Here is a 55,113-nt window from a genome sequence, read left to right on the forward strand (position 1 = left end):
GTTTCCGTGACCTGCACGTCGAACATGTGGATTTTGTCATAGCGCGCTACGACCTGACCCTGCGGGTCGATCATGAAGCACCGGTTGGCAAAGCGGCCATCCGCGTCATGGGTTTTGATCCCCAGCGAACCGATCAAAAGCCACACACCCAGTTTGGCGGCCTCTTCGCGCAAGCCCGCCAGGGTGATGTCGTCTTCTTCATGCTGCAGAACCTCGCGCTGCCGCGTGGTGCTGGTCGAAACGCAGTTCGTAACCTCAGGCGTCAAAATGAACCGCGCGCCTTGCCCGGCGGCCTTAGCCATCATGGCGCGCACCATGTCCAAATTTTCGGCCGGATCGTCCGACGAGGTGATCTGCAGCAGCGCGGTCTTCATCAGGCCGCCAGCAGCCGGTCGAGCTTGCCCTGACGTTCCAGTTCATACAGATCGTCACAACCACCCACATGTTCTGTGCCGATAAAAATCTGCGGCACGGTGCGTTTGCCACCGGCCCGCTGGATCATCTCGGGTTTGCGTTTGGGGTGCATCAGCACGTCGACTTCCTTGAACTCAACGCCTTTTTGTTTCAGCAGACGTTTGGCCGCATGACAAAAACCGCATAGCGGCGAGGTATAGATTTCTACCGGCTTCATTTTCCGTTCCCTTCGGGTTTCGCGCAATCTTGGGCGAATTAGGCATCCTTGGCAACGCGCGCCAGTGCCAACACGAAAATATGATTTGCCCCTGCGGCCTGACACACACGGGTACAGGCGGCCAAAGTCGCGCCAGAGGTCATCACATCATCCACCAGTAACACGTCGCGGGCTTTCAGATGCCTTGCCCTGCGCGGGTGGACGCGAATCGCATCTTTCAAAACCTCGGCCCGTTCTTGCGCCGTTTTGCCATCCAGAACCGGTGTTCGTCTGTTTCGCACCAACAGGTCAGGCACACAGTCCAGCCCACTGTCCTGACCCAGATACTGCGCCAACAGGGCCGACTGATTGTAGCGCCGTTTGAGCAGACGAGACCAATGCAGCGGCACCGGGGCGATCACCATATCCGGTCGAAGCAGTTCACGCCCCGCTTGCGCCATCCAACGGGCTGCTGGGCGAGCCAATTCGGGCCGGTCACCATGCTTCAGAGCAAGGACCAATGTCCGCGCCTTGCCATCATACATCAACGCTGATCGACCAGCATCCCATGGCGGTGGGGCTTTCAGACAATCGTCGCATTCAATCCGATACCCGTCCTGCGCACCCATCAGCGGCACTCCGCAGCTTTCGCAAACGGTGCCTCCAATAAAGGGCGTTTCACGCCAGCAGGATCCACACAGCCCAAAATCTGACTCGGTCAGCGCGCCGCATCCCATGCAGCGGGACGGGTAAATCAGTGCAAGTGCGGTTTGAATCCGCTGCGCGATGCGATACTTGCGTGCCATGAAACTGCCCGAGCCCAACGCACCCTCTCTGTTTGATCGCAAAACCATCCTGCGCCACCGCGCCCGTGCACAGGATGACGCCTTCTTCCTGCATCGCGCCGTAATTGACGAGGTGCAGGATCGGCTCTCTATGGTTAACAAAGCCTTTACAGCGCCTGCGATCGTGAGCTCGTTTCCGCGGCTTTGGGACGGCGTTCTTTCCGGTGCTGCCTTGGTCCAGGATGACGACGTGCTGGCGCTTCAGCCCGGCGCCCATGATCTGGTCATCCACGCAATGGCCCTGCATTGCGCCAATGATTCGGTTGGGCAGCTGATCCAATGCCACAGGGCATTGCGGCCCGACGGGCTTTTGCTGGTCGTGTGTTTGGGCGGGGAAACTTTGCACGAACTGCGCGCCGCATTGGGACAGGCTGAGATTGAGATCACGGGCGGCCTGAGCCCTCGCATCGCTCCGATGGCGGAACTTCGAGACATGGGTGGATTGTTGCAACGGGCCGGTCTGGCTTTGCCTGTAGCGGATTCAGTGCCGCTGACGGCGGAATACCGCGACATTTGGCATCTGATGCGCGATCTGCGCCATATGGGTGAAACCAACGCCTTGTCTGCACGGCTTAAGCGCCCGACCAGACGGGCTGTGTTCGAAGCCGCGCAGCGTATCTATGCGGATCACTTTTCGACCGCTTCAGGCCGCCTGACAGCAACATTCGACCTGATCTGCCTGACCGGATGGTCGCCGCACGATAGCCAACCCAAACCGCTGCGCCCGGGATCGGCCCAAGCCCGTCTGGCTGACGCCTTGCGCACCACCGAGGGCAAACTGCCTGATTGACGTGCGGATAAATCCCCTTATCTCAGGCCGGACCACTAGAAATTCAGGAAGTCCCATATGTTCGATGCTACCCGCCCCGCACACGCTCCTACGGATCATCCCAAGATCAGGATGGGTCGCGTCGGCATTTTGCTGGCCAATCTGGGCACGCCGGACGATTACACCTATTGGCCCATGCGGCGGTATCTGAACGAGTTTCTGTCAGATCAGCGTGTCATCGATTATCCGAAATGGAAATGGCAGCCGATTCTGCAGGCCATAATCCTGAGCAAACGGCCTTTCAGCTCGGGCGAAGCTTATAAATCGATCTGGAATCACGACAAAGGTGAAAGCCCATTGATGACGATTACCAAGGATCAGACCGCCAAGCTGCGGGCGGCGATGCATGACCGGTACGGCGACCAGGTAATGGTCGATTTCTGTATGCGATATGGCAACCCGTCAACCAAATCCAAAGTACGCGAGATGGTGGCCGCAGGGTGTGACCGCATTCTGTTCTTCCCGCTCTATCCGCAATACGCCGGCGCAACGACGGCCACGGCCAACGACCAGTTTTTCCGCGCGTTGATGAACGAAGCCTGGCAACCAGCATCCCGCACCGTGCCCGCCTATTTCGACCAGCCCAGTTACATCGACGCGCTGGCGCAATCTGTTGAGCGCGCCTATGCGGATATGGAGACAACACCCGACATTCTTGTCTGTTCGTACCACGGAATGCCGGATCGCTATCTTCAGCAAGGGGATCCCTATCATTGCCAGTGTGCAAAGACATCCCGGCTGCTGAAAGAACGGTTGGGTTGGTCTGATGACCAGCTTGTGTCGACATTTCAGTCGCGATTCGGTCCGGAAGAGTGGCTAAAGCCTTACACAGTGGATCACGTGGCAGATCTGGCAAAGCAAGGTAAGAAGAACATTGCCGTCATCGCCCCTGCCTTCTCGGCCGATTGCATCGAAACGCTCGAAGAGATCAACGAAGAGATCAAGGAAAGCTTCGAAGAAGCAGGCGGTGAAACCTTCACCTACATCCCCTGTCTGAACGACGACGACGCACATATCGCCGCCCTGGGCAAGGTCGTCGAGGACAATCTTCGCGGCTGGATGGACTAGCTTTGCGGAACACAACGCACGGCGCGAGCGATTCAATTGGTTTTGAACGCTTTTCGCCTGTTTTGGCTTTCAGAAACAAAAAAGGCGGTGGATTGCTCCACCGCCTTTTTCAAGAATTCCGTGTTGGCTTAGCTTGCAGCAACAGCAGCAGCAACAACAACCAGCAGGATCAGCGGCAGGATGATGCCCTGCGACGAACCTTGAGTTTCTTCAACAACAACAGGTGCTTCAACAACCGGCTCTTCCAGGTTGCCAGCGTATGCGGTCGAAGCTGCGGCGGTCAGAGCTGCGGCGAGAACGAGTTTTTTCATATTAACCTCCAGAATTTGCACGGTTCCAATGCCCGGAACCGCGCACCTAAGACTTACCTCGTGTTTTTTTCTAATCAGCATTGGCGCTGGATTGCAATTGCAACTTGAGCGCTAAGCGGCTTCGCGAAGGAAAATGTCGTCAAATTAGCAACACTTGCGTGCCGACCTTCGCCATAGAAAACAGTTCAGCAATATCATCGTTGAAGAGGCCAATACAGCCATTCGACGAACGTCGCCCAATTTTGCGCGTATCGTGGGTGCCGTGAATGCGATAATATTTCCAGCCCAGATATAAAGCGTGCGTTCCCAGAGGGTTATCTGGCCCCGGCGGGATATAGTCGGGCCATTCCGGATTTCTTCTCTTCATCGACGGTGTCGGCGACCAACTGGGGCCTTCAACTTTGCGGATCACGCTGGTGCGCCCGCGACGGGTCATCTCTTCGGTCAAAGGCACCGAAGAGGGGTAGAGTTTGTATGTAGATTGATCATCTGACCAATAATGCAGCGCGCGTGACACTGTATCGACCAAAATTGCTCCGTTCCTCGTGTTCGAGAAATAGGGCTGCCAGTCCAGAGCACGAAACCCTGACACATTCCGGCGCACGGGCGGTTCGGGCTCGGGTGCAGGGCGCAGCGGGTCGCCTGGAATATATTGCGCCAGCGCCGGTGTCGCCAGCGAGGCGGTTACACCGGACAGAAACACCCGGCGCGTGGGTGACAGAATACGCTTTTTGACCATGACGAACGGGTCCTGTGTTCTAGTAAGCTCTGAAATCTGGTCCATTCTATTGCGAGAATGCTTCAGTCGCAAACCAAACCGGCAGAATCACGCGAGTATAGACGAATGTACGTTTGCTCAGCGCAGTCAGGCACGCTATGCCGGGTGACAACACAATTATCAGGTCGATCATGACGCGTATCGTTTCTTTACTGTTGATTTGCTTTGTCGCGCTTGCGGCATGTACAAGCACCCAGCCCACCACTATTGGTGCGGATGGCCGCCCCTTGCCCACGGTCTACAAAATCCGCGGCAATCCCGAAAAACTGCAATTCCGAATGCTTGATTCGGTCAATGCCTTGCGTCAGGCTCAGGGCCTGCAATCTGTGCAATTGAACTCTCAGTTGAACGCGGCCGCTGCGACTCACTCAAAGGATATGGCACGCCAGAACCGCCCTTGGCACTTTGGGTCGGATGGGTCGTCCCCAATCGATCGTGCCGCGCGGGTCGGATATTTTGGTACATTCCTTGGCGAAGCGATTTCCGAAACCTACGAGACCGAGACCGAGACACTGGCGGCCTGGATGCAAGAACCCGGACCGCGCGCTGTGATCATGGACCCGAAGGCAACCCAGATGGGGTTCGCCTGGCATCAGGAAAATGGTGGAAAAATCTGGTGGACGCTGGAAATGGGAACCGGCGGCTGATCCAGTTCAGAGATTTTGCAAAAAGCCCCCGAATTTTGGGGGCTTTTTTTATTCCATCATGCAGCTTGCATGGATTGAGCTTCGGTCAAAATTGCATAGAGCTTAACCGGATCGGGGTTCGCCCGAAGTTTGGTGCAGACCGAGGTATCCCGCAGCGTACGCGACACCAAAGCCAGCGCTTTGAGGTGATCCACACCCGCCTCTTCAGGCGCGAACAGCGCAAAGGCAATATCCACCGGCTGACGATCAACCGAACCGAAATCGATCGGTTTTTCCAGCATGACGAAGACGCCTGAAACCGCCTCAAGTTCAGACAGTCGCGCGTGGGGCAGCGCGACGCCATGTCCAACTCCGGTTGGCCCAAGGCTTTCGCGCTCAAGCAGAGAGTCGACAACCGCCTGGGCATCAAGGCCCTGGGTCGCGGCGGCAACGTCGCCGATTTCCTGAAACAACCGCTTCTTGCTGGAAGCGGCCGAAAGTACACGCACTGCCTCGGGCTTGAGTATGCTCGAAAGCTCCATGATCACGCTCCATGGCACGGCACCCGCATGTGCGGGTGCGGCCCCGTTTTCTTGCCTGTTACGGATCGATCCAGCCGATGTTACCGTCGTCGCGACGGTAGACAACGTTCAATCCATCCTTGTTCTCATTCCTGAACACCAGCACCGGAGCGCCAGCAAGTTCCATTTGCATCACGGCTTCCCCAACGCTCAGAGACGGAATTTTCGTCTCCATCTCAGCCACAATCATGGGCTGCAGCGATTCGGGCTCGTCCGCCGTGTCCGATTCGTCAGAGGCGAGGATATAAGAGGACGCACCAAAGAGTTCAACCGGCTCTGCCCGGTCCTTGTGGTGGTCCTTCAGGCGGCGCTTATAGCGGCGCAATTGGGTTTCCATCTTGTCGCAGCATGCCTCAAACGCTGCGTAAATCTCGGTAGCGTGCGCCTTGGCCTGGGCTGTCAGGCCCGTGGACAGGTGCACCGTTGTCTCGCATACATATTCATGCGCTGAACGGGAAAAGACGACGTTGGCATCTGTCGGCCGCTGAGCATATTTGCCCACAACCTCGCCCAGCTCGGTTTGCACGTGTGTCTGCAAGGCCGCGCCGATGTCGATCTGTTTTCCGCTGATTTGGTAACGCATGTGATCTCCTTCACAATTCACACCCATTCTGACGTCACGGTACGCGACGAACTTGTTTTTATCGGGTGGGGGGTCGCGGCATTTTCTGCGGTTGCCTTAAATCCTGCCCTTCAAAGAAGGGAGATCGAGATCCAGACTGGAACCGAGTAAATGCCATAGTCCAATTGAGGCAAGAGACGAAGGAAGAGTCAATCAAAACAGGCGTGTATATACGCGATTTCCGTCATGCATCTGATGCAAACCGGTTCAAGCCTATGAAATACGGAAGTTTTCGCCCAAATAGACCCGACGCACATTCTCGTTTTCGACAACTTCGTCGGGCGTGCCGGACATCAGCACCTGGCCGTCATGCAGGATATAGGCGCGATCCACAATTTCCAGCGTTTCCCGGACGTTGTGATCCGTGATCAGCACACCGATTCCCCGTTTTTTGAGGTCGGCCACCAGATGTCGTATATCCCCGACACTGATCGGATCAACCCCTGCAAAAGGTTCGTCCAACAACAGATATTTCGGATCGGCCGCCAAACAGCGCGCGATCTCGACACGGCGGCGTTCACCACCGGACAGGGCCAAAGCGGGCGCGCGGCGCAAATGTTCTATGGAAAAATCCGACAACAGTTCTTCCAGGCGTTCCTTACGCCTGTGTGCGTGCGGAACCGTAATGTCCAATACAGCGGCAATGTTGTCTTCGACACTCATACCGCGGAAAATCGACATTTCCTGCGGCAAATAGCCGATCCCCAAGCGTGCACGCCGATACATCGGCAGAGTTGTGACGTTCTGACCATCAATTGTCACTTTACCTGCTTCGGGAAACACAAGCCCTGCGACGGAATAGAAGGTCGTGGTCTTGCCTGACCCGTTCGGCCCCAAAAGCGCTACGACCTCGGACCGGTCCAGCGTCATCGAGACATCGCGAATAACCGTCTTTTTCCGGTAAGATTTTCGCAGCTTCTCGATGCGCAGGCCTGAACTGCCTTCGGCCAATGTCAGGCTCGGACCCGCCATCAGTTGTTGCCCTGCTGCAAGATCGTTTTGACCCGCCCGGTCATGGTCGCCTTGCCTGTTGTCAGATTAGCGTTCATCTGATCGCCACTGATGACGCTGGGTCCCTGCGTCAGAAGGACATTGCCCTTCATCACAATCACACCGGAATCGATTGTGTACTCTGCCCAATCCCCTTCGGCTGCGTCCGGTGGGCTGACCAGAACCACGTTTTCGGTCGCTTCCATCCGTTCAATGGCCGAGCGTTCCTGGTTGTAGATCACCAGAACACGTTCCGCCGTAAGCCGCATTTCGCCTTGCACAACGATGACATTGCCAATGAACTCGGCAGATCCATCTTCCTGATTGACGTTCAATGTCTCCGAAGTCACCTCAACCGGCAGGCTTGGGTCGGCATTTGCAGAACCAAAGGCCACCTGCGACTCTTGCGCGGTCGCGGTACCCGCGATTACAGCGAGACACAGTGGAACAAAACGAAAATCGAACACAAGTTATCTTTCTGCCTTTTCAGGCTCGTATATCAGCTTCACACCATCTGTAAAAACAATATGGACCGGACCATCCTTTTTTTCCGTCCCAAAAGTCATGCGCCCGGCGGAAAAGTTGCCGATCGGCCCGGTACCATTCACCTGTCCCGGTGTGTCGCCGCGGATTTCATCCAAAGATGTGTTGAGTAGATCGGTTGTGACCTGAAGCCCGTCAGCGGTGGTGATCACCACGTCGCCGACAAAAGTGGCTGTGCCTTCGTCAGGGCGGATTAAACCCGAGTTGGAGTCCAGCAGTATCGTTCCACCGCTCAGCAAGCCAAACCGGCCACGGAATTCTGAGGCAGTCGGGGTCGCGTTCTCGTTGCCCTGCGTCGCTTGCGTTGCCTCGATATGAACGTCCTCACCCTTGCGCGTGGTCCCCTGATAGTTTGGCTGAGTTACAACTTGCTGCGCCAGCCGTTCATCGATGTCATTTTGCGCGAACGGCACAGATACATTTGTTTCGATACTGCGGGACAGCAAGAAGACGGTGGAAAGCAAGACAATCGCCGCAAGCGGCAACAGCACCTTCAGGAACTGCACCATGCGGGAATATCTGTCCACGTCGCCCTCCCTCAGCCCAAACCGACGCGCAGGCAGTCGTGGATGTGCAACAAGCCCTGCGCCTGTCCGTCAGCGTCAGGGTCGACCACGAACAAAGAGGTTATCTTGCGCTCATTCATGATCGCAACGGCCTCTTCCGCCAGCGCGTTTGGCGCAATCGTCATTGGATCACGGGTCATGACCTCTTGGGTGCTCTTGTCTAGCAAGCCGTCCATATTGCGGCGCAAGTCGCCATCGGTGACAATGCCCAGCAGGCGGCCTGCATCATCGGTGACACCAACGACACCAAAGCTTTTTTGGCTCATGACCAACAAAGCCTCGCTCATCGGAGTGCCGGACGTGACCACAGGCATATCCGCGTGCATCAGATCGCGCACCTTGCTGAGCTGCGCGCCAAGTTTACCACCTGGATGAAAGTCACGGAAATTCTCGGGCTTGAAATCCCGGTACTTCATCAAAGCAATCGCCAACGCGTCGCCCATTGCCAAGGTCAATGTCGTCGAGATCGAAGGCACCATGCCAAAGCCGCATGCCTCACCCAAAGACGGGATCAGAAGATGCACGTCCGCCTGTTTCATCAGCGTGCTTTCAGGCTTACTGGACAGACCAATCAGCGGAATCCCGAACCGGCGGGTAAAGGCCAGCAGATTGGCAAGTTCTGGCGCTTCGCCCGAATTCGAGATCGCCAATACCACGTCACCCTTGGAGACCATGCCCAGATCACCATGGCTGGCCTCGGCCGGATGCACAAAATAGGCTGGCGTACCAGTGCTGGCCAAGGTGGCGGCTATCTTGTGCCCGATGTGACCCGATTTACCGATACCGCTCACGATGATGCGACCCTTCGCCTGCAGGATCATTTGCACGGCTTCTGCAAAATGGTCGTCCAGACTTTCGGCCAACACGTCCAGCGCGCGGGCTTCATCTGTAACGACCTGACGGGCGGTTTTCAGAAAGGACTCGTTATCAGTCATGAGTGTGCAAAAATATCCGTTTCGGGCCAGCCTGCGAGGTCCAGTTTCGCACGCATCGGAAGGAAATCAAAACAGGCTTGCGCCATCTCGGTCCGATCTTCACGTGCAAGGCGCTTGTTCAATTCATCCCGCAGACGGTGCAGGTACAGAACATCCGAGGCTGCATAGTCCAGTTGAGCATCTGTCAGAGACTCGGCTCCCCAATCGCTCATCTGCTGTTGTTTCGAAATGTCGACACCGATCAGTTCCTGACACAAGTTTTTCAAGCCGTGGCGGTCAGTGTATGTGCGCACCAAACGGCTGGCGATCTTGGTGCAATAAACCGGAGCGGCCAACGCACCAAAGGTGTGGTACATGGCTGCGATGTCAAACCGCCCGAAATGGAACAGCTTAAGCACGTCAGGGTTTTCCAGCATGGCGCACAGGTTTGGTGCTTCGGTTTGGCCTTTTTCAACCTGAACGATGTGACTGTTGCCATCACCACCCGACATCTGGATCACGCATAAGCGGTCGCGATGCGGGTTCAAACCCATGGTTTCGCAGTCAATGGCCACAACGGGGCCCAGATCCAGCCCGTCGGGCAGATCGTTTTTGTACAAATGGTTCGCCACGCGACTAATCCTCTGAGCGCTATTGTCCCCGAGATAGGCGGTTTGGCCCCTAAACTCAACGCCGTCCAAAAATCGCGGGCTGTTCAGCGCCAGGCTCTTGATCTTATCCCCATGGGGGGGATAAGGATATACCATGCCTAATCATACTCATGAGTCGCATCCACAAATCACGGCCCGACTAAAGCGCGCCCACGGGCACCTGGCCAAAGTCATTGCCATGCTGGAAAGCCAGGCCCCCTGTTCGGACGTTGCCCAACAGTTGTTCGCCGTGGAAAAGGCTGTCACCAATGCCAAACGCGCGTTGATTCACGATCACATCGATCATTGCTTGTCCGCCGAAGACGCTGGCAGCGGGATCGAAGATTTCAAAGCGATTACGAAATACCTCTAAGCCATGCTGAGCATTCTGAAGAACCGCACCTACCGCCACCTGTTCGCCGCTCAGATCGTCGCCTTGACAGGCACCGGATTGGCGACTGTTGCCCTGGGCCTGCTGGCATTCGATCTGGCGGGGGATGCTGCGGGCCTGGTCCTGGGCACTGCGCTGACGATCAAGATGATTGCCTATGTCACCGTTGCACCGCTGGCGGCCGCCTTCGCCGAACGTTTGGATCGCCGCAAGATGCTGGTCGTTTTGGACCTGATCCGCGCGGCCGTTGCACTGTGCCTGCCTTTCGTGACGGAAATCTGGCAGATCTACGTGTTGATCTTTGTGCTGCAATCGGCTTCGGCAGGGTTCACACCTGCCTTTCAGGCAACGATTCCTGATGTGTTGCCGGATGAAGCGGAATATACACGGGCCCTGTCCCTGTCGCGCCTGGCTTACGATATGGAAAGCCTGCTGAGCCCGATGTTTGCTGCAGCCCTGCTGCTGCTGGTCAGCTTCAACAGCTTGTTCTGGGGGACGGCATTGGGCTTTGTCGCTTCGGCATTGCTAGTGGTCTCGGTCGTCCTTCCGTCGCCCAAACCCACCAAACCCCGCGGAATCTATGACCGCACCACACGCGGTATTCGAATCTATTTGAAAACACCCCGGTTGCGCGGGTTGCTCGCACTCAGCTGGAGCGCGGCTGCGCTGAGCTCGATGGTGATCGTCAATACCGTGGTCATCGTGCGCGCCAATCTGGGACTGTCAGAAAGCGCAGTGGCCATTGCGCTGGCCGGATTCGGAGGTGGTTCGATGTTGGCCGCCTTTACCCTGCCCCGCCTTCTGGATCGGATCGAGGATCGTTGGGTTATGATCTCGGGGGCCGTTTTTGCCACAGGGTCCATAGCTGTGGCCGCGATTCTGGCAGCAACTGTTCCCTTGTCACTTGGCCTGCTGACCTTGTTGTGGGCGTTTACCGGTTTTGGATATTCCACCACTCTGACACCCTCGGGTCGCTTGCTGACCCGGTCAGCTCATCCCGAAGACCGCCCCGCTGTTTTTGCAGCTCAGTTTACCCTGTCGCATGGCTGTTGGCTGGTGCTTTACCCGCTTGCAGGGTGGCTGATGACTGCATTCGGACCAACAGTGGCGCTCAGCAGTATGGCAACGCTGTCTGTGGCCGGTGTGGTTGGCGCGTTCAGTTTATGGCCGCGCCTTGATCAGGAAGTGATTGAACACGATCACCCTGATCTGCCGGCCGATCACCCGCATCTGACCGGATCAGGCCCGCACGCACACCCAATTATCATCGACGACCTTCATCCGAACGTGCCGCACAGATCTTGAGCAGCTGCCCCGATCTGCCCTACACCGAAACCGCACCCATCAGCCGGAGCCCCAATGGACCAGCTAGACCGCCGCATTATCGCCGCCCTGCAAGCCAATGCCCGGGCCTCGACCACGCAGATTGCGGCTACGCTGGGTGTGGCCCGTACGACGGTTCATGAACGGATCAACCGGATGGAGCAACGCGGCGTGATCACGGGGTATTCCGTGCGCCTTGGGTCAACGGAAGACACTCCCAAAGTGCAGGTCATCGTTATGCTTGAGGTGCAACAGAAAGAGACGACCCGTATCGTCAAGCGGCTTGAAGCTTATCCTGAGGTTAAATTGTGCCTGTCCATCAATGGTGAATTTGATCTGATGCTTTCGGCTGAGGCACCCCGGTTGGAAGATCTGGACATTCTGGTCGACGACCTGGCCAAGATCCCCGGCGTCCTGCGCACCAATACCAGCGTTGTCTTCGGGCGCAGGATTGATCGAAATTGAAGCCCCGATTACTCTCTGTAAACCGATCATTGGCTAGCTTGGCCGGGACAGATCAGAATCCCGGACCGGCAGAATGCCAATTCAAAAGATCCCGTTCTTTTTCATGCTCATGCTTGTGGCGGCAGCCCAAGCAGGCTTTGCCATGCCCAATGCGCACACCGGGGATCTGTGTGATCAGGCTGCACGGCGTGCGGCGTTGTCCGAAGGGGTACCGCTGGACGTTCTGCGCGCGATTTCACGTGTTGAAACAGGTCGTACTGTAGACGGGCAGTTCCTGCCCTGGCCGTGGACCATCAATGTTGAAGGTAAAGGGTATTGGTTCACCTCTGAAAGCGAGGCCAAAACCTATGTGTTCAAGATTTTCAAGGCAGGCGCGCGCAGCTTTGATGTGGGCTGTTTCCAGATTAACTACCGCTGGCATGGCAAGGGTTTTCGCTCGATCGAAACAATGTTCGACCCTGACCCAAATGCGTCTTGCGCTGAGAGAACCCGATTTTACCACTGCCGCGCGGATCGAATCTGCAATCAATACCGAGTTCAACAGGGCCGTGGCCATCATGCGGGATTCCGGCACGGTCGAGCTTAACGTCGCTGCAACACAGGCGGTGTCAACTGCCCATGCCATCGGGCGTATCGAAAACATACTGGTTGAACCAGAATCAAAGGCACGTGTCGTCGTCGATCAGCGTTCCGGCACGATTGTAATGGGACAAGAGGTCCGCATTTCGCGCGTCGCTGTCTCTCAGGGCAATCTGACGTTAACAGTGCAAGAGGCACCAATTGCCGTGCAGCCCAACCCGTTTGCCAGGGGTGAAACAGTGGTCGTACCCCGCACCATCGCTGGCATCGAAGAGGAAGAAGGCACCGGTCTTGCCGAAATCCCCGAGGCCACAACCCTGTCCGAAGTGGTTGCAGGTTTGAATGCACTAGGCGTGTCGCCTCAGGACATGATCGACATTTTGAAAACCATAAAGGCAGCGGGCGCGTTACACGCAGAGTTCATCGTCAGGTGACGGGCCGTTACGCAATAAGGGCGTGCTGATTGCACGCCTCTTTCGCTCTATTTTGACTTCCAGCTGTCCAGCCAGCGCCGAAACCTGGTGCGTCGTTCTTCAATAGCGTCACCCGCCGCATAAAGCCCGTCTTCCACATTTTCGATCATCGGGTCGATCCGGGCTTGCCGGAACCTGCGCCAGCGCACCCATATCGCCCAGACCACAGCGGCGAAAATCGTCAGGAAGATGATATTGAACCAAGGGATAATCCGCGCATCCGGCCCATCCACATGGTTGATGAAGATGGCGTTTGGAAAGATCGAAAGAAACTCGTTACGCCAGCCGTAATGAGTAACAACCACCCATTTCGGGTTCTCTTTGGTCGATTTGGCATCATTGGCTTCGGTATACAGGTTGGCTGTGTCGAACTTGAAATAGGGGGGCCAGCCCCAGCCGGTATCCTCGTTTCGATAAACTATGGGCTTACCGCTGTCGCGCACAGCCTGAATGAACTGCACGTCCCGATTGGCCAGGCTCGCGGATTGATCCTGCGGCTCGGACCAGAAAATCCGGGTCCAGTCGTTCAGATCCTGCCGTTCTTCATAGGTATTGACGATGCGCACAATGTCATGCTGCGGCAACGAGTACTGCAGGACCACCGCAATCGTGCCCCAGAAGATAATAATGAACGCCCATTTCACATAGGCCATGCCTAATTCCTCACATGTAATTCACAATGTAGATCAGCGCGCTAATCGCCACCCACGGCACAATATAGACACCCAGGATCAGTTTACGCCGGAACGAATTGTCATACACATGCAATCCGCGTTCGACAAAGGCTTCTTTGTTGCCCGTTTTGCCTTTTTCGTCCCACCAGTCCTCCAGCTTACGCCGCCGAATGCCGCGCGAATAGAAAGACAGCGCAACATAGGCAATCGTCTGAATCACCAGCAAGATCAGCAACAGGCGCAACAATCCGATCATATCAGCCTTTCCTCACCGAACCCCAGGGCCCGACCCGGGCGATTATGTCATCGCTGACCCGGTCATTGCCGCTCATATCCGGCTCATGCCCAAACAACGCAGCACGAGCACCTTGCTTGTCCACCTGATACTCACGTGCAAGGAAGTCGGCAACATAGGCTTTCTTGCGCTCGGGCCAGCCCGAATATGTTCGGTAGAACAGCTCTTTATGGCAGATGAACATCTGGCGCGGGTCCAGCGGAGCCAGCTCGGACAGCAGCATGTTCACCAGATCGCGGTTCGGCGTATCCGCCGCGCGCAAGGTATAGAAATAGGCTGGATGGTCCGAGGTGATGCGTGGCCATGGCCCCCCATCGCTCGCCCAGCGCAGCAATTGAGCGAGCCCGTGATAAGCCTCGGGCAGGCGATCCGAGTGATTGCGCGCCAGCCGACGCATGTCGCTGCGATCCAGCCCGGTCAGGTCGACATCTGCATCCGCAGCCGCATCGACGGTCAGGAAATCCATCTTTTGTTGCAGGATCGCGGCGGCATCCACGCCGCGCGCTTTGACAATCGGTTCGACCAGATCGTTGTAGTCCAGAAACTTGGCAATCTGGTTCCTCTGTGACGGGTCGAAGGTGTACTTGATCGGCAGATCATCCGGCTTGTCGCCCATACAGACGGCTGCCGGGTGATCCACATCCGGAAACAGATACAGTCCGCCAAAATGCGCGGTCCAGAAATTGCGCTGCTCAAAATCCGTGTGGCGCAGACGCACCGGATTGCGGGTAACATCGCCGGTTTCCTTGGCCGTTTCGATCATCTTGGCGATCAGCACATCGTCGAACCACGCATCCTCTTCGGTCTTGAACCGTTCGACCATCCCCGCCAGTTGCTGTGCCTTGCGCAAGGTGCCGCCGGCGGTGTCAGCCTCAATCTCGATCTTGCGCAGGTTTAGCAGATCGCGCGGGGTGCTGAGTTTGATAACCGAGTTCACCAACTCTCCGGCCACCGCATCGGTAGCGGTCAGGGCGAACAGCTGCGCCTCGTTCATCTCGATAAACTCGCGCAGAATATCGCGCGAAGTCGAGAATTTGACGTTCAGCAAGGGCGCGCGTTTCTGCTCGGTCGTCAGCAGGATGAACTGCCGGTTGACCCCGTTGGGGTTGAGGTAGAGCGGATCGTCCAGCTCAATCCCCACCTCGGGCGAATAGCCCGATATATCGACATGGAAATCCGTTAACGCCGTGGCCTCGCCCGCCAGATGCTGCAGCGCGCGGTTATACCGCTCGACCAGAGCCGGGCTGGAGATGTGGACGAGATTGCCGAACATCAGGCCTTTTTCGATGAGGCGGATCACTTTATCGAAGCCTCTCCAATTTCAGATTTTAGCTTTTGCCACTCCTTTTTCAGGAACGACCGCATCATCATGGATAGATCGATAGGATTGTATCTCTCGTTGGTTCTGATGGCGTGCGCTAGGTCGTGCATTTTCTCCAGAATTGGCTCAATGTCTTTGTCCTTATGGTTGACCATCAGGATAACTGTTTGAACTCGCCTATCAAACTCAAGCAACAAACCAGCTTCGTCTTCCCGATTGGCTTTGGCCATACAAAGAATTTCTACAAATTCTCTTCGTAAGTCTTCGATCCAATCTCTTCGATACTCCGAGACTTTCAAAGCCCGTTGTAGATTCCGTTCTTCAGCACGATCTTTGGCGGCCTCACTAGCGACCATTCTTCTTTCGGCATTGGAGCGTCGTTCTGCTGAATTGGTTGAAACCGTGGTAACCAGCCAAGTTAACAACGGTATCCCGACTATAGTTACAAGCTCCTTATGTTGGGAAATCCAAGTATTCGCGGTTGACAGGAATTCTACTATCGTCACCCCTTCCCCTCCAAATACCGCCGCTTGGCGCCTTCCATCCGGCCCATCTTACGCACAGCGTTTTCGATGGCGACTTCGTCGCTCTTGTTGGAAGAGCGAAGCTTGCCCTCGAATTCGGTATTCGTCTGTTGCTCCACTTGTCTCATCCCACCCTCTTGAATCGACCAACGACCACAACTGCCAGTACCAACAACGGCAACGCAAACGCCCGCGCTGTGATCTGCAAGTTGAACCCGAAATACGACACCACACTGCCCTCAAACAGTATGAGGGATTCTTCCCAAGAAGTACCTTCAAACCCGCTGCCCGCGTTCACGCCGAACTGGGTCAGAAACAGCACAAGCACGGCGCCTAGAAATCCGAAAACGCCCCAACGCAGAGGCAGGATCAAACCCAAAACAAGAGCTAAACCGGAAACTGCGAAGACAAGCATCACCCCTTCCCCTCCAGATACCGCCGCTTAGCCTCTTCCATCCGGCCCATCTCACGCACCGTGTTCTCAATCGCGACCTCGTCGCTCTTGTCGGCATAGCGGAACTCGCTGTCGGCGTAGCGGTTGATCTCTTGCATCACCATCTCGACCGTGATCGGCTGACGCAGGTCTTCGATCATCGCTTTCTTGGTGTCGTAGTCGCGGAACAGGAACAGGTCGGGGTTTTCCATCCACTCGTCGGGTAGTTCGAAATCCATCGCGCGAACCTTGACCGCGTCGGTGATGTTCTTGATCGCGCGGCCGGTGAACCGCTCATCCGCCTTCTGGATCGCCTTTAGATAGGTGCCCAGCTTAGCGATCGTGTCCATCTGGCCGATCTCGCCCGAAACCCGGTCATAGACCTGCAACAAAGCATCCTCATGCGGGCGCGAGTGGCTTTCGAAACTGGCGGCGACGGCCTTTTTGATCTCTTGCGCGGCATAGGCGTCGTGTTCGCCCAGCGGGATGTCGTGGTTGCGGCCCATCAGCAGGTGCAGGATGTCGATGTAATCCTCGCGCGTCTGCGGCCCGTCCACCAGAAACCGCGCGCCCGCCCGCTGGCGCAGGGCGTCGTCCACATTCTCGGGGTAGTTCGAGAACATGCCAAAGGTGCAATTGCCGCGCACGACGGTGTTGGCCCCCGCAAAGCTCTCCATCAGAACTGCGGTGATTTCCAACTGCCCGGCTGATGATTGCCTGTCGCCGCGTTTGCCCGCCAGCTGGTCGATATCGTCGATAGTGCCGAAGCCGATGACCGAGGGGTCGACGATCGTGTTGATAAACGCCTTGGCGTTCTGGCCGGACTTACCCTGATAACTGTCGATATTGTCAGTGCTCAGGTTCTGATAGCGGAAGGGATAGCCCGCGTTCTGGCAATAGTCGTGGACCAGCCCGGCCATCATCTGGATCAGCGTGGTCTTGCCGGTGCCCGGTTTGCCGTCGCCCATGAAGGTAAAGATGAACCCGCCAAGCTCCGCAAACGGGTTCAGGCGGCGGTCGAAGTCATAGGCCATCAGCATCTTGGCCAGCTTCATCGCCTGATACTTGGCGATATGGTTGCCCACCACCTCGTTCGGTTTCTTGAACGTCATGGTCAGGGTGGTGGATTTCGCCTTCGAGGCCGGCTCAAAACCCCTAATTGTCAGGTCATCGGCCTCGATATGCCAGGCCGCGCTCTGGAACGGGCCCAAATGGCCAGCAGACTGGGCGCGCAGGGCGACTTTTTCCATCAATTGCTCGGCATAGGCGCTGGTGGCCGCGATCAGGTGGCCATCGTCGGGGGCGTGTTTGGCCAGCGTCTGATCCAGCTCCCACAACGCACCATGCAGGGCGAGTTGGCCATTGTCGGTCAAAACCTCTTCGATCTCGCCAATATCGACGGTGGTCTCGCCCAGATGCGAGGACATCAAGTAAGCCAGCGCATTGCCGAACGTGTGCAAGGTGATCAAAGCCTCAGCCGTCAGCAGTTCCGAGAATTCAGTCCTGCGCGCAGCCGGCAAATCCCCGGCCAGATTGGCCCGTTTCAGATCGGCCAACGGCGTCTGGTCCGCATAAGCCTCGGCCACACCCAAAGCGATGGCAATCGCGCGGCGAATGGCTTGCTGTGTCGTAGCCTGAGGCGGAGACACCAGCGTATCCCCATCGTCCGACGCCTCGATCCGTTCAGCCAGATGCACACCGTCCGAACGCACCGCGCGCCGCGTGACCAGCCCCGGCGTGGTAGATCGAAACCGCCGCCCCGTAGAAACCCCCGGAGATCGTTCAACAACCGCTTCCACCGCCTTGCCAATCCTCGGCGCGTGTTCAAACCCGTTCAGCAAAGCGGTCGCTGCTTGATAGTGCTTGCGAATGTCGTCCTCGCGTAATTCCATCTGATCTGACATCAAACTCATCTCTTGAACCGCTCTTGCTTCATCTTTTCAAAAATACTCTCGCCGAAGGCGAAACTAATAGCGCAAAACCTGCCCCGCTTTGCTGACAACAAACTTGTTCACATCGACAAACCCCGGTGGGTTGCGCTCGGCCAGAACCTGAAACGGGCGTTGGGGCAGGATGATCGATCGCTGGGTGCGCGTGGCCCCTGTCTCGGCCCCCTGACCGCCAAAGGGGTCCAGCGCAAAGATCTCGCGTTCGACGGTGGAAAACCATCCGGCGCGTTCCTCGATCACCTGTTCGCTTTCCAGCTCCTCGGTGGTCCAGGCCAGCGCCCAATCTTGACCTTCGGGTGCCTGTGCGTCCTCCAGCACCTGCCGCAAAGGCCCGGATTGCTCGGTATAGGCCGAGGAATACATTGGCCCCACATGAATGCGGCGCAGGTGTTTGGGGTGCAGGTCGTCAAAATCCTGATCAAAGCCTTTGGCGATGGTCACCAGTTTCAACCCGCCCAAAGACTGCGCCATCAGATGGGCCTGCACCTCGGGCCAGCGGCGTTGGTCTTTGGGCAGAGCAGTCTTGCCGCTGTCTTCCAACTGCATCAGGTAGATGACCGGCAGGTTGATCTGGCTGTCATAGACCGCCCAATGGATCATGAACTTGCGCCGCTCGCCCTCATTCCCGATCCAATGGCATTCGGGATCGTTGCGGGCCCAGAACAACTGACCTTTCAGTAATTCTTCATAATAGAGCCTTTGAGACAGCGCGAATTGCAGCTTGGTGGGGATCTCCCGATCGCCAATAATCGTCCGCACCATGTCGGTTTTCAGGTCATCTTCTGAGGGCATATTCGCCAGATGCACCTGCGCCTGCTGCGCGTCATTGGCCATGGTCAGCAACTCGGCCGCCACCGGAAACCCGCTGTCACGCTTGTCCATGGCGAGGCTGCCAAAGAACCGCCCCGTATCGCGCCCGACCAGCAGGTATTTCATGCTGAGCGCCCGGAACGTGTAGAGCAGTCCCGAGAGATAACGCGAGATGATCCGCACCTCTTGCTTGCTGATCGCGCCCTCGGCCTCCATCGTCGCGGCCACGCGCAGAAGGTGGACGGTGATCACCTCGAATTTGCGGAAATAGCGGCGCGAGGCGAAGGTGTCGGTCAGGCCAACATGGTCTTGGGTGGGGTTAGTCATTTTTGGATTCACTACAACCAGTTCCACGGCATTGATTGAGCCGCCATGGCAGGAGAAAAACGTCTGAGATCAGGTACAACGCGAAGATAATAAGCCCGAAGATTATGCTAACCGGCCCGCCATATAGAGTGAGAAAACCGAGCAGCTTATAAGTTCCGCCTTCAGCACCCAATTTATGCAAAAGAGCTGGTAGGCCATAAATCGGGATCGGCCAAACTACGAGAAAGAGGCCAATCCTGAGAAGCCGTACGTCTTTTCGGCTAAACCACTTCATCCGCCATACAAGTTCTTATCGTGCTTCTCGACAATCGAGGCAAACCGGCGGGCAAAGCGTTCGTCCGCCTTGGCCTTTTTCTCCAGCACGTCGCGGGCAAAGACCATGTGGTCCTCATGCGCTTCAAGCATGTCGGCCATTTTCTGGTTGGTCGCGGTGCCGATGGCGGCCATGGCGGTTTGCGCCTCTTGGTCGGTCTGCACGCCGATCTCGTTGATGCGGTGGGCCACGTCCTGCTGCTGTGCGGTTTTCAGCGATTTGGTCAGGGCGTCATACAGCACCACGCGCTGCTGCGTGTCTGTCTGCAGCTTGTTGATCAGCACCATCTGTGTCGCCGCCTGGTTCTGCAATGAATCGACCCAGGTCTTGCCTTTCTCGATATAGCGCTCCAGCGTCTGCGACTTGGCCAGCTTGACCTGCTCTTCCTGAACCTTGGCGTTGTATTGCTTGTTCAGCTCGGCCAATTCAGTCTCTAACTGGGTGCGCGCGGCCGCGTCCTGTTCGACGCTGATTTTGTTCTCCAGCGTAATGATCGTCGGGTCCATGCCCTGAATCTCAATACGCAACGCCTCAAGCTCAGCCACCGTTGCTTCTCGATCATCCAGCGTTACGGTCAGGTTGTCCTCAACCTTGACGCGCTGCTCTTCCAGCACCGACAATTGCCCTTGCAGCAATTTCACGATCACGTCCGATTTAGCGATCAGGTCCTGCAGCTTGTCGTCGATATTGGCAGTGCGCATCCGTTCCTGCCGCATCGACTCGGATTTGCCTTTCGAGAAGATGCCGACAAACGACTCCCACCCGGTTTTCGAGCGCATCTCATCGAAATCCTTGGAAAAGGCGTTGGTGACGTCGTCCAGACCCATGATCAACTCGGCGATATTGGCGTTCATCACCTCGGTATGGGCGTGCACATCCTCAAGCGTGGCGTTTTCGATGTCGATATCGGCCTCGGCGGTGCCGATCTTGGCCCGCGCTGCTTCGATGCGCGATGTCAGCCCTTCGATCTGCGACTGGCTTTCACGCACCTTGGTTTGCGTTTCTTTAATCAGCGCCTCAAATTGCTGGTTCGACATCGGTTCTATCCCTTTTTTATTCTATTACCCAATAAGATAGGGAATGTTACGTCTATTTACATCCCCTGCGAGTCAAATATCCCCTGAACCTTGGCAAACTCAGCCTGAAAAAGATAGGCGCGAATTGCTAAGCTGCTCGTGTGGCATATGATCAAATCTGGATTGATCCGACCACCATTGTGGACATAGACAATCCAGACCCCACCTGATTGGGTGCGTTGAACAAAATTCCTGCCGGAGGCTGACCCATGCTGGACGCGACAACCGATCTGAAATCTCTTTTGAAAAACCCCGACCTTTTGGCGACCAAGGCCTATATCGGCGGCCAGTGGGTGGATGGGGACAATGGTACTTTTGAAGTGACCAACCCCGCCCGCGGCGACGTGGTGGCCGAGGTGACCGATGTCAGCCGTGCTCAGGTGGCAGGCGCGATTGCACAGGCTGAGGCCGCACAAAAAGAGTGGGCCAAGCTGACCGGCAAGGAACGCGCAGTGATCCTGCGCCGCTGGTTCGATCTGATGATGGAAAACGCTGAGGATCTGGGCAAGATTCTGACGGCCGAGCAAGGCAAACCCCTTGCCGAGGCGATTGGTGAAATCGGATACGGCGCCTCCTTCATCGAGTTCTTTGGTGAAGAAGCCAAACGTGTCTATGGCGAGATGATCCCGGGTCACCAGCGTGACAAGCGGATCATGGTTTTGAAACAGCCCATCGGTGTTGCTGCGTCGATCACACCATGGAACTTCCCCAACGCGATGATCACCCGCAAGGCCGGGCCTGCCCTTGCTGCGGGTTGCGCCTTTGTGGCACGCCCCGCTAAGGAAACACCCTTGTCCGCGCTGGTTCTGGCTGTTTTGGCCGAAAAAGCCGGCATTCCGGCTGGTGTGTTCAACGTCGTACCCTCGTCGCGCGCCAGCGAAATCGGCAAGGAATTCTGCGAGAACCCCGGTGTGCGCAAGCTGACCTTTACCGGTTCGACCGAGGTTGGGCGCATCCTGCTGAAACAGGCCGCCGATCAGGTGATGAAATGCTCGATGGAACTGGGCGGCAACGCGCCGTTCATCGTGTTTGACGACGCCGATCTGGATGCAGCGGTCGAAGGCGCGATGATGTGCAAGTTTCGCAACAACGGTCAAACCTGCGTCTGCGCAAACCGTATCTACGTGCAGGCCGGTGTCTACGATGCCTTTGCCGCCAAGCTGAAAGCCGCTGTTGAGGCGCTGAAAGTTGGTGACGGTCTGACAGACGGAACCACAACCGGCCCGCTGATCAACGCTGAAGCCGTTGCCAAGGTTGAAGAGCATATCAAGGACGTAACCGACAAGGGCGGTGCTGTTCTGACCGGCGGCTTGCCCCACGATCTGGGCGGTACCTTCTTCCAGCCGACCATCGTGACGGGCGTGACCCAGGACATGATGGTGGCTCAGGACGAAACCTTTGGTCCGCTGGCCCCGTTGTTCAAGTTTGAAGATGAGGACGATGTCATTGCCATGGCGAATGACACGATCTTTGGTCTGGCCTCGTATTTCTATGCCAAAGACCTGAGCCGCGTCTACAAAGTGGCCGAGGCGCTGGAGTACGGCATCGTCGGTGTGAACACCGGCATCATCTCGACCGAGCTGGGCCCGTTTGGTGGCGTCAAGCAATCCGGTCTGGGCCGCGAAGGCAGCCATCACGGCATGGAAGACTATCTGGAAATGAAGTACGTCTGCCTGTCGGTTTGATCCTTTAGTGCCCCGGTGCAAAGTACCGGGGCCGTTCGGTTTGTCATAAAACTGCAAATAAACCGTCACATCCCTGCAATGACCCGGGTTCATCCCCCTCGTATCCAACTGAGAGGGGATACTTACCGATGTCATTGCGCTATGCCTGCCTGACATCTGCCCTTGCCCTGACCGCTGGTCAGGCCGTGGCAGAGATGAACTTCAACCGAATTGCGTCCTTCCCGGTCGTCAAGAACATGGCCGAGGGCGCGGATACAACCCGTGAGACTTCGCCCGAGATCATCGCGGCCACCGCTGACGGCATGACGCTGGTCTACACCGACAGCCCGATGGGCGTGATCGGCATGATCGATATAACCAACCCTGCAAGCCCGGCACCGTTGGGTGCGATGGAGGTGGGCGGCGAGCCGACATCCGTGGGCATCGTTGGCGCGACGGCTTTTGTGGGCGTGAACACGTCAGAAAGCTATACCGCCCCGTCCGGCAAACTAATCTCGGTCGATATCGCGGGCAAATCGGAAACCGGTGCCTGTGATCTGGGCGGTCAGCCCGACAGCGTCGCCATCGCCCCCGATGGTAGCTTTGTCGCCGTCGCCATTGAAAACGAACGCGACGAAGACCTGAATGAAGGCATCATCCCACAACTGCCCGCTGGGTCGCTGGCTCTGGTGCCACTGAAAGACGGCACACTGGACTGCGCGGACATGAAGATGGCCTCGCTGACCGGTTTGGCAGAGGTCGCGCCGACCGACCCTGAGCCGGAGTTTGTGGACATCAACGCCCTCGGCGAAACCGTCGTCACTTTGCAGGAAAACAACCACGTCGCAGTGGTCGACAGGGACGGCAACGTGGTCAGCCATTTCTCGGCAGGCGCGGTTGATTTGGAAGGCATCGACACCACCGATGAACGCGGCGCGTTGATCTTCACCGAAAGCCAGCCGGGCCGTTTGCGCGAACCGGACGCGGTGAAATGGATCGACGACAATCACTTCGCGACCGCCAACGAAGGTGACTATGAAGGCGGGTCGCGTGGTTGGACAGTTTTCCACAAAGACGGCACCGTTGTTTACGAAAACGGCACCGATTTCGAGAAGGCCATCATCCAGATCGGACACTACCCTGACAAGCGTTCAGACAGCAAAGGTGTTGAGCCGGAAAGCGTGACCGCGGCCACCTTTGGCGGCACACCGATGATCTTCGTCGGGGCCGAGCGCGCCTCGGTCGTGGGTGTCTATGACGCCACCGATCCGGCCAACCCCGTGCTGAAACAGCTGCTGCCCTCGGGTGTTGGCCCGGAAGGTTATGTGGCGATTCCCGACCGCAACCTTCTGATCTCGGCCAATGAAAAAGACCTGATCGAAGATGGCGGCCCTCGCGCGCATGTTTCGATCTTTGAATATCAGGACGCCCCGGCCAACTATCCGCATCTAACCTCGGAAGGTGCGGATGAGCTGATCGGGTGGGGCGCTCTGTCCGGTCTGGTCGCGGATGAAGACGGCATGATCTATGCGGTCAATGACAGCTTTTATGGCTTCCAGCCGTCGATCTTCAAGATCGATCCCAGCCAACAACCGGCTCGCATCGTAGACGTGATCCGCATTCACCGCCAGGATGGCAACCCGGCGCAGAAGCTGGATCTGGAGGGCATCACGCTGGACGGCAAAGGTGGTTTCTACGTCGCCTCCGAAGGCCGCACCGACCGCGTCATCCCGCACGCGATCTATCACGTCTCGGCTGAAGGTCTGGTCAAGGACCGCAAGGGCGAGATTGGCCTGCCGCCGGAGTTAATGGCCGTTGAAAAACGCTTTGGTTTCGAGGGCATCACCAAGGTTGGTGACACCCTGTGGATGGCTGTACAACGCGAATGGAAAGACGACCCCAAAAACCACGTGAAACTGGTGGCCTATAACCTTAAGACCAAGGAATGGGGTGCCGTGCATTACCCCAAGGCGAACCCGGAAAAAGGCTGGGTCGGCCTGTCGGAAATCGTTGCCTTTGGTGATCATGTCTACGTCATCGAGCGCGACAACCAGCACGACCACCGCGCCGTAACCAAAAAGATCTACCGCATCCCGCTGTCCGAAATGACCCCAGCCCCGCTGGGTGGCGCATTGCCCGTGGTCAGCAAGCAAGAGGTCCGTGACTTGCTGCCCGACCTGACCTCGACGGGTGGATACGTTCTGGACAAGATCGAAGGTCTGGCCATCCTGCCCTCGGGCGAGGCGTTTGTGATGACTGACAATGATGGTGTTGACGATGCCTCGGGCGAGACGATGTTCTGGTCGATCGGGTCGGTAACGGCTGGGAATTGACCTACTTGCATAACTTGAGAAACCCCGCACAAAATTGTGCGGGGTCATTTTACTTCAGACGTTAGATTTTAACCCTTTGCGGCTTGTTAGATCTGCTGCCGATTCTGTGGGCGCATTCGGCGGCCGCTATTTCTGCACTTTTAGTAATTGATGGTGAAGTAGCGATCCAAGTTATCGGCCTGCTGGATTGAAAGACGCGTGGTGCATTCAGCAATTGTTGCCCCCCAGCCCGAGCCTCCGGCGTGCCAACCAACGATATTGTCTTCGGAACACATCTTATTCGCGAACTGAAGCCAGAGGCGCTGAGCTGCACGCAGATTAGCTACCCATTCCTCGTCTATCTCCTCTACGTCCTGAGTACCCAGTGGTCCTTGCTTCAGTATGCGCTGATACACTGCATTCAGATAATCGTCCGCGCGCTCCAAACCGATGAAATTACAATACTCGCGAGGAGACACTGCGGCTCCTCCGGGAATGAAGAAACCCTTGCTTTCGAGAACTTCTTCCAAGTCTTTGACGCAGTCTTGAATGCCTACAATTACACATGCTTCCCGATTAATTGAATCACTTTCAAAGCGCTTCTCAACCTTAAGATAGGATTTGTCGTATTCGGCGGCGGCGGCCTCCGAGTCATAGGCATGTGCACTTGTTCCCATAACAATAAACCCAATTGCCAATATCAGTTTAAGCATATGTATTTCCTCACAATAGATCGGCGGAGATTGACCCAGCTTTCCCCCGTGGGGTGCTGTTCAATGGGAAACTGGTTGGACGGGCCTCTGTCGTCAAGCACTTCTTTTGGTTGATCTCTGTCACACGTAATACGCGCAAAGATAGAGCACAAAATCAGTGCGTGGCGGTCAGGATAACGTGTAACATTGGACCGGACACCGCGGCCTTAGTTAACTGGAAGATAATGCGCGGGTATGGTGCATCTCTACGTAGGCTCCAAAGTCCAATTTGCCACGCATAACTGACGTTCAACCTTCACCACGCCGCGCTCACGGTGAACGACCGCTCCGTCAGCTTAGCAAACACTCAGGAGAGCGCCCAAAAACATCGCCCCGCGTCTGGAGGAACGCGGGGCGTGAGTTGCGACAGTCTGGGAGGAGGCGACTGCCGCAAAGTTTTTCAGGAGTGTTAGTTGACGGCCTTGGCGTCAACGACGTCTTTTTCAATGGCCTTGGCCGATGAGATCTCGATCCGGCGCGGTTTCAGCGCCTCGGGCACTTCGCGCTTCAGGTCGATGTTCAGCATGCCGTTCTCGTGGCTGGCGCCAGTGACACGCACGTGATCGGCCAGCGCAAAACGGCGTTCGAACGCGCGGGTGGCGATGCCACGGTGCAGATAGCTGCGGTCTTTGTCCTCGGCGGCTTTCTTGCCAGCCAAGACCAGCGAGTTTTCTTTCACTTCAACAGACAGGTCTGCTTCGGAAAAACCGGCGACGGCGACGGAAATCCGGTAGGTGTCGGCATCGGTTTTTTCGATGTTGTAGGGGGGGTAGCTGGGCTGAGCCACATCATTGGTCAGAACGCGATCCATCATGTCGGCGATCTGATCAAAGCCAATGGTGGCGCGGTGCAGCGGTGCAAAGTCAAATGTACGCATTTGTCGTATCCTCATCCTTGAGCGATTTACGAAATTTTGCCCTCCGACTGGACGGGCAGTGATTGATACCGGACCCCGTTGTGGCGACCCGATACACATCAAATGGGTAGCGATTTGACCGAGTTCAACCCCCGCCAGAGCTGATGAATTTCGCACCAGACCCGGACTTGCCGGACCCCACCTGCAACCGGCGGATCGACGCTTTTGGCTGAGGCGCATCGCGCCGCATGATCGCCTTAAGCTCAGAGACGATCCCGTCCAGCTCCATGCCAAATCCGACCTTCCGGCTGCCGTTTGTACCAACCGCCGAAACAACAGACAGAATCTGCCAACGTGAGCCGTTCTTTGCCAAAATAGCGGACCCGGACGAGCCGAAGGTGATGTCGCAATCAAACAGGATCAGACCCTGCTGACGATCAATGATACGGCAAGAACGTTCCCGTGTGATCGCCTCAGACCGTCCGCGGCCATAAGAGGCAATGCTGACCTCATTTCCCAGAACACGCCCGCTGTACAGTGCAAAGGGATCTGCGACAGAGTAGGGGATGGGCTTATCGAGGCGCAACAGTGCGACGTCAATCCGAACGCTATCATGGGAAAGCGGCGGTTTAGAGCCATAGCTGGGATGAATCGCGACCTGCGTGATCCGACTCTCGGCCAGGGCGTTGCCGTTGCTGAGACCTGCGCGAAACGTGATGTCTTCTGGGGCAAATGCTTTGCCTGAGCGCCCGTCCACTGCGCAATGCGCTGCTGTCAGAACCATGTCCTGCGCGATCAGCGTACCCGTACAAAATGACTCGTCCCCTATGTCCAGCCGGCCTATCGCCTCCCAGCCGTAAAGGTCGTCCCGGTCCGTCAACTTGCGCTTGTTCGCTTGCGCGTGGGACGTGGTTGCCAGAATGCACAAACCTAAAATGAGACTCAGTAAAACTCTGATCATGGCCGAATAAACCTTGCACCGATATTCTTGCCCGACCCGGATCCCGACGTTGAAAGCCCAAATCCACGCCCGGCAGACAACTCATTGCGCAGCAATTGCAGCGAGTGTTCAACAGCAGTGCCAATTGCCACGTTCTGGCCGTCCAAACTGGCCTTGGCCGCAACAACCGACACGATCTGGGGGCGCGCACCTGCAAAGGAAAAGACCGGTGCGCCGGACGAGCCAAAATCGACGTCGCAGGACATGACCATGACACCCTGCTGCCTGTTCATGACCGAGCAGACCTGTTGCAGCGAAGGAGCCTCGGACCGGTCATGCGCATAAGACACCACACCAACCTCTGCGCCACGGCGCGGCTGATCCCCCGATTCAAATGGAATGACGGCAGTGTTTCGGATTGGTTGCCACAGTTCGATCAAGGCCACATCGGCGCTCACCCGGTCGGTCGTCGAGTCTGCACCATATTGATAGTCCGGATGGATCACGGCTTGCCGCGCCGTCCGATAGGCCAAAGCGCGCCCCAAACGCCAACCGGCCAGAAACTCAATGTCCGACGGGTTGATACGCTGCCCGGAAACCTTATCAAACAGGCAATGCGCTGCGGTCAGCACCAGTGTTGGCGACACCAGCGTTCCGGTGCAAAACCCTCTGCCGGCAATATCCAACCGTCCCACGGCCATCCAATCACGCCCGGAATCCGAGGTGTCCAGGCTTTCCAGCCCGGTATCCTGCGCTGTGGCCGCCATCGGCATGACACAGAACACAATCGCCTTGATCCAGTTGCGCACGCGGTTCTCCGGGACTCATTCAGACCTATTTGTCCTACGGGTCGCGTTGGGCGAAAATAGGGCAATCAGGAACCGCCAGAAAATCCAGGTCAACTGATGCGGGTCGGCATCATGTGCTTTACTTCAGGATCGGCACTGCGTCTCCTTGCTGTTGCAAGGATCTTGGCTTTGGGCCACCAGTCGCCCAATCCAGCAATTCGACGGTGTGAACGACTGGCAATTGCGTCCCTGACCCGATCTGCATCATGCATCCGATGTTTCCGGCGGCGATCAGGTCCGGCTTTTTTGCTTCCAGCGTTTTGACCTTGCGCTGTTTCAACTGGCCCGAAATCTCGGGCTGCATCAGGTTGTACGTGCCTGCGCTACCGCAGCACAAATGACTGTCGGCAGGCTCAACAACTTTAAATCCGGTCCGTTTCAGCAAATCCTTGGGATAAGTCTTGATCTTTTGCCCGTGCTGCAAGGAACAAGCCGCGTGATAAGCAACCGTAAGGTCTTGGTCACGTCCTTCCGGCACGTCCAACTGCATGACCAACTCACTGATATCCATGGCAATACCCGAGACACGCGCCGCATCCTTAGCCAAAGGGTCATTGCGGAACATGTGCCCATAGTCTTTAACGGTCGTTCCACAGCCAGACGTGTTGATAACGATGGCGTCTAGGCCGTCACCGTCCATTTCGCGCGTCCAGGCCATGATATTGGCTGCGGCAGCCGCGTGGCTTTCACGACTTTTACCCATATGGTGTGTCAGGGCTCCGCAACATCCGGCCCCTTCGGCCACCACAACCTCGCACCCCAAACGCGTCAGCAACCGGATCGTAGCATCGTTAATGTCGGTATTTAGAGCCTTTTGCGCGCAGCCGGTCATCAGCGCGACGCGCTTTCTCCGGTCTCCTTTGGGCGCAAAACTTTGTGGGTCGTCGTTGCGACTGACCGGCGGGATGTGCTTTGGGGCCATATCCAGCATGGCCCGCAACCGGGCATCGGGCATCAGAAACCGAAACGGGCGGCCCAACTTTGCTCCGATCAAGGCCCAGCGAAATCGCATCGGATAAGGTAGGATTTGGGCCAGAACCGAACGCAGGATACGATCCGTTAAAGGACGTTTGTAATTCGCCTCGATGTATTCGCGCGCGTGATCGACCAGGTGCATGTAGTGCACACCTGATGGACAGGTTGTCATGCAGGCCAGACAGGACAGGCAGCGATCAATATGCTTGACCGTCTTTTCATCCGGGACACGTTCGTTTTCCAGCATGTCCTTGATCAGGTAAATACGGCCGCGCGGGCTGTCCAATTCATCCCCCAACACCTGATAGGTGGGACAGGTCGCAGTGCAAAACCCACAATGCACACAGCTGCGCAGAATCTCATTCGAGCGCTGGATCGCCGGATCTTCCAGCTGTTTTTCCGTAAACGTTGTCTGCATCGCCCTACCCCATGAGCCCCGGATTGAACACAGATCGCGGGTCAAATCTTGCCCGTATCCCTTGTGTTAGAGCCGAAACAGCAGCTTTTTCCGGCTGAAACCGCCCCAGCATTTGCATCTGGTCCGGGTCTGCGCGCACTAGGGTCGAATATCCCTCAACATCACTCAGTTCAGATCGCAGATCAGTGCCTTCCGGGGCCAAAGTCCAGATCAGACCCCCACCCCAATCCACGACCCTATTCGGGTTAGCGTCACCGACCACACGTCTCATGTCAGTCGGTTTGACCGAAGTTTTCCAGACATTGCCCGGTTTGTCGGCAAAAGGCTCAATATCACGCACTTCGCGCCAAATAGCGGTGTTTTCGGCCGCATCAGTGACAACCTGATCCGGCTTCATTTCCGCAAAAAACTCCTGCAACTTGGCAATGCGATACTCGACCGATTGGTCAAAGCCCTCAATCCGCAGCACCGTCCGGGACGGCTTGCCGCCGCCCTCGGGCAACCGAGCCGCACCGTTGACTTCGTATGGTGATCCCAACGCGTCACAAAACAGTTTGGACGTCTCGACCCATCCGCGGTCCTCCCAAACAAGCGTCGCAACGGCCTCTGGCTTGGGCAGCACTTTCAGCGAAACCTCGGTCAACACACCCAAGGTGCCCCATGACCCGGCCATCAACTTGACCAGATCATAACCGGTAACGTTCTTCATCACCCGTCCGCCATTCTTGACCACATGACCGCGCCCGTCGACAAAGCGAACGCCCAACAGAAAATCCCGACACGCCCCGGCCTGTATCCGCCTCGGCCCAGATACGTTTGCCGCTACAACACCACCGATGGTCGGTTCGCCCGAAGTTGCAAGCAATCCCCGATGGTCCATCGGCTCAAACGCCAGTTGTTGCCCTTCTGCGTCCAGCGCGGTCTCAATCTCGGCCAACGGCGTACCTGCCTTGGCCACAAGTGTAAGGGCACCGGGTTCATAAAGGGTGATACCGCTCAGCCCGGAAACGTTCAATTCAAGGCCCGGCCCGGTCACACCGCGTGTACCGCCCCCAGCTATCCGAACCGGCCCGTTCAACCCGGCCACCAGGTCCGCCAATTCGTCTTCCGTCTCAGGTCTCATGTGCTTCATCTTTTCATAAATACTCCGGGGAAATCGCGCCTGCGCGATTGGGGCAGAGCCCCTATTCCGCCGCAAGGCGTCGCGCCTCGGATGCGTCCAAGGGGAACACCTTCGCGGGATTCAACAACCACTGCGGATCGAACACATCTTTAATCGCCATCTGCGCCTCAAGATCAGCTGGCGCATACTGATGCGCCATCAAATCCCGCTTTTCGATGCCGACACCATGTTCTCCGGTCAGGCATCCGCCTACATCGACACACAGCTTCAGGATATCTGCCCCAAACGCTTCGCATTTCTCCAGATCGCCCGGTTTGTTGGCGTCAAACAGGATCAAGGGGTGCATATTACCGTCACCCGCGTGGAAGACATTGCCCACGGGCAGGCCGTATTCCTCGCTCAACTCTCCGATCCGGCGCAAAACCTCGGGCAAGGAGGATACCGGGATGGTGCCGTCCAGACACATGTAATCGTTCATTTGCCCCATCGCGCCAAAAGCCGATTTGCGACCCAGCCAAATCTTCGCGCTTTCCTCTGCCGACTGGCTTTCACGCAGTTCAACGGGATTGTGGCGCTTGGCGATCTCTATGATCTTCGCCAACTGATAGTCGATCTCGGCCTCCGAGCCCTCGACCTCGACAATCAGCAAGGCGGTACAATCGGGATACCCTGCATGAGCAAAATTTTCACAGGCTCTGATACAAAGCGTGTCCATGAATTCAATCGCTACTGGCAAAATGCCCGATTTGATAATGTCAGAGACACATTGGCCCGCGACCTCATTGTCGTCGAACCCCATCAGAGCCGGCCGCGCCCCTTCGGGTTTACGCAGAATGCGCAGCGTGGCCTCGGTCACCACGCCCAGCTGCCCCTCTGAGCCACAAATAACACCCAGCAGGTCCAGGCCAGAGGCATCCAGATGCGCGCCGCCGATTTCCACGACACTGCCGTCCATCATCACCATGGTCACGCCCAGCAGGTTATTCGTGGTCACACCATATTTAAGGCAATGCGCGCCACCCGAATTCATCGCGATATTGCCCGCAATGGCACAGGCCAATTGCGATGACGGATCGGGCGCATAAAAGAAATCCTCTTCCTCGACCGCACCGGTCACGCTCAGATTGGTACGACCGGTCTGGACGCGGATGAACCGGTTGTCATAGTCGGTTTCCAGAACGTCATTCATTCGCGCGACACCCAGAATGACACAATCAGCCGTAGGCAAGGCCCCACCCGCCAGCGACGTGCCGGAACCACGTGGCACCACAGGAACCCCTTCCTCATGGCAGATTCGCAGGACTTCGGACACTTCCTGCGTCGATGACGGAAGAACAGCCAGCATCGGTGGACAGCGATAGGCGGTCAGCGCGTCACATTCATAAGCCCTCGTCTCAGCCGGATCGTGAATCACAGCATCTTCGGGCAAAACCTGCTGCAAGCGCGCCAGAACGGCTTGCTTGCGGGCAAGAACATCGGGATTTGGTTGGGGCATTTCCATCGCTGGTCCTCCAATTTGGTAAAATAATATTACCAATTTCATGATCTGGCAAGTTCTTCCGTTCAGTTTTAGTGTCACGCCCATGACCTGGATCGAACGTGCCGCTTTGTTTGCCCCTCTGGATTACGCCGCCCTCGGCTTGCTGCTGGGCGCATGGCTGTGGATAGGGTGGAAGATCGAACATCCGTCGCCACAGAGGCGATCTGTCTCGCAAATGATGGACAATTACCGCCGCGACTGGATGCGCGAGATGGTGACGCGTCAGCCGCGCATGTTTGATGCACAGGTTGTAGCCGCCATGCGTCAAGGCAGCACGTTTTTTGCATCCACTACTATGATTGCCATCGGCGGCGGGCTGGCCCTGCTGGGTAATACCGAGCGACTTGCCGGGGTGGCCAGTGACCTCGCGATAGGCAGCGCGCCCGCTTTGGTGTGGGAAATCAAGATACTTGTTGTCGTACTTCTGCTGGCCAACGCATTCCTGAAATATGTCTGGGCGCATCGCTTGTTTGGCTATTGTGCTGTGTTGATGGCCTCGGTCCCGAACGATCCCGAAGACCCGCAGGCGTACCCACGCGCCGCCCAATCGGCCGAAATTTGCGTCACAGCCGCCCGCAGCTTTAACCGTGGCCTGCGCGCCACCTATTTTGCGCTGGCCTCATTAGCATGGTTCCTCGGGCCAATCGCTTTGATGCTGAGCACCATAATCACGTTCGGTGTTTTGTATCGACGCGAGTTTGCTTCGCAGTCCCGAACAATACTGATATCCCAATCCCCTTACACAGAGACGTGATCCCGATGCGCCGCGATAACCCGTACATTCGCGCCATGCGATATGTGATTCTCAGCGCCTTCCTGGCCAGCCCTGCTTTTGCCGACCCCCCAACGATCGAAAAAGTCGCGGCCACCCGCAGCGGCGACACATGGCGCTTCGACGTTACGATCCGTCATCCCGATACCGGATGGGATGACTACGCCGATGGCTGGCGTGTGCTGGACATGGACGGGAACGAACTTGGGATGCGTGTCCTACATCATCCGCATGTGGATGAGCAGCCCTTCACCCGCTCGCTGAGCGGCGTGGCAATACCCGAAGGCATCGCACAGGTCCAGATTCAGGCCCGTGACAGTGTTGGCGGCTGGGCCGAAGACACAACGGTGATTGACCTGAACTGAAGTTCAGAACACACCAAGGGCCAAGCCTGCAGCCATCGCGGCCCCGATCTCGCGGCATTTCTCAAGCTGTTCTTCAGGGATGGTCTTTTCGGCCAAAATAGCTTCGGGCGTTTGTGCATATGTGCAAAGGATCAAAGGTGGCTGAACCTCTTTCAACCGCCAGCCGGTCGCGATGCGCGCAGTCTGGCGCGCGGCGTTTTCACCGCCGGACCCTGCACAGACCATTTGCGCATAAGGTCGACCTTCGAGCTTACCCAAGACAGGATAGTAACTACGGTCGAAAAATTCTTTCATCAGACCCGAAATCGCCGCCAAATTCTCAGGCGCGCAGAAGATATAGCCATCAGCGGCAAGCAAATCCTCAGGTCCCGCCTGATCCGCGAATTTCAGAACAACATCTGCTTCGTCTCGCCCGGCCTCTGCTGCCGCTTCGGCCATTTGCCGGGCGCCACCAGTGCGCGAATGGTAAACGATCAGAAGCTGCTCCATGTCAGACCCGGTGATAAGGGCCGCCCGACAGAATGGTTGCGGCCCGATAAAGTTGCTCGGCCAGCATCACACGGACCAGCATATGGGGCCAGACCATTGACCCAAATGAGATGGAAAAATCGGCCTCGGCCCGCAGATTAGGGTCTATTCCGTCCGCTCCGCCAATGATCAATGCCAGATCCTGCCGTCCGGCATCACGCCAACCGCCCAGTTTCTTGGCAAATTCGGGTGAGGACATAACCCGTCCGCGTTCGTCCAAGGTACAGTTCACTGCGCCTTTGGGCAGCGCTTTGCGCAGCAGCGCTGCCTCGGCCCCCATGCCTGCATTTTTCTTGTCTTCGACCTCAATCACACGAGCGGGGCCAAGGCCCAGCGAGCGGCCGGTCCGGTCAAATCGGGTCAGGTAATCGTCAAGCAGGGACTTCTCGGGCCCGGCGCGCATTCGCCCGACCGCAACTATGCTGATACGCATATCTCTCTCGCCTCCGGCCCCTCAATACGGGCCGGGATGGCGCCTCAGTTCGCCGAGGCGCTGCCGCCCTGAGGCAGCCACATCTTTTCCAGCTGATAGAATTCACGCACTTCGGGGCGGAAGATATGGACGATCACGTCGCCCGTATCGATCAACACCCAGTCGCCGGCATCCTTGCCTTCAACCTTCGAGGTGAAACCGAATTCCTGCTTGATGCGATCCGTCAGTTTTTCCGCCATGGCCGAGACCTGCCGGGTCGACCGGCCCGATGCGATCACCATGTGATCTGCGACAGAAGACTTTCCCTGCAGGTTGATCTGCACGACGTCTTCGGCCTTGTCGTCGGATAGTGAGGAAAGGATACGCTCAAGCAGCTTGTCGCTGATTGACTGAGAGTGGGCCATTACACTGACCCCTTCATCGGCGGGCAAACCCGCCTGTGTATGTAGAGACAGGACATAGTCCTCCTTTGCTGCGCGCCATGAAACCCCGGCGCCGGGGTACTAATAAGGTAACAAGGGGATTGCAACATTTCAATGAAAGGCCAGACAGGTGCCCGCACGTTCGCTCACTCTTTGGCGATCTGTTGCTGCTCTGCGCCGTTCGGCAGCAACCGAACTTCGCGCTGCGGGAAGGGGATCGAGATGCCTTCATCCTTAAATGCGTCCCATAGCGCAAGATAGACATTGCCGCGGATATTGGTCAGGCCCTTGGTCGGGTCGCTGATCCAGAACCTTAGAACGTAGTCCACGCTGCTATCGCCGAACCCGGTGATGTGACAGACCGGCTCGTGCGAGCCTCCGCTGAGGACCCGGGTCACCGCTTTGACCGCTTTGATCGCTGTCGCACGCACATGATGGGGGTCGTCGTCATAGCTGGTGCCAAAATCCAGATCCAGCCGCACGAATTTGTCGGAATGAGACCAGTTCACCACTTGATTGGTAATCAGGTCCTCGTTCGGGATCAGGTATTCGCGCCCGTCCCGCGTGACGACCGAGACATAGCGCGCGCCCAGCGCATTGATCCAACCGAAGGTATCGCCCAGAGAGATCACGTCACCGGGTTTGATCGACCGGTCCATCAGGATGATGATCCCCGAAATCAGGTTCGATACCACCTTTTGCAGACCAAACCCGATCCCCACGCCGATTGCACCGGACAGCAGGGCGATACCGGTAAGGTCAAATCCCAGCGTGCGAATGGCGACCATAAAGACCGCCCCATACAGCAGCACCTGAATGCCCTTTGCCAGCAGCACCTGCATCGATGGCGTGATGTCGTCATTGCTCATCAACCCGCGCTCGGCGGCACGGGTGCCGATACGGGCCAGTGTCAGCAAGATGCCGATCAGCAGAACTGCCTTGAGTATCCCCAGTGCCGAGATGTGCAGATCGCCAATGGAAATCGCCACCCCGTCCAGAAACTCGGCCACGTCATCGGTCAGATTCAGCGCAATAAGCGTTGCATAGACCCACATCGCCCATTTGAACATGCGCCGCAGGGTCCGATTGCGCACCAGACGGGCCACCAGCGCAATCGCCAGCCACGCAAGCGCCAAAGTCGCCACAACCCCGATGATATAACTGCGCGATGGCCACGTGATCTGCTGCATCAGTAAATACAGCGCCCAGGACATAATGACGAAATAGACCAGCGTCAGGCGCTGCATCAGTTGCACCAACATCCGCAACCGCCACTTCGGCCATCCTTCGCGGGCGCGGGCCCACGCCTCCCACCGGGTTTGGGTCACCAGCTTCAAGACATAAGCCAACGCCCAAAGCGCCAGGATGATGACCAGCTGATGCTGCCGCCAGCCCGGCGTCACAATCAGTTCGACAAGATTTTCGAATTGCACGAAAAAGCCCGCGACCATGTTGTCATAGAGGTCCGACAGCGAGCTGGGGAACAGGTCTTGATTCATAAACCCAGCTTGAACAGCGTTGCCCGGTGATGCAAGCCCAGTGCCAGCCGGGTACCGGATTGAACCTTGATTGACGGCAAAGCCCGATATATCTGGTGCGCATGAGAGTCACTTTGGCCCCAGCTCCGAAACTGCAAGACCGCACGCGCCTGCGTGAACGGTTCTTTGGGGCCGCCCGCACGGTTCTAGCCCGCCTATCTGTCGCCTGAGCCAACTCGCCAGCTATTTCTCATTACATACGGGAGAGGACACATGTCCCCCAAAACACTCTATGACAAGATCTGGGATGCCCATGTCGCGCACGAAGCCGATGATGGCACCTGCCTGCTTTATATCGACCGCCATCTGGTGCACGAAGTAACCAGCCCGCAAGCCTTTGAAGGGCTGCGCATGGCAGGCCGCAAGGTACGCGCACCGGAAAAGACCATTGCCGTGCCGGATCACAACGTTCCGACCACACCGGACCGCGTGAACGGGATCGAAAACCCGGAATCGCGCATCCAGGTCGAAGCACTGGACAAGAACGCCAAGGATTTCGGCATTCACTATTACCCGGTGAATGACGTCCGTCAGGGCATCGTGCATATCGTCGGCCCCGAGCAAGGCTGGACCCTGCCCGGCATGACCGTTGTGTGCGGCGACAGCCACACCGCGACCCACGGTGCGTTTGGCGCACTGGCCCACGGTATCGGCACGTCCGAGGTCGAACATGTTCTGGCCACACAGACTCTGATCCAGAAAAAATCCAAGAACATGAAGGTGGAAATCACCGGCAAACTGCAGCCGGGCGTGACTGCCAAAGACATCACTCTGGCTGTGATCGGTGAGACCGGAACCGCAGGTGGTACTGGCTATGTCATCGAATATTGCGGTGAAGCGATCCGTGATCTGTCGATGGAAGGCCGTATGACGGTCTGCAACATGGCCATCGAAGGCGGCGCCCGCGCTGGCCTGATCGCACCGGATGAGACCACGTTCGAATACGTCAAAGGCCGTCCGCACGCCCCCAAAGGCGCACAATGGGAAGCTGCGATGGACTGGTGGAAAACGCTCTATACCGATGAAGGCGCGCATTTCGACAAGGTCATCACCCTGCGCGGCGAGGATATCGCTCCGGTTGTGACTTGGGGCACCAGCCCTGAGGATGTGCTGCCGATTACCGCCTCTGTGCCTCACCCCGAAGACTTCGAAGGCGGCAAGGTGGATGCGGCCCGCCGTTCTATCGAATACATGGGTCTCGAAGCCGGTCAAAAGCTGAGCGATGTGGAAATCGACACCGTCTTTATCGGGTCCTGCACCAATGGCCGCATCGAAGACCTGCGCGCCGCGGCCGAGATTCTGAAAGGTAAAAAGATCAAGGACGGGATGCGCGCCATGGTCGTGCCCGGTTCGGGTCTGGTTCGTGCGCAGGCCGAAGAAGAAGGTCTGGCCGAAATCTTCAAAGAGGCCGGGTTCGAATGGCGTCTGGCCGGATGCTCGATGTGTCTGGCGATGAACCCCGACCAGTTGCAACCCGGCGAGCGCTGTGCCGCGACATCGAACCGCAACTTCGAAGGCCGCCAGGGCCGTGGTGGTAGGACCCACCTGCTGAGCCCTGCGATGGCTGCCGCAGCGGCAATCACAGGACGGCTGACAGACGTCCGTGAATTGATGTAAGCTGCCCTCATATCTAGATATTTGAGGGATTGAAAACATGAGTGACTGGATCAAATGGCTCCTGCTGGGGCTTCTGTCCATAGCGTTCGGCATCTTTGTGCTGGGCGCGCCAATTGTGGCGTCTGTGGCCGTTACGGTCGTGACAGGAGCGTTGCTTCTGATCTCGGGCGCCTTGCAGGTTGTCGGCGGTTTCACCGTTGAAGGCACCGGCAACAAGATCCTGTCGCTCATCATGGGTGCAGTCATGCTGTTTCTGGGCTGGTCCTTTCTGGATCACCCGCTGCAAGGCACGCTGACGCTGGCGACCGTGATGCTGATCCTGTTCATGGCAGGCGGCATCGCGCGGGTCATTCTGTCGTTCCAGATGAAAGGAACACAGTTTTTCTGGCCCACGATGATCTCGGGCATCTTGTCGATCATCCTTGCCGGTATCATCTGGAGCTATGTCGGGCAGGAGCCACAGGCATTGCTGAGTATACTGGGGATCTTCCTGGGCATCGAGATGCTGTTCAACGGGTTCGGATTGGTCTTCATGGCGTTCTTCGTCAAGAACGCACCCAAAGACGAAACAAAAGAAGCTTAAACGCGGGACACGGGCGCGGCCCTCTCTCGCAGGAGTGTGAACATGGAAAAGTTTGAAAAAGTCCACGGGGTGGCCGCCCCAATGCCATTGATCAATATCGACACGGATATGATCATTCCCAAAGTGCACCTGAAAACCATCAAACGGTCCGGCCTGGGCGTCGTTCTGTTTGACGAAATGCGCTACCATGATCATGGCGGCGAAAACGAAGATTTCGTTCTGAACAAACCCGCCTATCGCCAGACCGAGATTCTGGTCGCTGGCGATAATTTCGGCTGCGGCTCTTCCCGCGAACACGCGCCCTGGGCGATCAAGGATTTCGGCATCAAGGTTGTGATCTCGACCAGCTTTGCCGACATCTTCTTTAACAACTGCTTCAAGAACGGCATCCTGCCCATCGTGGTCGAGGAAGAGCATCACGCGATTCTGATGGAAGACGCGCACAAGGGTGAAAACGCCCGCATGACCGTTCATCTGGAAGATCAGCAGATCACCACTTCGGACGGAGTGGTGATCGAATTCGACATCGACCCGCACCGCAAGCACTGCTTGCTGAACGGTCTGGACGATATTGGCCTGACAATGGAAAAAGACCACCACATCGACAAATTCGAAGATCACGCCAGTCAAGCCCGTCCCTGGGTCTGATTCTGGGGGCGAATCTGTGGATACTCAACCTAACGGGGTCGCCTAGGCGGCCCCTTTCTCATTCTTGGGGTTGATTTTTGAACAACCACAACATCTTGGTCTCATTTTGAGATACACGTCGGATTTGCGTCCAAATTGATGCAATCCCGCACCAGTTGCGCCATCTTTTTGCCCGAAATCACGTGTTTTCTGCACCCTGTCTTGAGCGAAATGCCGCTTATCGTCCATCTTGGCGCTAACGAGGCATCCGTCGCAAAGACGAGAGGAGACGGGCACAAGTTGGATTCAAGTCGGCAAAGATCGGCTGGTCTGGTTTGAAAAAGGGTTCGGAATGTGATTGCACGCACAACAGGGGCGGCGATACGCGGAGTACTTGTGGCACTGATGGTGCTGACTCCCGCGTTGTACCTGCCTGTATCATCGACGAATGGGACCGAGATTCTGGTCTTCCTCGCGATCCTCGCGTTCATACTGACGTTCGCCGAGTATAACTCGGCCTTTCCCAGCTTTATCGAATTCCGCGATGCGCCGCCGGTAAACCGACTCCGGTTTGTTGGCCTGATGTCGATGGTCACGTTCCTTACACTGATCTGCAAAAACATTTTTGATCCAACCGAACTGACAGCATTCGCTTATGGCGTCGGTGTTGCGGTCGCCAATGTGGTGGACTTCCCTTATTCACCGGTGCGCTTGATCGTGCTAATGCTGCCAGCGGATGCCAGCCAGTCGCTGATCGAACTGGTCCGGGTTACAGCCGGCGTAGCTTATGTCGCGGCTCTGGTGACCATCGCCAGCTTTGCATATGCGGTCAAAGTTCGTGGATGGCCAACCGGTAATGGGGCCTTCAACGTGTGGACGAACCTTCCACTGTTTGACCCCACCATAGGCGGAGATGTCGTTACCCGACTGCAACGAGATGGCCGCCTGAACATCTGTATCGGCATTCTGCTGCCCTTCCTCATTCCGGCCGTCATCAAACTGATGAGCAGCGTGATCGCCCCTATATCTCTGAACAATCCCCAGACACTGATCTGGACGATGAGCGCTTGGGCTTTCCTGCCCGCCAGCATGATCATGCGCGGTGTCGCAACCCTGCGTATCGCGGGTCTGATCGTTGAAAAGCGCCGTGCTTATTCAACAAGCGAGACAACACAGGCCGCATGATCCGCGCACTTGTCCTGTTTCTGTTGCCGTTCGCGGCGCAGGCAGAAGTCGTGCGCATCGCCACCTACAATACCGAACTTAGCCGAAAAGGCCCCGCGCTTTTGCTGCGGGACATTGGCAGGGATGACCCGCAGGTTCTTGCGGTTGTCAGTGTAATTTCAGCTGCACGACCTGACATTATCGCCCTACAAGGTATCGACTGGGATCTGGAAGGGGCCGCGATCCAAGCCTTGTCCCAGAAACTGCGCAATGCTGGTGTAGATTATGGCTACTTCTATGCTGCGCGGCCCAACGCTGGCTTGGAAACACCGCTGGATCTGGACGGCGACGGTCGCACACAAGGCCCCGGTGACGCGCAGGGTTGGGGCCAATTCACCGGACAGGGCGGGCTGGCGATTCTATCCCGTTATGAAATCGTAACCGACGAGGTTTTGGATTTCTCTGAACTGCTTTGGCAAGATCTTCCGGGCGCGGTTTTACCCTTTGTGGATGACCACCCCTTCCCGTCTGAAACAGCGCACAAAACGCAACGCCTGTCTTCAACCGCGCATTGGGTGGTGCCCATTGATACCCCGTTTGGGCGGCTCGACCTGATGACCTTTCACGCGGCGCCCCCGGTTTTCGATGGGCCAGAAGATCGCAACGGTCTGCGCAATAGGGATGAGATTCGGTTCTGGTCCGTCCTGCTGAACGGCGATTTGGGACCGGTTCCCAAAGATCCCTTCGTCATCGCCGGGGATGCCAATCTGGACCCGTCGCGCGGCGAGGGCCACAAACAGGCCATTCACACCCTTTTGGAAAATCCCGTTGTACAGGACCCATTGCCAACAGATCCAACAGGGTCAACCGCAACGGTCGACTGGAAAGCCACGGGTGAAATGCGCGTTGATTTTGTTTTGCCGTCCTGCGACCTGCGTGTCTTGGATTCAGGCGTTCTATGGCCCAAGGAAGATGCACCGCTGCGGGAGTACGCGGATCAAGCAAGCAGGCACCGGTTGGTCTGGGTCGACGTCACACTGCCGTAAGACACGGCCCGAGATATTTTAAGCAAACGACGCCAATTTGAGTTTCATTGACGGAACCACTCGTATGCGTTTCACTGCTTAAGAACTTTCATACCTGCCTGCGCACACTGACTGGCGGAGCCGATAAAAACAGGTTCCGCTCAGAAGTAGATATTGGAGGAACCTCGTGGCTAAGAATCCTGTACTGATCGACGACCATCCTGGACGCAACTCTCAGGCTTATGGCATTGCGCGCGAGCTTGGCACGGACGAGGATTTGATCCATGCGCCCTCTGTTGGGGTTGTGGGCACAAAAGGCGACAGCCAGTGCTATCTTGGCGTGCAGCCCAAAGTCGAAGCAATACATGCAGCACTGCGAGACCAGATTGGCAAAGACGCAGGCAAGATCGCCATGCGTCTTGTTCAGCCCGAATACTCTATCGCGACATCTGATGGCATCCGTAATGGAACGCGCGAAATGCGCTATTCACTCATCGGGCGCGAAGTGACCAACGACGTGTTTTCCGAACATCTCTCAGCCTCCGGCTTGGGGGGCACAATTGCCGTGGTGGCATGTGACAAGCCACCGGTTGGTACGCTGGCTGCTTTGCTTGAACACAACCAGCCTGCGATCATGATGTCCGATGGGTCCATTCATCCTTCGAAAGACCCGGAAACCGGCGAAATGCTGGACATCATCGCCGCCTATCAAGTCGCCGGGAGCGAGGACGCAGCATACCGCAAACGCATCGCCTGCCTTGCCTGCCCCGGCATCGGATCGTGCGGCGGGATTTTCACCTACAATACGATGCAGACCTTTATCGGCGTTGTGGGCATGCAGCCATTGCATATGGTGGCACCGCCTTCGGACGACCCGCGCCGCATGGCAGAGTTTCCGTCGCAGTTGGTAGGCTACCTTGCCAAGTTGATTGAAAACGGCACGCGACCCCGCGACATCGTCGGGCGCGACTCACTGCGCAACGCGTTGACTGTTGCGATGGCAATCGGCGGCTCGACCAACGTGGTTCTGCACGCGCCCGAGATCGCACGTGCAGCAGGTTACGCGAATTTCTGGAAAGACATTGTCACGCCAGAAGAGTTCAATGAATGGTCTCAAAAAATTGTTCCGGTCCTGACAGACGCACGACCCTACGGCCGCTATTCGATGGTGGACATCGACAGGGTCGGCGGTGTGCAGGTGATCGTCAAGGAACTGATCGACGCTGGCATGGTCAATGGCGACGCGCCGACGTGCACTGGCGAAACTCTGGCGGAACAGGTCGAACGTCTGGGCGCTGCCGCACCGGACGGCACGGTGATCTATCCTGTGTCAGCACCCTTTAAAGAAACGGGTGGCCTGCGCCTTCTGGGCGGTAATCTGTCACCGGAATTCAGCGCCATTTTGAAGCTTGCAGGTGTCGAGCGCGGACTTGAGGACAACGTGTTCCGAGGTAAAGCGAGGGTGTTCGAGGGCGAAGCCCGCCTGCTTGAGATGCTCGACACCAACCCAATGGGATTTGAAGACAATGATATGATCATTGTGCGATACGAAGGGCCGTCAGGCGCGCCGGGCATGCCCGAGATGCTGGACGCTACAGCACGGATCACGACCCTGTGCCGCGAACGGGGGATCACGGTGGCTCTGATGACCGACGCGCGTTTTTCGGGCGGATCGGTCGGGCTGGTCATTGGGCATGTCGGGCCAGAAGCGGCACTGGGCGGACCTATTGCTCTGGTCGAAGACGGCGACGAGATCATTGCCGATCTGAATTTGAACGAGCTGAACGCGCCGGTTTTGGACGACCCGAATGTAGTTGCTGAACGCAAGGCGCGCTGGGAAGCCGAGGTGGCTGGAAACGGCGGCGTCCATCCAAATTGCGGTACAGCGGATACCCGCCTTTTGCACCGGATGCGGTCATCTGCCGTGCCCGCTGTGCGCGGTGGCGGTATGCACCCGGACCGTGAGCTGTGGGTCAACACGCCTCGTGAGCCACAGCTCTCAGGGTTTTTGCCGACAAACAGGTCGAGGTCATAAAACCTCGGGCGACGCGATGGTTGATCCTTCTGGGGTGTTGGCTCACCCGTTGAAGGATCGGATCCAATAATCATGGAAACTGTTCGTAGCGGCATCCGCCGCTCCGCCACAGCCAATTGGACTGGCAGCGCGAGGTCTGGCGCGCTCTTGAGCCGCGTACCTCTCACCGTCCAAAGTAAACGCGACGAAGGTCAGTTGTTGGCAGCTTTCAACAGACCGCCGCCGACGGACCGGGTCGCGGGCGGTGGGGCTACAAGCTGCGTTGGAATCGCAGAACACAGGGCAACATCCAAATCAGTCTGCGGCACCGCGCCCAGCAACTCGGTAAGGTGCGTGCCGTCCAACTGATGAGGCACCTGCCAAAGATACCGCATCTCAACCAGGTGCGGGGCCATACGCCAAAATGGTCGAGCCAAATGCAAGGGCCACCACTGCATTGGCTTCACAGCTATTGACCGTCCTGTGGCCCGCGACAGCGCGCGTGCAATCTGTGATCCGGTCAAGGTGTAACCTTCGAATGGGACATCGCAAAACCGGGGCAACTCATGACGCTTTTCGGCCAACAGCACGGCGGCATGGGCAAGATCGGGCAGATAGGCCCATGCATGCGGGATGTCAGGGTTGCCGGGGTAGACTAGCCGTCCTTTGGCAAGATGTTTTATCATGACCTGATCAAACCAGTTGCCCGAGGCACATGTGTCAATGAAATCCCCGGCACGCAGAATGATGGTACGCGCGGTCGAGCGGCGATAGGCTTCCTCCATCTCTATTCTGACACGACCCAAAGGGTTGCGCGCCTTGTGCGGTGTTCCACCATACCAAGGACCCGGTGCTTCAGGTCCAAAGACATAGACGTTTCCCGGCACCAAAACGGTTGCCCCGGTCTCCTCTGCCACCTTAATCACCTGTTGGTGCAGCCCCGGCACGAGACGCGCCCAATCGGGGTAGGATGGATTCCAGCCATTGACGATAACGTCCACTCCGCGCGCAGCCTGTTCCAACGTATCGCGCGTTCGGTCAAAGCTGTGCACGGTCCACCCCACATTGCGAAACGCCAACGCGGCGTTGCGACCAAATCGGCCTGTGGCCCCCAGAATAAGTACAGATTGTGGCATGGCTCCCTCCTGTTGGGGCAGAGATTACCTTAAGGAAAGCAATAGGGAATTGCCCCAAATTGCAGATCATGTATTCATTTTTGAATGGACAAAGCCCTTACACATGCCGACTGGTCCCTGATTCAAAGCTTTCTGGCGGTGGCCGAAACCGGATCCCTTTCTGCCGCAGCCCGACAGCTGGAGCGCAGCCAGCCCACATTGGGACGACAGATTCAAACCCTGGAAGCCGAGCTGGAGGTTTCTCTTTTCGAACGACACGCAAGAGGGCTAAAGCTAAGCGATGTGGGTCATCAATTGCTGCCAATGGCGCAACAGATGCACACGGCAATGAACGCCTTCAGCATGACGGCAGCTGGTCAGTCGCAGCAGTTGGACGGAACGGTGCGCATTACCGCGTCGGTCTTTGCATCGAACCACATCCTACCGCCGATACTGGCCCATATCCGGCAACAGGAACCTGCGATTCAGCTGGAACTGGTTGCCACGGACGCCACCGAAAACCTGCTGTTCCGAGAAGCCGATATTGCCGTGCGCATGTACCGCCCCGAGCAGATGGACATTCTGACCCGACATCTGGGTGAGATCTCGTTATGTTTTTGCGCCGCCAAAAGCTATTTGGATCGCGCAGGTCGCCCGACCTCGCCTGAAGAAGTGTTCCAGCATGATCTGGTGGGGTTTGATGCGGATGACCGCATCATTGCTTCGATGCAGGAAAGGGGTTGGAACGTTGGGCGCGATGCCTTTGCCACCCGATGCGACCACCAGACCGTGTATTGGGAATTGATCCGGGCAGGCTGCGGACTGGGATTCAGTCAGATTCAGGTGGCCGAGGCCGATCCTCTGGTCGAAATTCTGGATATTGGGGTCGAGATCAAGAAAATGCCGGTGTGGCTGGCCGCGCCGCAAGCCATGCGCCAGACCCCGCGTATTCGCAGGGTCTGGGATCTTTTGGCCGAAGGACTCAAAGCCAGTCTTTGAAGGTCAAAGCGGCCCTGTATAAGTCCCGCGCGCAGGGTAGTTGTTGCCCAGTGTGAACTTCAGACCACCCGCAATATCCGCCATGGAAGGGCGCCCAAACGGTGTGGTTTGCTGCCACGCGTAATAGAGCGTCTGATCGGGTGCGATATAGAAATGACCGGGCTCTGCGAAAAGGTCCGGCTCGGCGCTGCCCTCGCGCTTGGTCGAGATGTTCAGACCCCAATCCTCGCGCGCGGCGGCCAATGGCAGGCTGTGACCCACGCGCAGTCGTTTTGCCCCGGCTTTCTCGGCTGTTTCGGCGGCACGTTCGGCGGTATCGGTTGTGATCATGATGACCTCGACGCCCAGCGCCGCAAAATCGTCCAGCGCCGCCTCGACCTCGGTCATCTGCTTGATGCAGATCGGGCAATGAAGCCCGCGATATTGAATCACCAGAGTCCCGTTTTCGCCCTTGTCCGCCTCAAGATCGAAGCGGCCATGCGCCACGGTTTCGATTTTCAGCGCCGGAACCGGGTTTCCAGGTGTCAGCATGTGTTTTCCTCGTGTTTTGACGGGTTCGTCTCATTGACCCGATGCACCGCAGACGCTAGGGCCTGTGCAACAAAACGCAAGGAGACCCTTCATGTCCAACCCCTCGCTCCTCATCCTGCCCGGAGACGGAATTGGCCCGGAAGTTATGGCCGAAGTGCGCAGAATCATCGATTGGTTCAGCACCAATCGCGGTCTTCAATTTGAAGTGAGCGAGGATCTGGTCGGCGGTGCCGCCTATGACGCCCACGGCAAGCCGCTGTCTGATGAGACGATGGCCAAAGCGCAAGAGGTGGACGCGGTTCTGCTGGGCGCTGTTGGCGGCCCGAAATACGACGATCTGGATTTCAGCCTCAAGCCCGAGCGCGGGTTGCTGCGCTTGCGCAAGGAGATGGACCTGTATTCGAACCTGCGCCCGGCCCAGTGCTTTGACGCGCTGGCCGATTTCTCGTCGCTGAAGAAGGATATCGTTGCCGGTCTGGATATCATGATCGTGCGCGAGCTGACCTCGGGCGTCTATTTCGGCGAGCCGCGCGGCATCTTTGAGGAAGGCAATGAACGCGTCGGCATCAACACTCAGCGTTACACCGAATCCGAGATTGAACGCGCCGCACGCTCGGCCTTTGAACTGGCCATGCGCCGGAACAAAAAGCTGTGCTCAATGGAAAAAGCCAACGTCATGGAATCCGGGATCCTGTGGCGTGAAGTCGTAAATCGTGTCGCCGCCGACTACCCCGAGGTTGAGCTGAGCCATATGTACGCCGACAACGGCGCCATGCAGCTGGTACGCGCACCCAAGCAGTTCGACGTTATCCTGACCGACAACCTGTTTGGTGACATCCTGTCCGACTGCGCCGCGATGCTAACGGGCTCTCTGGGCATGTTGCCTTCAGCCTCGCTGGGCGCTCCGATGGCCAATGGCCGCCCGAAGGCAATGTACGAACCGGTGCACGGCTCGGCCCCGGATATTGCGGGTGAAGGCAAAGCCAACCCGATCGCCTGTATCCTCAGCTTTGCCATGGCGCTGCGGTACAGCTTTGATCAGGGTGAAGAAGCAGACCGCCTTGAAGCCGCAATCGAGAAAGTTCTGGCTGATGGTGTCCGCACCGGCGACCTGCTGGCGGATGAAGGCGTCACACCGGTGTCTACCACCGAAATGGGTGACGCGATCCTGGCAGCTTTGGATGCCAGCGTCTAAACCACGCAAGAAACGAACGACAAAAGGCGGTGCCCGGTGCACCGCCTTTTTTGTTAGTTGCCGCCGAATATGTTTCTCAGCAGGTTATTGATATCCTCGGCAAAGCCGCCTCCCCTGCGCCGGGGCTGTGGTTGCGCAACCTGAACTGGTGGTTCCGGTGCCATCATCGGCAAAGGTGTGGGCGTCATCCCTTCGGTGACACGCAGCATGGTCTCTTTCCAGATTTCAGCAGGCAGCCCGCCCCCGGTTACGCCAGACAATGGTGTGTTGTCGTCATACCCCATCCAAACGCCGGTTACATAATCAGCCGTAAAGCCGATGAACCACGCATCCCGCGCGGCCTGTGTTGTTCCGGTCTTGCCTGCCACCTGCCAACCCGGAAGCTTGGCACGCCCGCCGGTGCCTTCGGACACCACACGCTCCATCATCCAGGTCAGCTGTTTGGCGGCAGCGTCGTTGATGACCCGCTCACCAATACCGGTCGTTGTGACCATGACAGGCGTGTCATCACCCAAGAGCTTCAGTTCGGTCAGGCCATAAGGCTCTACTGCCGACCCACCGTTCAGAATACCGGCATACGCTCCGGTCATCTCGATCAACGTGCTTTCCGACGCGCCCAGCGCCAAGGCCGGACCCTGCGCCAGATCGCTGGCAATACCAAAGCCGCTTGCGACGGTGCGGACGTTATCCAAACCCGAAATCTCGGCTACTTTCACTGCCGGAATGTTTAAAGAGTTCATCAGCGCATCTGCCAACGTCACCTGCCCATAAAACTTGTTGGTGTAGTTCTTGGGGCACCATTGACCTGAACCGGGAATGTTCACGCAATAAGGTTCATCAATCACGGTATCCAAAGGTGAATACCCAAGCTCCAGCGCGGTGGCATAGACGAACGGTTTGAAAGACGATCCTGTCTGACGCAACGCCTGTGTCGCCCGGTTAAACGCACCTGAAACCCGCGTCTTGCGTCCACCAACCATGCCGCGCACTGCACCGTCCGCAGACATCACGACAATCGCGGCCTGCGCCTCGGACCCTTCGCGCACCTTTTCCTGAAAGATGAACTTCAGCGCTTCTTCAGCGGAGGTTTGGATACGCTGATCCAGAGTGGTTCGGATCACTACATCCTCGGTGGTGTTGCGCGTAAAGAACTCGGGCCCGCTTGCCATGACCCAGTCCGCGAAATAGCCGCCCGCGCGCGCAGCGGCAGCTTCTGAAAGCTCGGCCGGTCTGGTGCGTGCTTCGCTGGCTTGTGCTGCGGTCAAATAGCCCTGGTCCTCCATTAGACCGATCACAAGCCGTGCCCGGTCCTGAGATCGTTGCAGGTTATTCGTCGGTGCATAACGCGTGGGAGCAACCAGCAAACCGGCCAGCATCGCGGCCTCAGCAGGGGAAACTTCGGCTGCGGATTTGCCAAAGTACCGCTGGCTGGCCGCTTCGAACCCGCGCGCGCCTGCACCCAAGAAGGCCCGGTTCAGGTAGATCGTCAGAACCTCGTCCTTGGAGTATTTGACCTCCATCGCCATGGCGTAAACGGCTTCCTTGGCTTTACGCCAAAGCGAGCCCTGGCGGCAATCGGCCTCGTAAGCAGCTTCAGATTCCCATTCAGACGGATCATAAGGCTCTCCAAGACACAGCAACTTGGCTGTCTGTTGGGTGATGGTTGACCCGCCATGGCCTGACAACGGCCCGCGCCCTTCGCTTAGGTTGATGCGTACGGCACTGGCCACACCGCGCGGGCTGACACCGAAATGGCGATAGAATCGCTTGTCCTCGGTCGCGATCACCGCGTTCTTCAGATGGGGCGAGACTGTATCCGCTGTTATCACCCCGCCAAACTGATCCCCGCGCCAGGCAAAAACCTTGCCATCGCGATCCAGCAAGGTCACTGACCCGCGCGCGCGCCCGTCCAACAAGGCATCCACGTCGGGCAGAGTTGTATAGACGATGCCGACCGCCAAGGCGATCAGCGCGACTACTATTGCCCCCACACGCCAAGTCAAACCCCAGATTAGCCTCCAGATCCAGCGGAAGAGACGACGGAAGAACCCACCTCCGTTTCCACCCGATCTTTTGCGTTTGGTCTTTCGCGTTGTTTTGCGGGTGGTGGTCTTGCGCGCAGTCGATTTCTTACCCGACGGGCGCTTGGGCGCCGACGGTTTACGCCCTTTGGACGGGTATCTTTTGTCCGCAACCAATCGCGGCTTCTGGCGCTTGGACTCAGTCATGCTCAAACTCTGCCCGTTGTTCTTTTGCGCCACCATACCCCGGCGACCCGTCTATGTAGAGGTCCGAATTTCCGGAATTTCCCCTCATTAATTTGCCTGTTTTTTAGTCATCTTGCATGTTTTGTGCAAAAATTGTGCAACATCGCGCCATTTTGCTGCGCAATTACGACCCGTCACCGTTTCTTACACCACTCTCTCACGCTTTTTTTCTGCAGGTGCAAACAAACCGGTCCCGCCGGACAATCAGAGGGGAAAGACGTGAAACTGATCATTGCGACAATCAAGCCGTTCAAGCTGGAGGAGGTGCGCGAGGCACTGACCCAAGCTGGCGTCCGCGGCATGATGGTGACCGAAATCAAGGGCTTCGGCTCACAGTCCGGTCACACCGAAATCTACCGTGGGGCCGAATACGCCGTGAACTTTGTGCCCAAGATCAAGCTCGAGATCGTGGTGCCGGCAACAATGGCCGACCAGATCGTCGAGACCATCACCAACACCGCCAAAACCGGGAAAATCGGTGACGGCAAGATTTTCGTCCTCGATGTCGAGCAGGCCCTGCGCGTACGAACCGGGGAAACCAACGAGGAAGCGCTGTAAGCGCGGCCACTCCACACTCATTCGAGGAAGTAAAATGAACCTGATGAAATCTCTCATCCCTGCCGCTGCGCTTGTCGTGCTGCCGCAGATGGGTCTGGCGCAAGAAGCCGCTGAAGGCGAGGCTGCGCTGCACACCCAGTATATCTTTACCACTCTGCTGTTCCTGATGGCGGGCTTTCTGGTTTTCTTCATGGCTGCAGGCTTTGCCATGCTGGAAGGCGGCCTGGTGCGGTCCAAGAACGTCGCCATGCAGATGATCAAGAACATAGCGCTGTTTTCCATTGCCGCGATCATGTACTGGCTGGTTGGCTTCAACACAATGTATCCGGGCGACTTCAATGGTTTCTTTGCCATTGGCGGCCCAACCGTGCTTGATCCGGTTGGCGTTGACCCTGCTCAGGCAGCTCTGGACTACGCCTCGATCGGCTCGGACTTCTTCTTCCAGCTGGTCTTTGTAGCGGCAACCGCGTCGATCGTGTCGGGTGCCGTGGCTGAACGTATCAAGCTGTGGCCCTTCCTGATCTTCGTCGTCGTGCTGACCGGTATCCTGTACCCGATCTCGGGGTCGTGGAAATGGGGCGGCGGCTGGCTGGACGCCATGGGCTTTTCCGACTTCGCCGGTTCGACCGTTGTACACTCGGTCGGTGGCTGGGCCGCTCTGGCTGGCTGTCTGATCCTTGGGCCACGCATCGGCAAGTACAAGGACGGCAAAGTTCACCCGATGCCCGGTTCAAATCTGGCGCTGGCGACCTTGGGTACCTTCATCCTGTGGCTGGGTTGGTTCGGTTTCAACGGCGGCTCGCAGCTGGCGATGGGCACCGTGGGTGACGTAACCGACGTGTCGCGCATCTTTGCCAACACCAACATGGCCGCCGCATCCGGTGCTGTCGCAGCCCTGATCATGACACAGGTCCTGTACAAAAAGCCTGACCTGACCATGGTGCTGAACGGCGCGCTGGCCGGTCTGGTGTCGATCACCGCTGAACCTCTGGCCCCGACCCTGTTCGGCGCGCTTTGGATCGGTGCTGTGGGCGGTATCATCGTAGTCTTCGCGGTTCCGATGCTGGACAAGTTCAAGATCGACGACGTTGTCGGCGCGATCCCGGTTCACCTGTTCGCAGGCATCTGGGGCACCATCGCGGTGATCTTCTACGGAGAAGCCAGCCTGATCACCCAGTTGACCGGTATCGTGGCTTACGGTGTCTTCACCTTCGTCGCCGCTCTGATCCTGTGGTCGATCCTGAAAGCCACCGTTGGCATTCGCGTCAGCGAAGAAGACGAGATCAATGGTCTGGACATGGCGGAACTGGGTATGGAAGCCTATCCTGAGTTCTCGAAGGGCTAAGACTTATTAAATAAACTAAAAAAACCCGGGCGTTCGCGCCCGGGTTTTCTTTTTTTTGGAATGTTACTGAGATCAAACGCCGACGTCGATAATCGCCTTCGCCAGAATTGGCACCGTTGTCGCGTTTAGGCCAGCGATGTTCAGGCGGCTGTCGCCTACCATGTAGATACCGTGATCGGCGCGCAGTTTTTCGACCAATTCCGGTGCCGCTCCCAAGCGTGAGAACATGCCCCGGTGCTGGGCGATGAAACCGAAACGGTCGGACCCGCTCAGGCGTTGCAGTTCGTCTGCCAATTGCTGGCGCAGACCCAGCATGGACAAACGGATCTCTTCCAGCTCGGTGGCCCAGTCAGCCCGCAACGCGTCATCCATCAGGATCGTCGTCACCACCCGTGCGCCATGATCCGGCGGGAAGGAGTAGTTCTGACGGTTCAGAAACGCCAGCGTCCCCTGATTCAGGGCGGTTTGGCCTGCATCGGCACTGATGGCCATCAGCAAACCAGTGCGTTCACGGTAGACACCGAAGTTCTTCGAGCAAGACGCAGCAATCAGGCATTGTTTGACCGAAGACGCAACCAAACGCGCCGCTTGTGCGTCTTCTTCCAGCCCGTCACCAAAGCCTTGATAGGCAATGTCAATCATCGCCACGAGGCCAAGTTCGTTGATCAGGTTCACAACATCTTGCCATTGCACCATGTTCAGGTTGGCACCGGTCGGGTTGTGACAGCAGCCATGCAACAGAACCACGTCACCCGCTTTGGCGGTTTTCAGGTCGGCCATCATCCCGTCGAAATCAACGCCACGGGTTTCGCCATCGAAATACCGGTATTGAACAGTCTCCATCCCCAGATAGTTCAGGATCGACAGGTGGTTTGGCCAGGTCGGGTTCGACACGAACACACGCGCCGAAGGGTTCGCCATACGGATCATCTCGAACGCCTGACGGCAGGCACCCGTGCCGCCGGGTGTCGCCACAGCGGCAATGTTGGCACGCGGAACCGAGGTGCCCAGAATCAGCCCGATCATCACATCGGCATAGGCCGGATCCCCTGCAAGGCCGGTATAGGCTTTGGTTTCCTGTTCTTCCAAAATGCGCTGCTCAGCAGCTTTCACCGCACGCATTACCGGGGTCACGCCCTCGGCATTCTTGTAGACGCCAACACCCAGATCAATCTTCTGATCACGCGGGTCTTCGCGGTACATCTGCATCAAGGCCAGAATCTTGTCGGCAGGCTGCGGCTTGAGGTTCTCGAACATCAGTTCTCTCCGGTTGAGACGGGCAGGGTTGGGAAGGCACCCCATTCAGCCCAGGAGCCGTCATAAAGCGAGTGGTCTTTCTTGCCCATACGTTCAAGCGCAAGGCTCAGAATCGCAGCCGTGACGCCCGATCCGCACGAGGTAATCGCAGGTTTGGACAGATCGACGCCAGCGGCCTCGAAAATGGCACGGCAGTCTTCGGGCGATTTCATTGTGCTATCTGTATTGAGCAACTGGCCGAACGGGACATTGCGGGACCCGGGGATATGGCCCGAACGCAATCCTTCGCGCGGCTCGGCTTCCGCGCCGGTAAACCGACCGGCAGAGCGGGCATCGATGATCTCATGATCGGCCAGTTTGGCTGCAGCGGAAACCTGCGTGACGTCCCGGACAAGCTGGTTTTGAACGCGCACCGTCATGTGACGATCACGGATGACCGGCGGCAGATCCTCGATCTCGCGACCTTCGGCTTGCCACTTGGGCAATCCACCATCCAGAACCGCGATGTTGTCCTGACCCATCAGACGGAACAACCACCAGACACGTGCTGCTGACATCAGCCCAGCGCCGTCATAGACGACAACCTGATGACCATCGCCCACGCCCATCGCCCGCAGGCGCGACATGAATTTCTCGACCGGAGGAGCCATATGCGGCAGCTCTGATCGGTGATCCGAGATTTCGTCAATATCGAAGAACCGCGCTCCGGGGATGTGGCCGGCATCGTATTCGGCTTTGGCATCGCGGTTCTGCGCAGGCAGATACCAAGACCCATCCAGAATCCGCAGATCCGGGTCTTTCATATGCGCGGCCAACCATTCAGTCGAAACGAGGGTTTTTGGATCGTCCTGCATCAAAGCCTCCCCTAAGCGAGCTTGGATTTTCCCTATACCCCGCGTCTTTTAGGTTCAAGTCTGGATAGCGCTAGCGCCTGATACCCGCTTGATTTATCGCGCCCGGCGCAGACGGAAGTGCTGAATGATGCCGATGATACTGATCAATATCCAAAACCCTTCGATCAGCATCGAGGCCAGATTGAAATTCTCAAGCAGGGAACAGACGATCAGCAGCGACCCAAGCAGGTTGACGACCGGAAAGGCCAGATCGTCAGAGTTCATCATCCGCATTTGCGTCGCGAAATAGGCTGCAACCACAATAAGGGCTCCGAACGAGCCGATGGCGTCAACGATGGTGAGGCTGTCGAAAAATGCGGTCATGACTCTGTCTTGGTCGTCTGTGAATACTCGGTGTGTTGCGCGTAATGGTGCATGTTTAGAAAAATTGCCCCCTGCGGACCCGCGCGATAGCCATGCGGCAGATCAGCGGCAAATCGCAAGCCCTGCCCTGCTTGCAAGGGTACCCAATTTCCGTCGCGCAATATGTCGAGGGACCCATCAAGAACAAAAACTTCTTCCGTCACGCCCGTTGCGTGCGCCGGTGACTCGTGACTTTGGTTCGGGGTCAGACTGACGTGAAACGTCTCGGCCCTCAGCGCAGGATCGAAAGGGAAGACGATCTTGACTTCGATACTGCCGGGAAAGGTGACGGTCTGAAAAACCGACGGATCGCCCTTGGCCGTATCGATCAACGCACTCAGCGGCACCTGAAAGCCTTTGGCGATCTTCCACAGCGTGGCGATTGTCGGGCTGGATTCGCCACGCTCGATCTGACCCAGCATGGCTTTGCTGACGCCGGTCAGCTCAGCCGCTTTTGACAGGCTCAGACCTGATGCCGACCGCACATCTCGCAGCCTTAGGGTAATGTCATCAGCATCCATTTCTGCGCCCCGCGAATCCTCTTGTACGTTATAACGCACATGTGCTACGTGCGCTATAACGTACGAACCCAAAGACATGCAACCCGAGGAAATAGGGAAAACAGCATCATGCCATTGTACCGATCCAGAACCTCTACCCATGGCCGCAACATGGCCGGTGCCCGCGGATTGTGGCGTGCCACAGGCATGGGCGATGATGACTTCGGCAAGCCGATCATCGCAATCGTCAACTCGTTCACACAGTTTGTGCCCGGCCACGTGCACCTGAAAGATCTGGGACAGATGGTGGCGCGCGAGGTCGAAGCCGCAGGTGGTGTTGCAAAAGAATTCAACACCATCGCGGTGGATGACGGCATCGCCATGGGCCACGATGGAATGCTGTACTCGCTGCCCTCGCGTGAGGTGATCGCGGATTCAGTGGAATACATGGTCAACGCGCATTGCGCTGACGCGATGGTCTGCATTTCGAACTGTGACAAGATCACTCCGGGGATGTTGATGGCCGCCATGCGACTGAACATTCCGGCGATCTTTGTGTCTGGCGGTCCAATGGAGGCGGGCAAGATCGACATCGCCGATCTGGATGCCAAGAAAATCGATCTTGTGGACGCAATGGTCGCCGCCGCGGATGACAAATTCACCGACGAGCAGGTTCAGCACATCGAAG

At 57.2% G+C, this 55,113-nt stretch carries 61 protein-coding genes and 1 pseudogene (2 of these 62 only partly in view); 22 read left to right on the forward strand and 40 right to left on the reverse strand.

Annotation, left to right across the window (positions count from 1 at the left end; translation table 11 throughout):
* The 3 genes in view from ACR3EH_RS10075 to ACR3EH_RS10085 are tightly spaced (at most 38 nt apart) and all read right to left on the reverse strand, a layout consistent with a single transcriptional unit that may run on beyond the window.
* Window positions 1-374: the start of a carbon-nitrogen hydrolase family protein gene (locus ACR3EH_RS10075; RefSeq protein ID WP_171188113.1), read on the reverse strand. It extends 457 nt beyond the left edge of the window; 374 of the gene's 831 nt are visible here — the first part of the coding sequence; its start codon is at window positions 372-374; its stop codon lies beyond the left edge, outside the window.
* The gene (gene grxC, locus ACR3EH_RS10080; protein WP_171648567.1) at window positions 374-631 is read right to left on the reverse strand and encodes a glutaredoxin 3; all 258 of its coding nucleotides are present in this window, start codon (window positions 629-631) and stop codon (window positions 374-376) included. Before grxC ends, ACR3EH_RS10075 begins: the two co-directional genes overlap by 1 nt.
* A 38-nt stretch (window positions 632-669) precedes the next feature.
* Window positions 670-1,416, reverse strand: coding sequence for a ComF family protein (locus tag ACR3EH_RS10085; RefSeq protein WP_171188117.1), 747 nt, complete (start codon window positions 1,414-1,416; stop codon window positions 670-672).
* On the opposite strand from ACR3EH_RS10085, the gene ACR3EH_RS10090 reads away from it, so the two are divergent.
* Window positions 1,415-2,245 (forward strand): SAM-dependent methyltransferase, encoded by an 831-nt coding sequence (locus ACR3EH_RS10090; protein WP_171188119.1) that lies wholly within the window; start codon window positions 1,415-1,417, stop codon window positions 2,243-2,245. The two genes, ACR3EH_RS10085 and ACR3EH_RS10090, sit on opposite strands and share 2 nt — an antisense overlap.
* Before the next feature lie 57 nt (window positions 2,246-2,302).
* Window positions 2,303-3,352, forward strand: coding sequence for a ferrochelatase (gene hemH, locus ACR3EH_RS10095; protein ID WP_171188121.1), 1,050 nt, complete (start codon window positions 2,303-2,305; stop codon window positions 3,350-3,352).
* A gap of 128 nt (window positions 3,353-3,480) precedes the next feature.
* On the opposite strand, the gene ACR3EH_RS10100 is transcribed toward hemH, so the two are convergent.
* From ACR3EH_RS10100 to ACR3EH_RS10110, 3 genes are all read right to left on the reverse strand, one after another.
* Window positions 3,481-3,663, reverse strand: coding sequence for a hypothetical protein (locus ACR3EH_RS10100; RefSeq protein WP_010442520.1), 183 nt, complete (start codon window positions 3,661-3,663; stop codon window positions 3,481-3,483).
* Between the two features lie 139 nt (window positions 3,664-3,802).
* Window positions 3,803-4,402, reverse strand: coding sequence for a L,D-transpeptidase family protein (locus ACR3EH_RS10105; protein WP_171188123.1), 600 nt, complete (start codon window positions 4,400-4,402; stop codon window positions 3,803-3,805).
* 46 nt (window positions 4,403-4,448) lie between these two features.
* On the reverse strand, window positions 4,449-4,574 hold the full coding sequence (locus ACR3EH_RS10110; RefSeq protein WP_256367977.1) for a hypothetical protein: 126 nt from the start codon (window positions 4,572-4,574) through the stop codon (window positions 4,449-4,451).
* Between ACR3EH_RS10110 and dalA the strand changes: the two genes are divergently transcribed.
* Complete coding sequence (gene dalA, locus ACR3EH_RS10115; protein ID WP_171096538.1) at window positions 4,573-5,088, forward strand: divisome-associated lipoprotein DalA; 516 nt, start codon at window positions 4,573-4,575, stop codon at window positions 5,086-5,088. The genes ACR3EH_RS10110 and dalA overlap by 2 nt on opposite strands.
* Before the next feature lie 56 nt (window positions 5,089-5,144).
* Here dalA and ACR3EH_RS10120 read toward each other — a convergent pair whose 3' ends face one another.
* From ACR3EH_RS10120 to ACR3EH_RS10150, 7 genes are all read right to left on the reverse strand, one after another.
* Window positions 5,145-5,609 (reverse strand): PTS sugar transporter subunit IIA, encoded by a 465-nt coding sequence (locus tag ACR3EH_RS10120; RefSeq protein WP_171096653.1) that lies wholly within the window; start codon window positions 5,607-5,609, stop codon window positions 5,145-5,147.
* A gap of 58 nt (window positions 5,610-5,667) precedes the next feature.
* Entirely contained in the window at window positions 5,668-6,231 is a 564-nt protein-coding gene (gene hpf, locus ACR3EH_RS10125; RefSeq protein WP_050605577.1) for a ribosome hibernation-promoting factor, HPF/YfiA family, read from the reverse strand.
* Window positions 6,232-6,483: 252 nt separating this feature from the next.
* Complete coding sequence (gene lptB, locus ACR3EH_RS10130; RefSeq protein WP_171188125.1) at window positions 6,484-7,242, reverse strand: LPS export ABC transporter ATP-binding protein; 759 nt, start codon at window positions 7,240-7,242, stop codon at window positions 6,484-6,486.
* Window positions 7,242-7,655, reverse strand: a complete 414-nt coding sequence (locus tag ACR3EH_RS10135; RefSeq protein WP_371732102.1) for an LptA/OstA family protein — start codon at window positions 7,653-7,655, stop codon at window positions 7,242-7,244. The genes lptB and ACR3EH_RS10135 overlap by 1 nt, the downstream gene beginning before the upstream one ends.
* 75 nt (window positions 7,656-7,730) lie before the next feature.
* Window positions 7,731-8,330, reverse strand: a complete 600-nt coding sequence (gene lptC, locus ACR3EH_RS10140; protein ID WP_171188127.1) for an LPS export ABC transporter periplasmic protein LptC — start codon at window positions 8,328-8,330, stop codon at window positions 7,731-7,733.
* 11 nt (window positions 8,331-8,341) lie between these two features.
* Complete coding sequence (locus tag ACR3EH_RS10145; protein WP_171188129.1) at window positions 8,342-9,304, reverse strand: KpsF/GutQ family sugar-phosphate isomerase; 963 nt, start codon at window positions 9,302-9,304, stop codon at window positions 8,342-8,344.
* A complete protein-coding gene (locus tag ACR3EH_RS10150) occupies window positions 9,301-9,915 on the reverse strand; it encodes a ribonuclease D (RefSeq protein ID WP_171096545.1) in 615 nt (204 codons plus the stop codon). Before ACR3EH_RS10150 ends, ACR3EH_RS10145 begins: the two co-directional genes overlap by 4 nt.
* Window positions 9,916-10,048: 133 nt before the next feature.
* Between ACR3EH_RS10150 and ACR3EH_RS10155 the strand changes: the two genes are divergently transcribed.
* The 4 genes and pseudogenes from ACR3EH_RS10155 to ACR3EH_RS10170 form a co-directional block, all read left to right on the forward strand.
* Window positions 10,049-10,306 carry a metal-sensing transcriptional repressor gene (locus ACR3EH_RS10155; protein ID WP_171188131.1) on the forward strand — a complete coding sequence of 86 codons (258 nt, stop codon included), beginning with the start codon at window positions 10,049-10,051 and terminating at the stop codon, window positions 10,304-10,306.
* Between the two features lie 3 nt (window positions 10,307-10,309).
* Window positions 10,310-11,629: an MFS transporter gene (locus tag ACR3EH_RS10160; protein ID WP_171676407.1), complete on the forward strand. Its 1,320-nt coding sequence runs from the start codon at window positions 10,310-10,312 to the stop codon at window positions 11,627-11,629.
* 54 nt (window positions 11,630-11,683) lie between these two features.
* Window positions 11,684-12,112 (forward strand): Lrp/AsnC family transcriptional regulator, encoded by a 429-nt coding sequence (locus ACR3EH_RS10165; RefSeq protein WP_171188134.1) that lies wholly within the window; start codon window positions 11,684-11,686, stop codon window positions 12,110-12,112.
* A 452-nt stretch (window positions 12,113-12,564) separates the two neighbouring features.
* A pseudogene (locus ACR3EH_RS10170) lies at window positions 12,565-13,125 on the forward strand (flagellar basal body P-ring protein FlgI); the annotation flags it as partial.
* A gap of 47 nt (window positions 13,126-13,172) precedes the next feature.
* Here the strand turns inward: ACR3EH_RS10170 and ACR3EH_RS10175 are convergent.
* The 9 genes from ACR3EH_RS10175 to ACR3EH_RS10215 all read right to left on the reverse strand — a co-directional run bounded on the left by ACR3EH_RS10175 (window position 13,173) and on the right by ACR3EH_RS10215 (window position 20,847).
* Window positions 13,173-13,817 (reverse strand): DUF1523 family protein, encoded by a 645-nt coding sequence (locus ACR3EH_RS10175; protein ID WP_171188136.1) that lies wholly within the window; start codon window positions 13,815-13,817, stop codon window positions 13,173-13,175.
* A 10-nt stretch (window positions 13,818-13,827) separates the two neighbouring features.
* Entirely contained in the window at window positions 13,828-14,094 is a 267-nt protein-coding gene (locus ACR3EH_RS10180) for a hypothetical protein (RefSeq protein WP_171096559.1), read from the reverse strand.
* A gap of 1 nt (window position 14,095) precedes the next feature.
* Complete coding sequence (locus ACR3EH_RS10185; protein ID WP_171188138.1) at window positions 14,096-15,433, reverse strand: DUF6638 family protein; 1,338 nt, start codon at window positions 15,431-15,433, stop codon at window positions 14,096-14,098.
* A complete protein-coding gene (locus tag ACR3EH_RS10190; RefSeq protein ID WP_171676405.1) occupies window positions 15,430-15,960 on the reverse strand; it encodes a hypothetical protein in 531 nt (176 codons plus the stop codon). Before ACR3EH_RS10190 ends, ACR3EH_RS10185 begins: the two co-directional genes overlap by 4 nt.
* Window positions 15,957-16,106, reverse strand: coding sequence for a hypothetical protein (locus tag ACR3EH_RS10195; protein WP_171188141.1), 150 nt, complete (start codon window positions 16,104-16,106; stop codon window positions 15,957-15,959). Before ACR3EH_RS10195 ends, ACR3EH_RS10190 begins: the two co-directional genes overlap by 4 nt.
* Complete coding sequence (locus tag ACR3EH_RS10200; RefSeq protein WP_171188143.1) at window positions 16,103-16,393, reverse strand: hypothetical protein; 291 nt, start codon at window positions 16,391-16,393, stop codon at window positions 16,103-16,105. Before ACR3EH_RS10200 ends, ACR3EH_RS10195 begins: the two co-directional genes overlap by 4 nt.
* Window positions 16,393-18,324: an AAA family ATPase gene (locus ACR3EH_RS10205; RefSeq protein WP_171676403.1), complete on the reverse strand. Its 1,932-nt coding sequence runs from the start codon at window positions 18,322-18,324 to the stop codon at window positions 16,393-16,395. The genes ACR3EH_RS10200 and ACR3EH_RS10205 overlap by 1 nt, the downstream gene beginning before the upstream one ends.
* A 54-nt stretch (window positions 18,325-18,378) precedes the next feature.
* Entirely contained in the window at window positions 18,379-19,497 is a 1,119-nt protein-coding gene (locus tag ACR3EH_RS10210) for a hypothetical protein (RefSeq protein WP_171188147.1), read from the reverse strand.
* A 270-nt stretch (window positions 19,498-19,767) separates the two neighbouring features.
* Window positions 19,768-20,847, reverse strand: a complete 1,080-nt coding sequence (locus ACR3EH_RS10215; RefSeq protein ID WP_171188150.1) for a coiled-coil domain-containing protein — start codon at window positions 20,845-20,847, stop codon at window positions 19,768-19,770.
* 248 nt (window positions 20,848-21,095) lie between these two features.
* Here ACR3EH_RS10215 and ACR3EH_RS10220 point away from each other — a divergent pair, with 248 nt between their 5' ends.
* Complete coding sequence (locus tag ACR3EH_RS10220) at window positions 21,096-22,571, forward strand: NAD-dependent succinate-semialdehyde dehydrogenase (protein WP_171188152.1); 1,476 nt, start codon at window positions 21,096-21,098, stop codon at window positions 22,569-22,571.
* Between the two features lie 128 nt (window positions 22,572-22,699).
* Complete coding sequence (locus ACR3EH_RS10225; protein ID WP_171188154.1) at window positions 22,700-24,883, forward strand: esterase-like activity of phytase family protein; 2,184 nt, start codon at window positions 22,700-22,702, stop codon at window positions 24,881-24,883.
* A gap of 140 nt (window positions 24,884-25,023) precedes the next feature.
* On the opposite strand, the gene ACR3EH_RS10230 is transcribed toward ACR3EH_RS10225, so the two are convergent.
* The 7 genes from ACR3EH_RS10230 to ACR3EH_RS10260 form a co-directional block, all read right to left on the reverse strand.
* A complete protein-coding gene (locus ACR3EH_RS10230; RefSeq protein ID WP_171188156.1) occupies window positions 25,024-25,575 on the reverse strand; it encodes a lysozyme inhibitor LprI family protein in 552 nt (183 codons plus the stop codon).
* 448 nt (window positions 25,576-26,023) lie between these two features.
* Complete coding sequence (locus tag ACR3EH_RS10235; RefSeq protein ID WP_171188158.1) at window positions 26,024-26,491, reverse strand: Hsp20 family protein; 468 nt, start codon at window positions 26,489-26,491, stop codon at window positions 26,024-26,026.
* Window positions 26,492-26,615: 124 nt separating this feature from the next.
* Window positions 26,616-27,431, reverse strand: coding sequence for a trypsin-like serine peptidase (locus tag ACR3EH_RS10240; RefSeq protein WP_171188160.1), 816 nt, complete (start codon window positions 27,429-27,431; stop codon window positions 26,616-26,618).
* Window positions 27,428-28,219, reverse strand: a complete 792-nt coding sequence (locus ACR3EH_RS10245; RefSeq protein ID WP_371808459.1) for a trypsin-like serine peptidase — start codon at window positions 28,217-28,219, stop codon at window positions 27,428-27,430. The genes ACR3EH_RS10240 and ACR3EH_RS10245 overlap by 4 nt, the downstream gene beginning before the upstream one ends.
* Window positions 28,220-28,337: 118 nt before the next feature.
* Complete coding sequence (gene glcF / locus ACR3EH_RS10250) at window positions 28,338-29,651, reverse strand: glycolate oxidase subunit GlcF (RefSeq protein ID WP_171188162.1); 1,314 nt, start codon at window positions 29,649-29,651, stop codon at window positions 28,338-28,340.
* A 4-nt stretch (window positions 29,652-29,655) separates the two neighbouring features.
* Window positions 29,656-30,774, reverse strand: coding sequence for an FAD-binding protein (locus tag ACR3EH_RS10255; RefSeq protein ID WP_171188164.1), 1,119 nt, complete (start codon window positions 30,772-30,774; stop codon window positions 29,656-29,658).
* 61 nt (window positions 30,775-30,835) lie between these two features.
* Entirely contained in the window at window positions 30,836-32,275 is a 1,440-nt protein-coding gene (locus ACR3EH_RS10260) for an FAD-linked oxidase C-terminal domain-containing protein (protein ID WP_171648558.1), read from the reverse strand.
* Between the two features lie 82 nt (window positions 32,276-32,357).
* On the opposite strand from ACR3EH_RS10260, the gene ACR3EH_RS10265 reads away from it, so the two are divergent.
* Complete coding sequence (locus tag ACR3EH_RS10265) at window positions 32,358-33,068, forward strand: DUF599 domain-containing protein (protein WP_171096663.1); 711 nt, start codon at window positions 32,358-32,360, stop codon at window positions 33,066-33,068.
* A gap of 5 nt (window positions 33,069-33,073) precedes the next feature.
* Complete coding sequence (locus ACR3EH_RS10270) at window positions 33,074-33,451, forward strand: hypothetical protein (protein WP_371732100.1); 378 nt, start codon at window positions 33,074-33,076, stop codon at window positions 33,449-33,451.
* Between the two features lie 3 nt (window positions 33,452-33,454).
* On the opposite strand, the gene ACR3EH_RS10275 is transcribed toward ACR3EH_RS10270, so the two are convergent.
* The 4 genes from ACR3EH_RS10275 to ACR3EH_RS10290 all read right to left on the reverse strand — a co-directional run bounded on the left by ACR3EH_RS10275 (window position 33,455) and on the right by ACR3EH_RS10290 (window position 36,333).
* Complete coding sequence (locus ACR3EH_RS10275) at window positions 33,455-33,940, reverse strand: flavodoxin family protein (RefSeq protein WP_171648556.1); 486 nt, start codon at window positions 33,938-33,940, stop codon at window positions 33,455-33,457.
* A 1-nt stretch (window position 33,941) separates the two neighbouring features.
* Window positions 33,942-34,412, reverse strand: coding sequence for a 23S rRNA (pseudouridine(1915)-N(3))-methyltransferase RlmH (gene rlmH, locus ACR3EH_RS10280; protein ID WP_171648554.1), 471 nt, complete (start codon window positions 34,410-34,412; stop codon window positions 33,942-33,944).
* Window positions 34,413-34,456: 44 nt separating this feature from the next.
* On the reverse strand, window positions 34,457-34,816 hold the full coding sequence (gene rsfS / locus ACR3EH_RS10285; RefSeq protein WP_058276550.1) for a ribosome silencing factor: 360 nt from the start codon (window positions 34,814-34,816) through the stop codon (window positions 34,457-34,459).
* 164 nt (window positions 34,817-34,980) lie between these two features.
* On the reverse strand, window positions 34,981-36,333 hold the full coding sequence (locus ACR3EH_RS10290) for a mechanosensitive ion channel family protein (protein ID WP_171648552.1): 1,353 nt from the start codon (window positions 36,331-36,333) through the stop codon (window positions 34,981-34,983).
* A 252-nt stretch (window positions 36,334-36,585) separates the two neighbouring features.
* Here ACR3EH_RS10290 and leuC point away from each other — a divergent pair, with 252 nt between their 5' ends.
* The 6 genes from leuC to ACR3EH_RS10320 all read left to right on the forward strand — a co-directional run bounded on the left by leuC (window position 36,586) and on the right by ACR3EH_RS10320 (window position 43,423).
* Window positions 36,586-37,989, forward strand: a complete 1,404-nt coding sequence (gene leuC / locus ACR3EH_RS10295) for a 3-isopropylmalate dehydratase large subunit (RefSeq protein WP_171096597.1) — start codon at window positions 36,586-36,588, stop codon at window positions 37,987-37,989.
* 37 nt (window positions 37,990-38,026) lie between these two features.
* Window positions 38,027-38,572 (forward strand): HdeD family acid-resistance protein, encoded by a 546-nt coding sequence (locus tag ACR3EH_RS10300; RefSeq protein WP_171188177.1) that lies wholly within the window; start codon window positions 38,027-38,029, stop codon window positions 38,570-38,572.
* A 42-nt stretch (window positions 38,573-38,614) separates the two neighbouring features.
* A complete protein-coding gene (gene leuD / locus ACR3EH_RS10305; protein WP_170674438.1) occupies window positions 38,615-39,220 on the forward strand; it encodes a 3-isopropylmalate dehydratase small subunit in 606 nt (201 codons plus the stop codon).
* Between the two features lie 333 nt (window positions 39,221-39,553).
* Complete coding sequence (locus ACR3EH_RS10310; protein ID WP_171188178.1) at window positions 39,554-40,384, forward strand: hypothetical protein; 831 nt, start codon at window positions 39,554-39,556, stop codon at window positions 40,382-40,384.
* Window positions 40,381-41,409, forward strand: coding sequence for an endonuclease/exonuclease/phosphatase family protein (locus ACR3EH_RS10315; RefSeq protein ID WP_171676401.1), 1,029 nt, complete (start codon window positions 40,381-40,383; stop codon window positions 41,407-41,409). Before ACR3EH_RS10310 ends, ACR3EH_RS10315 begins: the two co-directional genes overlap by 4 nt.
* A gap of 166 nt (window positions 41,410-41,575) precedes the next feature.
* Window positions 41,576-43,423 carry a dihydroxy-acid dehydratase domain-containing protein gene (locus tag ACR3EH_RS10320; protein WP_371808461.1) on the forward strand — a complete coding sequence of 616 codons (1,848 nt, stop codon included), beginning with the start codon at window positions 41,576-41,578 and terminating at the stop codon, window positions 43,421-43,423.
* Between the two features lie 191 nt (window positions 43,424-43,614).
* On the opposite strand, the gene ACR3EH_RS10325 is transcribed toward ACR3EH_RS10320, so the two are convergent.
* Window positions 43,615-44,538, reverse strand: a complete 924-nt coding sequence (locus ACR3EH_RS10325; protein ID WP_171676400.1) for a Rossmann-fold NAD(P)-binding domain-containing protein — start codon at window positions 44,536-44,538, stop codon at window positions 43,615-43,617.
* An 84-nt stretch (window positions 44,539-44,622) separates the two neighbouring features.
* On the opposite strand from ACR3EH_RS10325, the gene ACR3EH_RS10330 reads away from it, so the two are divergent.
* A complete protein-coding gene (locus ACR3EH_RS10330) occupies window positions 44,623-45,516 on the forward strand; it encodes a LysR family transcriptional regulator (RefSeq protein WP_171188184.1) in 894 nt (297 codons plus the stop codon).
* A 3-nt stretch (window positions 45,517-45,519) separates the two neighbouring features.
* Here the strand turns inward: ACR3EH_RS10330 and ACR3EH_RS10335 are convergent, their stop codons facing one another.
* Window positions 45,520-46,047, reverse strand: a complete 528-nt coding sequence (locus tag ACR3EH_RS10335) for a redoxin domain-containing protein (RefSeq protein ID WP_171188186.1) — start codon at window positions 46,045-46,047, stop codon at window positions 45,520-45,522.
* Between the two features lie 91 nt (window positions 46,048-46,138).
* Here ACR3EH_RS10335 and leuB point away from each other — a divergent pair, with 91 nt between their 5' ends.
* Window positions 46,139-47,242 (forward strand): 3-isopropylmalate dehydrogenase, encoded by a 1,104-nt coding sequence (gene leuB, locus ACR3EH_RS10340; RefSeq protein WP_171188188.1) that lies wholly within the window; start codon window positions 46,139-46,141, stop codon window positions 47,240-47,242.
* 53 nt (window positions 47,243-47,295) lie between these two features.
* On the opposite strand, the gene ACR3EH_RS10345 is transcribed toward leuB, so the two are convergent.
* Window positions 47,296-49,470 carry a transglycosylase domain-containing protein gene (locus tag ACR3EH_RS10345; RefSeq protein WP_171648548.1) on the reverse strand — a complete coding sequence of 725 codons (2,175 nt, stop codon included), beginning with the start codon at window positions 49,468-49,470 and terminating at the stop codon, window positions 47,296-47,298.
* A gap of 258 nt (window positions 49,471-49,728) precedes the next feature.
* On the opposite strand from ACR3EH_RS10345, the gene ACR3EH_RS10350 reads away from it, so the two are divergent.
* Together ACR3EH_RS10350 and ACR3EH_RS10355 are read left to right on the forward strand one after the other, a co-directional pair.
* Complete coding sequence (locus ACR3EH_RS10350) at window positions 49,729-50,067, forward strand: P-II family nitrogen regulator (protein ID WP_170537262.1); 339 nt, start codon at window positions 49,729-49,731, stop codon at window positions 50,065-50,067.
* 34 nt (window positions 50,068-50,101) lie between these two features.
* Window positions 50,102-51,412, forward strand: a complete 1,311-nt coding sequence (locus ACR3EH_RS10355; protein WP_171188191.1) for an ammonium transporter — start codon at window positions 50,102-50,104, stop codon at window positions 51,410-51,412.
* Window positions 51,413-51,484: 72 nt separating this feature from the next.
* Here ACR3EH_RS10355 and ACR3EH_RS10360 read toward each other — a convergent pair whose 3' ends face one another.
* The 4 genes from ACR3EH_RS10360 to ACR3EH_RS10375 all read right to left on the reverse strand — a co-directional run bounded on the left by ACR3EH_RS10360 (window position 51,485) and on the right by ACR3EH_RS10375 (window position 54,446).
* Window positions 51,485-52,669 carry an amino acid aminotransferase gene (locus ACR3EH_RS10360; protein ID WP_171188193.1) on the reverse strand — a complete coding sequence of 395 codons (1,185 nt, stop codon included), beginning with the start codon at window positions 52,667-52,669 and terminating at the stop codon, window positions 51,485-51,487.
* On the reverse strand, window positions 52,669-53,523 hold the full coding sequence (sseA, locus tag ACR3EH_RS10365) for a 3-mercaptopyruvate sulfurtransferase (RefSeq protein WP_171676398.1): 855 nt from the start codon (window positions 53,521-53,523) through the stop codon (window positions 52,669-52,671). The genes ACR3EH_RS10360 and sseA overlap by 1 nt, the downstream gene beginning before the upstream one ends.
* Before the next feature lie 93 nt (window positions 53,524-53,616).
* On the reverse strand, window positions 53,617-53,886 hold the full coding sequence (locus tag ACR3EH_RS10370; protein ID WP_171676396.1) for a CBU_0592 family membrane protein: 270 nt from the start codon (window positions 53,884-53,886) through the stop codon (window positions 53,617-53,619).
* Window positions 53,883-54,446, reverse strand: coding sequence for a helix-turn-helix domain-containing protein (locus ACR3EH_RS10375; RefSeq protein WP_171188199.1), 564 nt, complete (start codon window positions 54,444-54,446; stop codon window positions 53,883-53,885). The genes ACR3EH_RS10370 and ACR3EH_RS10375 overlap by 4 nt, the downstream gene beginning before the upstream one ends.
* Before the next feature lie 108 nt (window positions 54,447-54,554).
* Between ACR3EH_RS10375 and ilvD the strand changes: the two genes are divergently transcribed.
* Window positions 54,555-55,113: the 5' portion of a dihydroxy-acid dehydratase gene (ilvD, locus tag ACR3EH_RS10380; protein WP_171188201.1), read on the forward strand. Its footprint extends 1,274 nt past the window's final position; 559 of the gene's 1,833 nt are visible here — the first part of the coding sequence; its start codon is at window positions 54,555-54,557; its stop codon lies beyond the right edge, outside the window.

It is taken from the genome of Ruegeria sp. BG7, from assembly GCF_056535685.1.

Excerpts from the sequence above, each read along its gene's own strand:
- ACR3EH_RS10160 (WP_171676407.1), top strand. The coding sequence starts at position 10,310 with ATGCTGAGCATTCTGAAGAACCGCACCTACCGCCACCTGTTCGCCGCT.
- ACR3EH_RS10155 (WP_171188131.1), top strand. The coding sequence starts at position 10,049 with ATGCCTAATCATACTCATGAGTCGCATCCACAAATCACGGCCCGACTA.
- ACR3EH_RS10230 (WP_171188156.1), bottom strand. The coding sequence starts at position 25,575 with ATGCTTAAACTGATATTGGCAATTGGGTTTATTGTTATGGGAACAAGT.
- ACR3EH_RS10315 (WP_171676401.1), top strand. The coding sequence starts at position 40,381 with ATGATCCGCGCACTTGTCCTGTTTCTGTTGCCGTTCGCGGCGCAGGCA.
- ACR3EH_RS10240 (WP_171188160.1), bottom strand. The coding sequence starts at position 27,431 with ATGATCAGAGTTTTACTGAGTCTCATTTTAGGTTTGTGCATTCTGGCA.
- dalA (WP_171096538.1), top strand. The coding sequence starts at position 4,573 with ATGACGCGTATCGTTTCTTTACTGTTGATTTGCTTTGTCGCGCTTGCG.
- ACR3EH_RS10260 (WP_171648558.1), bottom strand. The coding sequence starts at position 32,275 with ATGGAAATGCCCCAACCAAATCCCGATGTTCTTGCCCGCAAGCAAGCC.
- ACR3EH_RS10290 (WP_171648552.1), bottom strand. The coding sequence starts at position 36,333 with ATGAATCAAGACCTGTTCCCCAGCTCGCTGTCGGACCTCTATGACAAC.
- rlmH (WP_171648554.1), bottom strand. The coding sequence starts at position 34,412 with ATGCGTATCAGCATAGTTGCGGTCGGGCGAATGCGCGCCGGGCCCGAG.
- leuB (WP_171188188.1), top strand. The coding sequence starts at position 46,139 with ATGTCCAACCCCTCGCTCCTCATCCTGCCCGGAGACGGAATTGGCCCG.
- ACR3EH_RS10265 (WP_171096663.1), top strand. The coding sequence starts at position 32,358 with ATGACCTGGATCGAACGTGCCGCTTTGTTTGCCCCTCTGGATTACGCC.
- grxC (WP_171648567.1), bottom strand. The coding sequence starts at position 631 with ATGAAGCCGGTAGAAATCTATACCTCGCCGCTATGCGGTTTTTGTCAT.
- lptB (WP_171188125.1), bottom strand. The coding sequence starts at position 7,242 with ATGGCGGGTCCGAGCCTGACATTGGCCGAAGGCAGTTCAGGCCTGCGC.
- ACR3EH_RS10100 (WP_010442520.1), bottom strand. The coding sequence starts at position 3,663 with ATGAAAAAACTCGTTCTCGCCGCAGCTCTGACCGCCGCAGCTTCGACC.
- sseA (WP_171676398.1), bottom strand. The coding sequence starts at position 53,523 with ATGCAGGACGATCCAAAAACCCTCGTTTCGACTGAATGGTTGGCCGCG.
- ACR3EH_RS10165 (WP_171188134.1), top strand. The coding sequence starts at position 11,684 with ATGGACCAGCTAGACCGCCGCATTATCGCCGCCCTGCAAGCCAATGCC.
- ACR3EH_RS10270 (WP_371732100.1), top strand. The coding sequence starts at position 33,074 with ATGCGCCGCGATAACCCGTACATTCGCGCCATGCGATATGTGATTCTC.
- ACR3EH_RS10300 (WP_171188177.1), top strand. The coding sequence starts at position 38,027 with ATGAGTGACTGGATCAAATGGCTCCTGCTGGGGCTTCTGTCCATAGCG.
- ACR3EH_RS10090 (WP_171188119.1), top strand. The coding sequence starts at position 1,415 with ATGAAACTGCCCGAGCCCAACGCACCCTCTCTGTTTGATCGCAAAACC.
- ACR3EH_RS10275 (WP_171648556.1), bottom strand. The coding sequence starts at position 33,940 with ATGGAGCAGCTTCTGATCGTTTACCATTCGCGCACTGGTGGCGCCCGG.
- leuD (WP_170674438.1), top strand. The coding sequence starts at position 38,615 with ATGGAAAAGTTTGAAAAAGTCCACGGGGTGGCCGCCCCAATGCCATTG.
- ACR3EH_RS10355 (WP_171188191.1), top strand. The coding sequence starts at position 50,102 with ATGAACCTGATGAAATCTCTCATCCCTGCCGCTGCGCTTGTCGTGCTG.
- ACR3EH_RS10195 (WP_171188141.1), bottom strand. The coding sequence starts at position 16,106 with ATGAGACAAGTGGAGCAACAGACGAATACCGAATTCGAGGGCAAGCTT.
- ACR3EH_RS10210 (WP_171188147.1), bottom strand. The coding sequence starts at position 19,497 with ATGACTAACCCCACCCAAGACCATGTTGGCCTGACCGACACCTTCGCC.
- ACR3EH_RS10145 (WP_171188129.1), bottom strand. The coding sequence starts at position 9,304 with ATGACTGATAACGAGTCCTTTCTGAAAACCGCCCGTCAGGTCGTTACA.
- ACR3EH_RS10105 (WP_171188123.1), bottom strand. The coding sequence starts at position 4,402 with ATGGTCAAAAAGCGTATTCTGTCACCCACGCGCCGGGTGTTTCTGTCC.
- ACR3EH_RS10375 (WP_171188199.1), bottom strand. The coding sequence starts at position 54,446 with ATGGATGCTGATGACATTACCCTAAGGCTGCGAGATGTGCGGTCGGCA.
- ACR3EH_RS10235 (WP_171188158.1), bottom strand. The coding sequence starts at position 26,491 with ATGCGTACATTTGACTTTGCACCGCTGCACCGCGCCACCATTGGCTTT.
- hemH (WP_171188121.1), top strand. The coding sequence starts at position 2,303 with ATGTTCGATGCTACCCGCCCCGCACACGCTCCTACGGATCATCCCAAG.
- ACR3EH_RS10215 (WP_171188150.1), bottom strand. The coding sequence starts at position 20,847 with ATGTCGAACCAGCAATTTGAGGCGCTGATTAAAGAAACGCAAACCAAG.
- ACR3EH_RS10225 (WP_171188154.1), top strand. The coding sequence starts at position 22,700 with ATGTCATTGCGCTATGCCTGCCTGACATCTGCCCTTGCCCTGACCGCT.
- ACR3EH_RS10255 (WP_171188164.1), bottom strand. The coding sequence starts at position 30,774 with ATGAGACCTGAGACGGAAGACGAATTGGCGGACCTGGTGGCCGGGTTG.
- ACR3EH_RS10345 (WP_171648548.1), bottom strand. The coding sequence starts at position 49,470 with ATGACTGAGTCCAAGCGCCAGAAGCCGCGATTGGTTGCGGACAAAAGA.
- ACR3EH_RS10200 (WP_171188143.1), bottom strand. The coding sequence starts at position 16,393 with ATGCTTGTCTTCGCAGTTTCCGGTTTAGCTCTTGTTTTGGGTTTGATC.
- ACR3EH_RS10085 (WP_171188117.1), bottom strand. The coding sequence starts at position 1,416 with ATGGCACGCAAGTATCGCATCGCGCAGCGGATTCAAACCGCACTTGCA.
- ACR3EH_RS10110 (WP_256367977.1), bottom strand. The coding sequence starts at position 4,574 with ATGATCGACCTGATAATTGTGTTGTCACCCGGCATAGCGTGCCTGACT.
- ACR3EH_RS10175 (WP_171188136.1), bottom strand. The coding sequence starts at position 13,817 with ATGGCCTATGTGAAATGGGCGTTCATTATTATCTTCTGGGGCACGATT.
- ACR3EH_RS10360 (WP_171188193.1), bottom strand. The coding sequence starts at position 52,669 with ATGTTCGAGAACCTCAAGCCGCAGCCTGCCGACAAGATTCTGGCCTTG.
- ACR3EH_RS10330 (WP_171188184.1), top strand. The coding sequence starts at position 44,623 with ATGGACAAAGCCCTTACACATGCCGACTGGTCCCTGATTCAAAGCTTT.
- ACR3EH_RS10335 (WP_171188186.1), bottom strand. The coding sequence starts at position 46,047 with ATGCTGACACCTGGAAACCCGGTTCCGGCGCTGAAAATCGAAACCGTG.
- ACR3EH_RS10370 (WP_171676396.1), bottom strand. The coding sequence starts at position 53,886 with ATGACCGCATTTTTCGACAGCCTCACCATCGTTGACGCCATCGGCTCG.
- glcF (WP_171188162.1), bottom strand. The coding sequence starts at position 29,651 with ATGCAGACAACGTTTACGGAAAAACAGCTGGAAGATCCGGCGATCCAG.
- ACR3EH_RS10180 (WP_171096559.1), bottom strand. The coding sequence starts at position 14,094 with ATGATCGGATTGTTGCGCCTGTTGCTGATCTTGCTGGTGATTCAGACG.
- rsfS (WP_058276550.1), bottom strand. The coding sequence starts at position 34,816 with ATGGCCCACTCTCAGTCAATCAGCGACAAGCTGCTTGAGCGTATCCTT.
- ACR3EH_RS10205 (WP_171676403.1), bottom strand. The coding sequence starts at position 18,324 with ATGAGTTTGATGTCAGATCAGATGGAATTACGCGAGGACGACATTCGC.
- ACR3EH_RS10325 (WP_171676400.1), bottom strand. The coding sequence starts at position 44,538 with ATGCCACAATCTGTACTTATTCTGGGGGCCACAGGCCGATTTGGTCGC.
- leuC (WP_171096597.1), top strand. The coding sequence starts at position 36,586 with ATGTCCCCCAAAACACTCTATGACAAGATCTGGGATGCCCATGTCGCG.
- ACR3EH_RS10220 (WP_171188152.1), top strand. The coding sequence starts at position 21,096 with ATGCTGGACGCGACAACCGATCTGAAATCTCTTTTGAAAAACCCCGAC.
- ACR3EH_RS10120 (WP_171096653.1), bottom strand. The coding sequence starts at position 5,609 with ATGGAGCTTTCGAGCATACTCAAGCCCGAGGCAGTGCGTGTACTTTCG.
- hpf (WP_050605577.1), bottom strand. The coding sequence starts at position 6,231 with ATGCGTTACCAAATCAGCGGAAAACAGATCGACATCGGCGCGGCCTTG.